Source organism: Streptomyces sp. NPDC054866, assembly GCF_053610745.1.
This window is the reverse complement of sequence record NZ_JBSGZA010000002.1, coordinates 1-54513: the sequence shown is the minus strand read 5'-3', so window position 1 is coordinate 54513 and position 54513 is coordinate 1. Positions and strand designations below refer to the sequence as shown.

At 70.1% G+C, this 54513-nt stretch carries 58 protein-coding genes and 1 rRNA gene (1 of these 59 only partly in view); 35 read left to right on the top strand and 24 right to left on the bottom strand.

Annotated features, from left to right (window positions below):
• The 3 genes from ACWGI2_RS08930 to ACWGI2_RS08920 form a co-directional block, all read left to right on the top strand.
• Positions 1–1390: the 3' portion of an ABC-F family ATP-binding cassette domain-containing protein gene (locus tag ACWGI2_RS08930; protein ID WP_453694730.1), read on the top strand. Its footprint begins 209 nt before the window's first position; only the last 1390 of its 1599 coding nucleotides appear in the window; its start codon lies off the left edge, out of view; it ends in the stop codon at positions 1388–1390.
• Positions 1391–1740: 350 nt separating this feature from the next.
• The gene (locus ACWGI2_RS08925; protein WP_055550175.1) at positions 1741–1962 is read left to right on the top strand and encodes a helix-turn-helix domain-containing protein; all 222 of its coding nucleotides are present in this window, start codon (positions 1741–1743) and stop codon (positions 1960–1962) included.
• A gap of 167 nt (positions 1963–2129) precedes the next feature.
• Positions 2130–2942 carry an enoyl-CoA hydratase/isomerase family protein gene (locus tag ACWGI2_RS08920; RefSeq protein ID WP_453401217.1) on the top strand — a complete coding sequence of 271 codons (813 nt, stop codon included), beginning with the start codon at positions 2130–2132 and terminating at the stop codon, positions 2940–2942.
• A 20-nt stretch (positions 2943–2962) separates the two neighbouring features.
• Here ACWGI2_RS08920 and ACWGI2_RS08915 read toward each other — a convergent pair whose 3' ends face one another.
• Complete coding sequence (locus ACWGI2_RS08915) at positions 2963–3706, bottom strand: nucleopolyhedrovirus P10 family protein (protein ID WP_453694729.1); 744 nt, start codon at positions 3704–3706, stop codon at positions 2963–2965.
• Between the two features lie 94 nt (positions 3707–3800).
• Between ACWGI2_RS08915 and ACWGI2_RS08910 the strand changes: the two genes are divergently transcribed.
• The 5 genes from ACWGI2_RS08910 to amaP are packed head-to-tail and all read left to right on the top strand — an operon-like array spanning position 3801 to position 6156.
• A complete protein-coding gene (locus tag ACWGI2_RS08910) occupies positions 3801–4298 on the top strand; it encodes an Asp23/Gls24 family envelope stress response protein (protein ID WP_453401215.1) in 498 nt (165 codons plus the stop codon).
• Between the two features lie 54 nt (positions 4299–4352).
• On the top strand, positions 4353–4541 hold the full coding sequence (locus tag ACWGI2_RS08905) for a hypothetical protein (protein WP_453401214.1): 189 nt from the start codon (positions 4353–4355) through the stop codon (positions 4539–4541).
• Between the two features lie 3 nt (positions 4542–4544).
• Complete coding sequence (locus tag ACWGI2_RS08900) at positions 4545–4889, top strand: hypothetical protein (RefSeq protein ID WP_453694728.1); 345 nt, start codon at positions 4545–4547, stop codon at positions 4887–4889.
• A complete protein-coding gene (locus ACWGI2_RS08895; protein ID WP_453694727.1) occupies positions 4886–5572 on the top strand; it encodes a DUF6286 domain-containing protein in 687 nt (228 codons plus the stop codon). Before ACWGI2_RS08900 ends, ACWGI2_RS08895 begins: the two co-directional genes overlap by 4 nt.
• A gap of 5 nt (positions 5573–5577) precedes the next feature.
• A complete protein-coding gene (gene amaP / locus ACWGI2_RS08890) occupies positions 5578–6156 on the top strand; it encodes an alkaline shock response membrane anchor protein AmaP (protein ID WP_453694726.1) in 579 nt (192 codons plus the stop codon).
• 55 nt (positions 6157–6211) lie between these two features.
• On the opposite strand, the gene ACWGI2_RS08885 is transcribed toward amaP, so the two are convergent.
• The 5 genes from ACWGI2_RS08885 to ACWGI2_RS08865 form a co-directional block, all read right to left on the bottom strand.
• Positions 6212–6967 (bottom strand): SDR family oxidoreductase, encoded by a 756-nt coding sequence (locus ACWGI2_RS08885; protein ID WP_453694725.1) that lies wholly within the window; start codon positions 6965–6967, stop codon positions 6212–6214.
• A 42-nt stretch (positions 6968–7009) separates the two neighbouring features.
• Positions 7010–7804, bottom strand: coding sequence for an SURF1 family cytochrome oxidase biogenesis protein (locus ACWGI2_RS08880; RefSeq protein ID WP_453695691.1), 795 nt, complete (start codon positions 7802–7804; stop codon positions 7010–7012).
• A 49-nt stretch (positions 7805–7853) separates the two neighbouring features.
• Entirely contained in the window at positions 7854–8087 is a 234-nt protein-coding gene (locus ACWGI2_RS08875) for a hypothetical protein (protein ID WP_135331724.1), read from the bottom strand.
• 88 nt (positions 8088–8175) lie between these two features.
• Complete coding sequence (locus ACWGI2_RS08870; RefSeq protein WP_453694724.1) at positions 8176–9183, bottom strand: DEDDh family exonuclease; 1008 nt, start codon at positions 9181–9183, stop codon at positions 8176–8178.
• Positions 9184–9214: 31 nt separating this feature from the next.
• On the bottom strand, positions 9215–9883 hold the full coding sequence (locus ACWGI2_RS08865) for a TetR/AcrR family transcriptional regulator (RefSeq protein ID WP_453401208.1): 669 nt from the start codon (positions 9881–9883) through the stop codon (positions 9215–9217).
• 71 nt (positions 9884–9954) lie between these two features.
• Between ACWGI2_RS08865 and ACWGI2_RS08860 the strand changes: the two genes are divergently transcribed.
• The 7 genes from ACWGI2_RS08860 (at position 9955) to ACWGI2_RS08830 (ending at position 16685) form a co-directional block, all read left to right on the top strand.
• Positions 9955–10752 carry an acetoacetate decarboxylase family protein gene (locus ACWGI2_RS08860; RefSeq protein WP_453401207.1) on the top strand — a complete coding sequence of 266 codons (798 nt, stop codon included), beginning with the start codon at positions 9955–9957 and terminating at the stop codon, positions 10750–10752.
• 1 nt (position 10753) lies between these two features.
• Positions 10754–11638 (top strand): SDR family NAD(P)-dependent oxidoreductase, encoded by an 885-nt coding sequence (locus ACWGI2_RS08855; protein ID WP_453694723.1) that lies wholly within the window; start codon positions 10754–10756, stop codon positions 11636–11638.
• Positions 11639–11648: 10 nt separating this feature from the next.
• Entirely contained in the window at positions 11649–12932 is a 1284-nt protein-coding gene (locus ACWGI2_RS08850; protein WP_453694722.1) for an amidohydrolase family protein, read from the top strand.
• On the top strand, positions 12929–14170 hold the full coding sequence (locus ACWGI2_RS08845; protein WP_453694721.1) for an amidohydrolase family protein: 1242 nt from the start codon (positions 12929–12931) through the stop codon (positions 14168–14170). Before ACWGI2_RS08850 ends, ACWGI2_RS08845 begins: the two co-directional genes overlap by 4 nt.
• Positions 14171–14218: 48 nt before the next feature.
• On the top strand, positions 14219–14935 hold the full coding sequence (locus ACWGI2_RS08840; RefSeq protein ID WP_453401203.1) for a VIT1/CCC1 transporter family protein: 717 nt from the start codon (positions 14219–14221) through the stop codon (positions 14933–14935).
• Between the two features lie 107 nt (positions 14936–15042).
• Positions 15043–15927 (top strand): sterol desaturase family protein, encoded by an 885-nt coding sequence (locus ACWGI2_RS08835; RefSeq protein WP_453694720.1) that lies wholly within the window; start codon positions 15043–15045, stop codon positions 15925–15927.
• Positions 15928–15977: 50 nt separating this feature from the next.
• Positions 15978–16685, top strand: coding sequence for a lysoplasmalogenase (locus ACWGI2_RS08830; RefSeq protein ID WP_453694719.1), 708 nt, complete (start codon positions 15978–15980; stop codon positions 16683–16685).
• Here the strand turns inward: ACWGI2_RS08830 and ACWGI2_RS08825 are convergent.
• From ACWGI2_RS08825 to ACWGI2_RS08815, 3 genes are all read right to left on the bottom strand, one after another.
• Positions 16618–17661, bottom strand: a complete 1044-nt coding sequence (locus ACWGI2_RS08825) for a CopD family protein (RefSeq protein ID WP_453694718.1) — start codon at positions 17659–17661, stop codon at positions 16618–16620. The two genes, ACWGI2_RS08830 and ACWGI2_RS08825, sit on opposite strands and share 68 nt — an antisense overlap.
• A gap of 164 nt (positions 17662–17825) precedes the next feature.
• Positions 17826–19412, bottom strand: a complete 1587-nt coding sequence (locus ACWGI2_RS08820) for a S8 family peptidase (RefSeq protein WP_453694717.1) — start codon at positions 19410–19412, stop codon at positions 17826–17828.
• Between the two features lie 14 nt (positions 19413–19426).
• Positions 19427–20959, bottom strand: coding sequence for a S8 family serine peptidase (locus ACWGI2_RS08815; RefSeq protein ID WP_453401198.1), 1533 nt, complete (start codon positions 20957–20959; stop codon positions 19427–19429).
• A 328-nt stretch (positions 20960–21287) separates the two neighbouring features.
• Between ACWGI2_RS08815 and ACWGI2_RS08810 the strand changes: the two genes are divergently transcribed.
• The 3 genes from ACWGI2_RS08810 (at position 21288) to moaA (ending at position 24500) form a co-directional block, all read left to right on the top strand.
• Positions 21288–21656 carry a DUF485 domain-containing protein gene (locus ACWGI2_RS08810; protein ID WP_453401197.1) on the top strand — a complete coding sequence of 123 codons (369 nt, stop codon included), beginning with the start codon at positions 21288–21290 and terminating at the stop codon, positions 21654–21656.
• On the top strand, positions 21653–23287 hold the full coding sequence (locus tag ACWGI2_RS08805; protein ID WP_453401196.1) for a solute symporter family protein: 1635 nt from the start codon (positions 21653–21655) through the stop codon (positions 23285–23287). Before ACWGI2_RS08810 ends, ACWGI2_RS08805 begins: the two co-directional genes overlap by 4 nt.
• A gap of 196 nt (positions 23288–23483) precedes the next feature.
• Positions 23484–24500 (top strand): GTP 3',8-cyclase MoaA, encoded by a 1017-nt coding sequence (moaA, locus tag ACWGI2_RS08800; RefSeq protein WP_453694716.1) that lies wholly within the window; start codon positions 23484–23486, stop codon positions 24498–24500.
• Positions 24501–24506: 6 nt separating this feature from the next.
• Here the strand turns inward: moaA and ACWGI2_RS08795 are convergent, their stop codons facing one another.
• Both ACWGI2_RS08795 and ACWGI2_RS08790 read right to left on the bottom strand, forming a co-directional pair.
• Positions 24507–24731, bottom strand: a complete 225-nt coding sequence (locus tag ACWGI2_RS08795) for a hypothetical protein (RefSeq protein WP_453694715.1) — start codon at positions 24729–24731, stop codon at positions 24507–24509.
• Positions 24732–24919: 188 nt separating this feature from the next.
• On the bottom strand, positions 24920–25309 hold the full coding sequence (locus ACWGI2_RS08790) for a DUF3099 domain-containing protein (RefSeq protein WP_160504247.1): 390 nt from the start codon (positions 25307–25309) through the stop codon (positions 24920–24922).
• A gap of 215 nt (positions 25310–25524) precedes the next feature.
• Here ACWGI2_RS08790 and ACWGI2_RS08785 point away from each other — a divergent pair, with 215 nt between their 5' ends.
• A complete protein-coding gene (locus ACWGI2_RS08785; protein WP_453401194.1) occupies positions 25525–25800 on the top strand; it encodes a GlsB/YeaQ/YmgE family stress response membrane protein in 276 nt (91 codons plus the stop codon).
• A gap of 73 nt (positions 25801–25873) precedes the next feature.
• Here ACWGI2_RS08785 and tyrS read toward each other — a convergent pair whose 3' ends face one another.
• The 3 genes from tyrS to ACWGI2_RS08770 all read right to left on the bottom strand — a co-directional run bounded on the left by tyrS (position 25874) and on the right by ACWGI2_RS08770 (position 30230).
• Entirely contained in the window at positions 25874–27151 is a 1278-nt protein-coding gene (tyrS, locus tag ACWGI2_RS08780) for a tyrosine--tRNA ligase (RefSeq protein ID WP_453694714.1), read from the bottom strand.
• 75 nt (positions 27152–27226) lie between these two features.
• Entirely contained in the window at positions 27227–28621 is a 1395-nt protein-coding gene (locus ACWGI2_RS08775; protein WP_453694713.1) for a metallopeptidase TldD-related protein, read from the bottom strand.
• Between the two features lie 85 nt (positions 28622–28706).
• A complete protein-coding gene (locus ACWGI2_RS08770) occupies positions 28707–30230 on the bottom strand; it encodes a TldD/PmbA family protein (RefSeq protein WP_453694712.1) in 1524 nt (507 codons plus the stop codon).
• Between the two features lie 185 nt (positions 30231–30415).
• Between ACWGI2_RS08770 and fabG the strand changes: the two genes are divergently transcribed.
• The 3 genes from fabG (at position 30416) to ACWGI2_RS08755 (ending at position 32392) form a co-directional block, all read left to right on the top strand.
• Complete coding sequence (gene fabG / locus ACWGI2_RS08765; RefSeq protein WP_453401190.1) at positions 30416–31135, top strand: 3-oxoacyl-[acyl-carrier-protein] reductase; 720 nt, start codon at positions 30416–30418, stop codon at positions 31133–31135.
• A 5-nt stretch (positions 31136–31140) separates the two neighbouring features.
• Positions 31141–31902: an enoyl-ACP reductase FabI gene (fabI, locus tag ACWGI2_RS08760; protein ID WP_371529954.1), complete on the top strand. Its 762-nt coding sequence runs from the start codon at positions 31141–31143 to the stop codon at positions 31900–31902.
• A 136-nt stretch (positions 31903–32038) separates the two neighbouring features.
• Positions 32039–32392, top strand: a complete 354-nt coding sequence (locus tag ACWGI2_RS08755; RefSeq protein WP_453694711.1) for a hypothetical protein — start codon at positions 32039–32041, stop codon at positions 32390–32392.
• A gap of 3 nt (positions 32393–32395) precedes the next feature.
• Here ACWGI2_RS08755 and ACWGI2_RS08750 read toward each other — a convergent pair whose 3' ends face one another.
• Positions 32396–33088 (bottom strand): FadR/GntR family transcriptional regulator, encoded by a 693-nt coding sequence (locus tag ACWGI2_RS08750; protein WP_453694710.1) that lies wholly within the window; start codon positions 33086–33088, stop codon positions 32396–32398.
• Positions 33089–33160: 72 nt separating this feature from the next.
• Between ACWGI2_RS08750 and ACWGI2_RS08745 the strand changes: the two genes are divergently transcribed.
• From ACWGI2_RS08745 to ACWGI2_RS08730, 4 genes are all read left to right on the top strand, one after another.
• Positions 33161–34465: a CynX/NimT family MFS transporter gene (locus tag ACWGI2_RS08745; protein WP_453694709.1), complete on the top strand. Its 1305-nt coding sequence runs from the start codon at positions 33161–33163 to the stop codon at positions 34463–34465.
• Between the two features lie 63 nt (positions 34466–34528).
• The gene (locus ACWGI2_RS08740) at positions 34529–34645 is read left to right on the top strand and encodes an SGM_5486 family transporter-associated protein (protein WP_150166275.1); all 117 of its coding nucleotides are present in this window, start codon (positions 34529–34531) and stop codon (positions 34643–34645) included.
• Positions 34646–34813: 168 nt separating this feature from the next.
• The gene (locus tag ACWGI2_RS08735; protein ID WP_453401185.1) at positions 34814–35038 is read left to right on the top strand and encodes a hypothetical protein; all 225 of its coding nucleotides are present in this window, start codon (positions 34814–34816) and stop codon (positions 35036–35038) included.
• Between the two features lie 88 nt (positions 35039–35126).
• Complete coding sequence (locus ACWGI2_RS08730) at positions 35127–35645, top strand: SixA phosphatase family protein (protein WP_453401184.1); 519 nt, start codon at positions 35127–35129, stop codon at positions 35643–35645.
• Between the two features lie 87 nt (positions 35646–35732).
• Here the strand turns inward: ACWGI2_RS08730 and serB are convergent, their stop codons facing one another.
• Together serB and ACWGI2_RS08720 are read right to left on the bottom strand one after the other, a co-directional pair.
• The gene (gene serB, locus ACWGI2_RS08725; RefSeq protein ID WP_453401183.1) at positions 35733–36947 is read right to left on the bottom strand and encodes a phosphoserine phosphatase SerB; all 1215 of its coding nucleotides are present in this window, start codon (positions 36945–36947) and stop codon (positions 35733–35735) included.
• Between the two features lie 579 nt (positions 36948–37526).
• Entirely contained in the window at positions 37527–39233 is a 1707-nt protein-coding gene (locus ACWGI2_RS08720) for a streptophobe family protein (RefSeq protein WP_453694708.1), read from the bottom strand.
• Between the two features lie 264 nt (positions 39234–39497).
• On the opposite strand from ACWGI2_RS08720, the gene ACWGI2_RS08715 reads away from it, so the two are divergent.
• Positions 39498–42128 (top strand): FHA domain-containing protein, encoded by a 2631-nt coding sequence (locus ACWGI2_RS08715; protein ID WP_453694707.1) that lies wholly within the window; start codon positions 39498–39500, stop codon positions 42126–42128.
• A 103-nt stretch (positions 42129–42231) separates the two neighbouring features.
• On the opposite strand, the gene ACWGI2_RS08710 is transcribed toward ACWGI2_RS08715, so the two are convergent.
• From ACWGI2_RS08710 to ACWGI2_RS08700, 3 genes are all read right to left on the bottom strand, one after another.
• Positions 42232–42951 carry a transglycosylase SLT domain-containing protein gene (locus ACWGI2_RS08710; RefSeq protein WP_453401180.1) on the bottom strand — a complete coding sequence of 240 codons (720 nt, stop codon included), beginning with the start codon at positions 42949–42951 and terminating at the stop codon, positions 42232–42234.
• A 299-nt stretch (positions 42952–43250) separates the two neighbouring features.
• Positions 43251–44327, bottom strand: a complete 1077-nt coding sequence (locus tag ACWGI2_RS08705) for an S-adenosylmethionine:tRNA ribosyltransferase-isomerase (protein WP_453694706.1) — start codon at positions 44325–44327, stop codon at positions 43251–43253.
• On the bottom strand, positions 44324–45040 hold the full coding sequence (locus tag ACWGI2_RS08700) for an SDR family NAD(P)-dependent oxidoreductase (protein WP_453694705.1): 717 nt from the start codon (positions 45038–45040) through the stop codon (positions 44324–44326). The genes ACWGI2_RS08705 and ACWGI2_RS08700 overlap by 4 nt, the downstream gene beginning before the upstream one ends.
• A 192-nt stretch (positions 45041–45232) precedes the next feature.
• On the opposite strand from ACWGI2_RS08700, the gene ACWGI2_RS08695 reads away from it, so the two are divergent.
• The 3 genes from ACWGI2_RS08695 (at position 45233) to ACWGI2_RS08685 (ending at position 47461) form a co-directional block, all read left to right on the top strand.
• Positions 45233–46378, top strand: coding sequence for a GAF domain-containing sensor histidine kinase (locus ACWGI2_RS08695; RefSeq protein WP_453694704.1), 1146 nt, complete (start codon positions 45233–45235; stop codon positions 46376–46378).
• On the top strand, positions 46371–47045 hold the full coding sequence (locus tag ACWGI2_RS08690; protein WP_453694703.1) for a response regulator: 675 nt from the start codon (positions 46371–46373) through the stop codon (positions 47043–47045). The genes ACWGI2_RS08695 and ACWGI2_RS08690 overlap by 8 nt, the downstream gene beginning before the upstream one ends.
• A 170-nt stretch (positions 47046–47215) precedes the next feature.
• On the top strand, positions 47216–47461 hold the full coding sequence (locus ACWGI2_RS08685; protein WP_453401175.1) for a chaplin: 246 nt from the start codon (positions 47216–47218) through the stop codon (positions 47459–47461).
• Between the two features lie 219 nt (positions 47462–47680).
• On the opposite strand, the gene ACWGI2_RS08680 is transcribed toward ACWGI2_RS08685, so the two are convergent.
• Entirely contained in the window at positions 47681–48463 is a 783-nt protein-coding gene (locus ACWGI2_RS08680) for a hypothetical protein (RefSeq protein ID WP_453694702.1), read from the bottom strand.
• 123 nt (positions 48464–48586) lie between these two features.
• Between ACWGI2_RS08680 and ACWGI2_RS08675 the strand changes: the two genes are divergently transcribed.
• The 3 genes from ACWGI2_RS08675 to ACWGI2_RS08665 all read left to right on the top strand — a co-directional run bounded on the left by ACWGI2_RS08675 (position 48587) and on the right by ACWGI2_RS08665 (position 51003).
• Positions 48587–49384 carry an ABC transporter ATP-binding protein gene (locus tag ACWGI2_RS08675; RefSeq protein ID WP_160504228.1) on the top strand — a complete coding sequence of 266 codons (798 nt, stop codon included), beginning with the start codon at positions 48587–48589 and terminating at the stop codon, positions 49382–49384.
• 95 nt (positions 49385–49479) lie between these two features.
• A complete protein-coding gene (locus ACWGI2_RS08670; RefSeq protein ID WP_453401173.1) occupies positions 49480–49908 on the top strand; it encodes an NfeD family protein in 429 nt (142 codons plus the stop codon).
• 156 nt (positions 49909–50064) lie between these two features.
• Positions 50065–51003, top strand: coding sequence for an SPFH domain-containing protein (locus ACWGI2_RS08665; RefSeq protein ID WP_453401172.1), 939 nt, complete (start codon positions 50065–50067; stop codon positions 51001–51003).
• A 49-nt stretch (positions 51004–51052) separates the two neighbouring features.
• Here ACWGI2_RS08665 and ACWGI2_RS08660 read toward each other — a convergent pair whose 3' ends face one another.
• The 3 genes from ACWGI2_RS08660 to ACWGI2_RS08650 form a co-directional block, all read right to left on the bottom strand.
• Complete coding sequence (locus ACWGI2_RS08660) at positions 51053–51559, bottom strand: HNH endonuclease (protein ID WP_453694701.1); 507 nt, start codon at positions 51557–51559, stop codon at positions 51053–51055.
• 154 nt (positions 51560–51713) lie between these two features.
• Positions 51714–52247: a YbhB/YbcL family Raf kinase inhibitor-like protein gene (locus ACWGI2_RS08655; protein WP_453401170.1), complete on the bottom strand. Its 534-nt coding sequence runs from the start codon at positions 52245–52247 to the stop codon at positions 51714–51716.
• 60 nt (positions 52248–52307) lie between these two features.
• The gene (locus ACWGI2_RS08650) at positions 52308–53090 is read right to left on the bottom strand and encodes a sporulation protein (protein WP_453694700.1); all 783 of its coding nucleotides are present in this window, start codon (positions 53088–53090) and stop codon (positions 52308–52310) included.
• A 160-nt stretch (positions 53091–53250) separates the two neighbouring features.
• On the opposite strand from ACWGI2_RS08650, the gene ACWGI2_RS08645 reads away from it, so the two are divergent.
• Positions 53251–53892: a DNA-3-methyladenine glycosylase gene (locus tag ACWGI2_RS08645; RefSeq protein WP_453694699.1), complete on the top strand. Its 642-nt coding sequence runs from the start codon at positions 53251–53253 to the stop codon at positions 53890–53892.
• A gap of 531 nt (positions 53893–54423) precedes the next feature.
• Positions 54424–54513 (top strand): 16S ribosomal RNA (locus ACWGI2_RS08640); the annotation flags it as partial.

Below are 54513 nucleotides of genomic sequence, written 5' to 3'. Positions count from 1 at the left end.
CCCCCGCACCGGCGACCTGGACGTGCTCGCCCGCGACCGCATCCTCTCGGCCCGCGGACTCGACACCCTGATCCGCAAGATGCGCGAGAACGAACAGCGCATCGCCACCGGCTCGGGCGGAACGCGCGACAAGGCGATGAAGCAGTACGAGCGCCAGGAGACGGAGTTCCTCACCAAGGGCGGTTACGCCGCCGAGGCCGAGGCCTCCACCATCGCCGCCGCGCTCAGCCTCCCCGACCGCGTGCTCGGCCAGCCCCTCCACACGCTCTCCGGTGGCCAGCGCCGCCGCGTCGAGCTGGCCCGCATCCTCTTCTCGGACGCCGACACCCTGCTCCTCGACGAGCCGACGAACCACCTCGACGCCGACTCCATCGTCTGGCTGCGGGACTACCTCAAGTCCTACCGCGGCGGCTTCATCGTGATCTCCCACGACGTCGAACTGGTCGAGACGGTCGTCAACAAGGTCATCTATCTGGACGCCAACCGCGCCCAGATCGACGTCTACAACATGGGCTGGAGGCTCTACCAGCAGCAGCGCGAGTCCGACGAGAAGCGCCGCAAGCGCGAGCGCCAGAACGCCGAGAAGAAGGCCAGCCAGCTCCACTCGCAGGCCGACAAGATGCGCGCCAAGGCCACCAAGACCGTCGCCGCGCAGAACATGGCCAAGCGTGCCGACAAGCTCCTCGCGGGCCTCGACGAGGTGCGCCAGAGCGACAAGGTCGCCAAGCTGCGCTTCCCGGACCCCTCGCCCTGCGGCAAGACCCCGCTGATGGCCGAGGGACTCTCGAAGTCGTACGGCTCCCTGGAGATCTTCACGGACGTCGACCTCGCCATCGACAAGGGCTCGCGCGTGGTCATCCTCGGCCTCAACGGCGCGGGCAAGACCACGCTCCTGCGCCTCCTCGGCGGCGCCGAGAAGCCCGACACCGGGCAGATCATCGAGGGCCACGGTCTCAAGCTCGGCTACTACGCGCAGGAGCACGAGACCCTCGACCCGGAGCGCACGGTCCTTGAGAACATGCGCTCGGCCGCGCCGGACCTCGACCTCGTGGCGGTGCGCAAGACGCTCGGTTCGTTCCTCTTCTCCGGCGACGACGTCGACAAGCCGGCGGGCGTCCTGTCCGGTGGCGAGAAGACCCGTCTTGCGCTCGCGACCCTGGTGGTCTCCTCCGCCAACGTGCTGCTCCTCGACGAGCCCACCAACAACCTCGACCCGGCGAGCCGCGAGGAGATCCTCGGCGCCCTTCGCACCTACAAGGGCGCGGTCGTCCTCGTCACGCACGACGAGGGCGCGGTGGAGGCGCTCCAGCCGGAGCGGATCATCCTGCTGCCCGACGGTGTCGAGGACCTGTGGGGCCAGGACTACGCGGATCTGGTCGCGCTCGCCTGAGTCCACATGGGTTGATCGAATAACTGATCCACAGCGTATGGATCATTCGGCCGAGCCGTGATCCTTCATCTGTGTGAGGTCTCCTCGTACCGAAGTGCGGGATACACGGATTTCTTTGGTGACAAGGGCGTCGGACCCTGTTCTCGCCCGCCACCGCGCTGACCTGGCACTTCTCCCCGCAACCCATTCGGCCGTACGGAATTCGATGCGCGGAATCGTTAATTCCGCTCGTGGTGTCGCCTTCCCTGGCGGGAAACCTCGTCGTACGGACCTTGCCGAATGGGTGGCCAGGAAGCCCGGAAGGGGTGATCATGAGAAGTCCAGAGCGCACTTCCCATGAGGAGGCACGGGTGGCCGAGACTCTGAAGAAGGGCAGCCGGGTAACCGGCGCCGCGCGCGACAAGCTCGCGGCAGACCTGAAGAAGAAGTACGACGGCGGTGCGAGCATCCGGGCGTTGGCCGAGGAGACCGGCCGTTCGTACGGCTTTGTGCACCGCATGCTCAGCGAGTCCGGCGTCACGCTGCGGGGACGCGGCGGGGCGACGCGAGGGAAGAAGGCCGCAGCCGGCTGACGGCTGCGGGCGGTTCACCGGCTCCGACGGTGGCCACCCGGTCGATCGTCCCCAGAGCCCTTAACGGGACCTGGGGAGACTCCCTGTCGACCGGGTGGTTACTGTGCAGTCACTTACGGGCGCGTACATGCGTCCGGACCGACTGCACACCACCATCGGAGGCTCCTATGGTTTCGCCCGGCAGTGAACTCGGCGGATCCGCACCGGTACTCGACAAGGACGGCGTACGCCTGACTGTCGACGAGGCTGTCGCCACGGTGACGCTGGCCAACCCGGCCAAGCGCAACGCCCAATCTCCCGCGCTGTGGAGGGCGTTGGCCGAGGCAGGCCGGATGTTGCCGGGCAGTGTCCGTGTCGTCGTGCTCCGCGGTGAGGGCAAGTCCTTCTCCGCGGGCCTCGACCGACAGGCGTTCACGCCCGAGGGCTTCGACGGTGAGCCGTCCTTCATCGATCTGGCGCGCGGTGACGACGACGTCCTCGACGCGACGATCGCCGAATACCAGGAGGCGTTCACCTGGTGGCGGCGCGGCGACATCGTGTCCATCGCCGCCGTCCAGGGGCATGCCATCGGTGCGGGCTTCCAGCTCGCGCTCGCCTGTGACCTGCGGATCGCCGCGGACGACGTGCAGTTCGCCATGCGCGAGACCAGCCTGGGCCTGGTGCCCGACCTCACCGGCACACACCCCCTCGTGGGGCTTGTCGGCTACGCCCGCGCGCTTGAGATCTGCGCCACCGGGCGGTTCGTCCACGCGGCCGAGGCCGAGCGCGTGGGCCTGGCCAACCTCGTCGTGCCCGCCGACCAGCTCGACGCGTCCGTGAGCGATCTGGCGGCCGCGCTCCTCACAGCGCCGCGCGACGCCGTCATCGAGACCAAGGCGCTGCTTCAGGGCGTCTCCGGTCGTACGTACGAGGAGCAGCGCACCGCCGAGCGTGCCGCGCAGGGGCGTCGCCTGCGGGACCTGGCGGGGCTCGGCGACTGACGCCGTCACTCCACCGGCCGTCACTCCACCGCGGTGACAAGGACGGTCACCGAAGGGCGGTCCGACAGTGCGTCACCGACCGCGGTACGGACCGCGAGTGCCACATCAAGAGCGCGGTGTTCGCGGTCCGTCGCCAGCTCCACGCGCGCGTGGCGACGCGGCAGGGAAGCGCCCGCCGCCGGATCACTCACGGCCTCGTCGAGATGGACGGCGCGGCCGAAACCGCCGAGGGCGCCGGTCAGCCGCCGCACGCCCGGCACTTCGAGGGCGGCGCTCGCCACACGGGCCTCGTCCCCGCTTCCCGGTACCGCCTGTGCCCCGTCCGGCGGTGTCTCCTTGTCGTGCGGTACGTCCACCGGGGCCTGCCCCGCGTCAAGCAGCGTCGTCACGCTGAGGTCCACCTCCTCGACCACCAGACCGAGCCTCTCCCCGGCCGCCGCGAACAGCGCCGTCCGGAGCCGGGCCGCCGCCGCAGGCAGCGGCTCGGTCGGCTCGGCCGCGAACTCCGCGGTGATCCGCAGCGGCCCCGGCGGCAGCGCGCTCGGCGGCGCGGGCACGGAGGGCACGTACGCCTTCGACGGATCGGCGAGCGCCACCCGCAGACCGCCCAGGCGTACGCCGCTCACCCGCTCCGCCGCATGGCGCAGCACCCCGTCCGCGCACGCCTCGGTCAGCCAGGAGCCGTCACCCGGTCCGCCCAGGGGGAGAACGCGCCCCAGGCCGAGCTGCCGCCGTACCGCCTCAGTCCATCCGTCACCGGTCATTGCCCCAGCCTGCCGCATCCCTGGCGCGCGAGGACGTAACCGCACTTAGTGTGGGCGAAGGAGTAGATCCCCTTTCGAAAGGGACGGAACGGCGATGAGCGACACCGGACAGCGGAACCGGCCTCAGGAGACCCTCGCGAAGGAGTCCCCGGACGAGGCACAGGGGAAGAGCAGTACGACCAGAAAGGGCGGCGGCGACCCCGCGACCCGGGGGCGTACCACCATCGCGGACGGCGTGGTCGAGAAGATCGCCGGGCTCGCGGCCCGCGACGTCGACGGCGTGCACGCGATGGGCGGCGGGCTCGCGAGGACCTTCGGGGCCGTACGCGACCGGGTGCCCGGTGGTTCCGGCTCCAAGTCCGTGTCGCGCGGCGTCAAGGCCGAGGTCGGCGAGGTGCAGACGGCGCTCGACCTGGAGATCGTCGTCGAGTACGGGGTCTCGATCGCGGACGTCACGCGCGATGTGCGCGAGAACGTCATCGGTGCGGTCGAGCGCATGACGGGGCTCGAAGTCGTCGAGGTCAACATCGCGGTGAGCGATGTGAAGCTCCCGGACGAGGAAGACGATGAGCCACAAGGCCGCCTTCAGTGACGCGATGGTGGTTCGGGAGCCGGGTGTCAGCCGCGTCTTGCTAAGGAGCGCACGATGAGCATGGCCGTGATCGGCATGATTGCCGGAATGGCGCTCGGCTTCGCCGGGTACTTCGGCGGGTTCGGGGCGTTTCTGCTGGTGGCAGCCCTGGGCGCCATAGGGTTTGTCGCGGGCCGGTTCCTCGAGGGGGACCTGGAGCTCGGCGACTTCTTCCGTACCCGTGGCGACGACCGGCGGCGGTGAGCCGTGGCGGCACACGTCGCGCCCGGGGAGCGCGGCGCGACCGTGATCGCCGACCGGGTCGTCGCGAAGATCGCGGCGCAGGCGGCACGCGAGGCGCTGACGGAGTTGCCCGCGGACTGCTCGCCGCCGCACGCGACCGTCCACGTACGCCATGACGTCGCGCGCGTCCGGGTCAGCGTCGAGCTGGACTACCCCTCGGACATCGGCGGCCAGTGCGGCGCCGTGCGTCGCCAAGTCGCCCAGCGGGTAAAGGCGTTGGCGGGGATGGAAGTGCCCGAGGTCGCGGTCCAGGTCGAGCGGCTGCACTCGGCACACGTGCGCGCCGCGGCGCAGGGGAGGACGCGATGAGCGAGGCTCAGGGGTCTCACAAAGCGGGCGCCGGTGGCGGCACGCAGCCGCTGCCCGTCGTCGAACGTGCCGAGAGCGAACTCGACCAGTCGGCCTCCGCGGCGTCCTACGAACCGCCGCCCACGCTGGCCGACGACACCAAGGCGGCCCGCTTCTGGTCGCCCCGGCGCATGCCCGCCGCCCTCCTCGGGCTGCTGATCCTCGGCGGCGCGGGGCTTTTGCTGTACGACATCGCGGCGGTGCGGGCCGGGCACTCCGCCATGGGATGGCGGCGCGACCTCGCCCGTGAACTCGCCGAACGGCCCCTGGACGACACGGCGGTCCTCGTCGGCGCCGGGGTGGCCGCGGCCGCCGGCCTCTGGCTGATCGTGCTCGCCGCGACTCCCGGGCTCCGGGCGGTACTCCCCATGCGGCGCGAGGACACGGACGTACGGGCGGGGCTGCACCGGGGCGCCGCCGCGATGGTGCTGCGGGACCGGGCGATGGACGTGTCCGGCGTGCAGTCGGTGCGGGTCCGCATGACGCGCTCCAAGGTGGACGTCCACGCGGTCTCGCACTTCCGTGAACTCGACGACGTACGAAGCGACTTGGACGCCACGCTGGCCGACGGCATCCGGGACCTGGGCCTCGCCCGCGGCCCCGCGCTCTCCGTCCGGGTGGCGCGGCCTGGCAGGAAGGGCTGAGCGCGATGCTGAAGACGGTCAACCGTGTGGTGCTCGGCCTGATCGGCCTTGTGCTCCTGGTCGGGGGCGGCTCGGTCCTCGCGGTCGGGCTCGGGGCTTCGCCGCCGTCGTGGTGGGTCCACGACGGCGAGCGTGACGTCCTGCTGAGCGGCGCGGACCGGTCGCGGTGGCGGGACGAGGGCTGGTTCTGGCCCACGGTGATCGCCGTACTCGCGGTGTTCCTGCTGCTCGCCCTGTGGTGGCTGGTGGCGCAGCTGCGGCGGAGGAGGCTGGCCGAGGTGCTCGTGGAGACCGGGGACGGGGAGGGCGCGCTGCTGCGGGGACGGGCCCTGGAGAGCGTGCTGGTGGGGGAGGCGGAGTCACTGGAGGGCGTTCAGCGGGCCGCGGTCTCCCTGACGGGGCGGCGCAACGCGCCACAGGCGCGGGTGTCCCTGCACCTGGAGCCCCACGCGACCCCCGGTGAGGCGCTGCACCGGCTCTCCGCGGAGGCGCTGACGCACGCGAGGGAGTCGGCGGGACTCGCCAGGCTGCCCGCGGTGGTGCAGCTTCGGGCGGTCAAGCACCGGGCGGAGCGGGTGAGTTGACGGGCTGAGCGGGGTGAGTTGACGGGCTGGACGTTCCAGCCCGTCCGGCGCCTGGTCAGAACCCCCGCCGCGCCCCGCCGTCCACCGGCAGCATGACGCCCGTCAGGTAGGACGCCGCGGGCGAGAGGAAGAACGCCGCGGTGCGTCCGAACTCCTCCGGGGTTCCGTAGCGGCGCAGCGGGATCCGGGACTCGTGGCCCGCCCGGGTCGCCTCGGGGTCCGCGGAGAGCCCGTCGAGCTGCCGCACCCGGTCCGTGTCGATACGGGCCGGAAGCAGCCCCACGACGCGGATGCCCCGGGGCCCGAGCTCGTCGGAGAGCGACTTCGCGAAGCCCGCGAGTCCGGGCCGAAGACCGTTGGAGATGGTGAGACCCGCAATCGGCTCGTGCACGGAGGCGGAGAGGACGAAGCCGATGACACCCCCCTCGCCGAGCTCAGCCGCCGCGGAGCGGGCAAGACGCACAGCCCCGAGGAACACGGACTCGAAGGCCGACTCCCACTGCTCGTCCGTGTTGTCGGCGGCGAAACCGGGCGCGGGACCGCCGACACTGATCAGCACACCGTCGAAGCGCCCGAAATGCTCACGCGCGGCGGCGACAAGACGGCCGGCGACGGCCGGATCGGCGTTGTCGGCGGCGAGGCCCCGGGCGTTGTCACCGAGCTCGCTCGCCGCCTCGGCGACCGTCTTCTCGTCCCGGCCGGTGATCAGTACCTTCGCGCCGTCCGCGACCAGCGCACGCGCGGCGGCGTTGCCCAGGCCCCGGGTGGCACCGGTGATGACGTAGACGCGGTCCTTCAGTCCAAGATCCATGGCCCTATCCTGCCGCGTCCCGGCCACGGAACGCGAGGCCCGCTAGACGGCAGCCGGCGTCGACTCCGTCGCGGGCGCCGCCTCCGCGGCGGCTGCCCTGCGGTCCCGCACCTCCCTGCGCACCAGGATCACCCAGCCGATGGGCACGCCCGAGCAGAACAGCCACCACTGGACCGCGTACGCCATGTGCGGGCCGATGTCGCCGTGCTCGGGCTCGCCGATCAGCTGGGGGGAGTTGTCGGGGGGCTCCGGCGAGGTCAGCTCGACGTAGCCGCCGAGCACCTCCTTGCCGAGGCTGTGCGCCTGCTGCCCGCTGCTGATCAGCATGATCTGACGGTCCGGCAGCCCCTGGACGTCCTTGATGCCGCTCTGCGCGGACGTCTCGTCGGCCATCAGGCGGCCGGTGACGGTGATCTCGCCCTTGGGGGCGGCGGGGATCTTCGGGAACGCGGTCTGCGGTCCGTTCGCCGGGATCCAGCCCCGGTTGACAAGGAGGACCTTGCCGTCGTCGAGGACGAACGGGGTCAGGACGTGGAAGCCGATCTCCTCGTCGGAGTTCGTGCGGCGCCGCACGACGACCTCGTCCTTCGTGTCGAACGTCCCCTTCGCGCTGACCCGGCGGTAGCGCTCGGAGTCCTTGACCGAGTGGCCGGGCGAGGTCAGCCGCTCGGCGGGCACCGGCTCGGCGTCCAGTGCCTTGGAGATCTCCGCGTTCTGCGCGACGCGGTGCTCGTGGCGGTGCAACTGCCAGAAGCCCAGCTCGATCATCGTGGGGATGAGAACGAGGGCGATGAGGGTGAGGATCACCCACTGCCGGGACAACAGGAAGCGGTACACCCCACGACGGTACAACTCGGTCGTGGGGTGCACGGGGGTGGGGTACGGGTCACACCCTGTCGACGATGCCCACCTGCCCCTCCGCCCGCGAGCAGTGCGCACCGCAGTACCACTGCCCGTCGGCCTCCACGCCCTGGCCGATGATCCGGCACCGGCAGTGCTCACAGATGGGCGCCATGCGGTGAATGGCGCAGGAGAAGCAGTCGAAGACGTGCACCGCGCCTTGCGCGTGCACCTCGAACGACATGCCGTAGTCGTTTCCGCAGACCTCGCAACGTGCCATGCGCCACAGGGTGGGACGCGAGGCGCCCGCAAGCGAGCAAGCAGGCGGGCGCCGGCCCGACAATCACCCGTCTGACGCGACGGGCGGCTCAGCCCTCCGCCGCCGGAGCGACATCCTGGAGGAGCTGGCCGAACGCGGCCTCGTCGATGACGGGCGTGCCGAAGGACCGCGCCTTCACGGTCTTGGAGGTGCCCGATTCCGGGTCGTTCGTGACGAGCAGGCTGGTCAGGCGCGACACGCTCGTCGCGATGTGCAGGCCGGCCTCGACCGCGCGGTCCTCAAGGAGATCGCGCTCGATGGAGGTGTCTCCGGAGAACGCGACGCGCATGCCCTGTTGGAGCGGTTTGCCCGGTTCGTACCGACCCGGGTTGGGGTAGGGGCAGGCGGGCCGCTTGCGCGAGGGCCGCCAACTCGCCGGGCCGTACGAGGAGTACGAGGAGGGCGCCGAGCCGGGGCCGGTCGGCTGGCGGACGATACGGGGCGCGCCGTCGGTCCACTCGGTGAGCGGCCGGCACTCCAGGAGCGGCAGCCGCACCCCGCCGCTCGCCGCGGCCTTGAGGCTGGGGCGGAAGGCCTCGGCGAGCACGCGCGCGTCGTCGAGGGCGTTGTGCGCGTTGCGCTGTTCGACTCCGAAGTGCGCGGCGAGCGACTCCAGCTTGTGGTTGGGCAGCGGGAGCCGCAGCTCCTTGGAGAGGGCGATGGTGCACAGGCGCTGGCGCACGGGGGCGGTGAGCTCGGCGCGTGCGTACTCCCTGGCGATCATCGACCAGTCGAAGACGGCGTTGTGCGCGACCAGGACGCGGTCGGCCAGGCGCGCGGCGAACTCCTCGGCGATGTCCTTGAAGAGCGGCGCGTCCGCGAGCAGCTCGGTGGTCAGGCCGTGGATCCATACGGGTCCGGGGTCGCGCTGGGGGTTGACCAGCGTGTACCAGTGGTCCTCCACCTCGCCCCGGGCGTCCACGCGGTAGACGGCAGCCGACACTATGCGGTCGTCGCGGGCGAGGCCTGTGGTCTCGACGTCGACGACCGCGTACCCCGTTGGGTACGCGGCCGGCCAGGTGGCTGCGGACGCTGCGGTCGTCTGGTCTTCGAGCATGGTCCATGAGGATACGGGCCACGACTGACAGTCAGGTCCCTGGGCCGTGTCCCCGGTCGAGGAGTCCGGACACCAGTGCCTTCACCGACAGGGTGAACAACGCCTCGGGGTCGACGGGTCGGGCGAGTGCGCGGGCAAGTGCCGGGTCCTGTTCGGCCGTCTGCGCGCCCCACAGTTCTTCCTCGCCGGGGCTTTGCACGGGGGCGCGTTCGCGGTTGCGCTCGACAAGGACGTGGCCGACGACGTGGACCTGGACGGCGCGTACGGCGTCGGCGGCGAGGGCGCCGCGCAGGCCCGCCGCGTGCACCTCGTGGACCAGGACCTGCTGTGCGGGCAGGAACATCCGCTCGGTGAGGCCGCGTTCGTGCACCATCGCGACGAGGTGCGGGTGGTCGCGCAGCTGGCGGCGCAGGGCGCGCGCGACGGAGACGATGCGCCGGTCGGGGGTGCGGCCGGTGGGGTGGATCGCGCCGAGGTCGGCGAGGGTGCGCTCGACGAGGGCGTCCAGGAGTGAATCGCGGTTGCCGACGTGCCAGTAGATCGAGGTGACGGCGGTGCCGAGCTCGGCGGCGAGCTTGCGCATCGTCAGGGCCTGCGGGCCGTGCTGCTTGACGAGCGCGGTGGCGGCGGCGAGTACCTGTTCCCGGTCGAGATGACCGCGTTCCCGGTCCGGATGCGTACGCGTCTCTTCACTCTTCACGCCTCCTGTTGTAACTGTGTTACAGAACCGCCCGCAAGACCTCCTGTAGTTCTGACGAAGGGTGGTACGACATGGCACGCGTACGGTACGGAGCGCGCACCGAGGCGGAGATCACCGCGGCGCGCACCGCGAGTTCGAAGCTGCCCGACATCTGGTCCACGGGTGTGGTGGCCCTCTGGGAGAGCGACCCGGACGCGGTGGCGGCCGTCCTGCCGCCCCCGCTGAAGCCGACGCACCGGCCGCTGGTGCGGGCCAACATCAGCAAGGTCGACCTGCCCGGATATCCGCTCGGCGCGGGCTCGGTGGCCGTCGCCGCCTCGCACGACGGGGTGGAGGGCTGGTATCCGCTCGTCATGCCGATGACCCACGAGCGGGCCCTGATCGGCGGGCGTGAGGTCTTCGGGGAGCCGAAGAAGCTGGGCGAGGTCGAGGTGGAGCGCGACGGCCTGGTCGTCCGGGCCCGGCTCGCCCGGCACGGCATCGCCTTCGTGGAGGTGCGCGGCGCGGTCAGCGGCGCCCTGCCGCTTCCCGAGCCGGTCCAGAAGACGGACTTCTACTTCAAGTTCCTTCCTGCGGTGGACGGTTCGGGCTTCGACGCGGACCCGGTGCTCGTGCACTGCGTACGCAACGAGAAGGTCCGCAAGCTGGAGGGCATCACCGGGGACGTGGTCCTGCGCGAGTCGATGTACGACCCGGTCGCGGACCTTCCCGTACGCGCCCTCGTCGAGATCACCATCGGCGAGAAGACCACCGACCAGAAGGGCCGGGTCGCCGAACGGGTCAGCGCGCAGGCACTGCTTCCCTACATCCACCAGCGCTACGACGACCCGCAGCAGATCCTCGACGGCCCGCCCGAGGGGAGCGTCTGAGATGGAGCTGCGGGAAGGGCAGGTCGCCGTCGTCACGGGCGCGGCGAGCGGCATCGGCCTCGCCATGGCGCGGCGGTTCGCGGCGGACGGCCTGAAGGTGGTCCTCGCGGACGTCGAGGAGGGCGCCCTGGAGAAGGCGGCGGCCGGGCTGCGCGAGGACGGGGCGAGCGTGCACGCGCGCGTGGTCGACGTCGGCTCGCGCGAAGAGGTCTTCGCGCTCGCCGAAGCGGCGTACGAGAAGTTCGGCGCCGTCCATGTGCTGTGCAACAACGCGGGGGTCGGTTCGGGAGCCGAGGGCCGCATGTGGGAGCACGAGCCGAACGACTGGAAGTGGGCCTTCGAAGTCAATGTGTGGGGTGTCTTCCACGGCATCCAGGCTTTCGTGCCCCGGATGATCGCGGGCGGCGATCCTGGCCATGTTGTCAACACCTCCTCCGGCGACGGCGGCATCGCACCGCTGCCGACGGCTTCCGTGTACGCGGTCACCAAGGCGGCCGTCGTGACGATGACCGAGTCGCTGTACGCGCACCTGAAGGCGGAGCACGCGCGCGTGGGCGCCTCCGTGCTCTTCCCGGGGCCGCACATGCTGCGCACGGGCCTGTGGGAGTCGCACCGCAACCGCCCCGAGCGGTACGCCAAGTCCCGCCCCCGCAAGACCCCTTACCGCAGCCTCGACCAGTGGGAGTCCGCGATGAAGGACGCGGGCAATGAGGTCGAGTTCACGCCGGTCGAGGAGGTCGCGGACTTCGTGGCGGAGGGGATCGCGGCCGGCCGCTTCTGGCTGCTTCCGGAGAGCGAGCACAGCGACCAGCAGATCAAGGCCAGGTCGCGGTCGATGCTGGACCGCGCGAACCCGGCGTACCTGGAGAGCTTCATTCTGGACTGAAGGGCACGTGATGACCGACCAGGACCCTTACCTGATCATCTCCTCCGACTGCCACGCCGGGCTCCCCACCGAGGAGTACCGGCCCTATCTCGACAGCCGATTCCACCGGGACTTCGATCAGTTCCTGGGGGAGCGCGACGCACGCCGTGCGGAGGCGACCCGGCTCGGCATCCGCAACGACGCGTTCGCCGCCAAGTGGTTCCAGGACAACGAGGAGGGCCTGCGCGGCGGCTGGGAGACCGCGCAGCGCCTCAAGGAGCTCGACGGCGACGGGGTGGCCGCCGAGGTCGTCTTCCCCGACGCGGACGCCGTCGACAGTCAGACGGCGGCGCCCTTCGGGGTGGGCCTCGGCCTCTCGGGGGACCAGGACCCGGAGCTCGGCATGGCGGGCGCGCAGGCGCACAACCGCTGGCTGGCCGACTTCGTGTCCGAGCACCCCGAACGGCACTGCGGGGTGGCCCTGTTGCCCATCACCGGAGAGGTCGACCGGGTCGTCGCGGAGGTCCACCGGGCCAAGGAGTCAGGGCTCGGCGCGCTGATGATCCCCTCCATGTGGGTCGACAAGGCGCCCTACCACGACCGCCGTTACGACCCCGTGTGGGCGGCGGCCGCCGAGTGCGCGATGCCCGTGATGACCCACTCCGGGGCGGCGCCCCGCCACGAGTACGGCGACCACCTCGGGATCTACGTCTCCGAAGTGACCTGGTGGCCCGCGCGGCCGCTGTGGTTCATGCTCTGGTCGGGCGTCTTCGAGCGTCATCCGGGGCTGAAGTTCGGCGTCGCGGAGTCCGGCTGCTGGTGGCTGCCGAACCTCCTGTGGTTCATGGACCGCCTCTACCTGGGCGCGCACGGCGGCAAGAAGCTCTCCCCGTTCGCCGAGCTCAAACGGCCCCCGCACGAGTACCTGGACCGGCAGATCTTCATCTGCGCGACCAACACCAAGCGCCGCGAACTCGCCCAGCGCTACGAGATCGGCGTCGACAACATCCTCTGGGGCAGCGACTTCCCGCACCCCGAAGGCACCTGGCCCGACACGCGCGCGTGGCTGAAGAAGACCTTCCACGACATCCCGGTGGGGGAGACCCGCCGGATGCTGGGTCTCGCGGCGGCGGAGGTCTTCGGCTTCGACACGGAGAAGCTGGCGCCGCTGGCCCGCAGGATCGGCCCGACGCCCGCCGAACTCGGCCAGCAGCCGGACCAGTCGACCGTCGAGGCCTCCTGGGCGCGCTCGCGAGAGGTGGGCCGCCACTGGCTGACCGACCACGACTTCCCGGTGATGGGGGCACAGGCATGACGACTCACCCGACCGAAGAGCGCTACACCGTCATCTCCGCCGACTGCCACGCGGGCGCCGATCTCCTCGACTACCGGCCCTACCTGGAGTCCCGCCACCACGACGCGTTCGACGCGTGGGCGGCCACCTACGTCAACCCGTACGAGGACCTGCTCGCCGACACCGCGGACCGCAACTGGAACTCGGACCGCCGCCTTGCCGAACTGGAGGCGGACGGCATCGTCGCCGAGGTCGTCTTCCCGAACACCATCCCGCCCTTCTTCCCGAGCGCTTCCTTGATGGCGCCGGCACCCACACGCGCGGAGTTCGAGCAGCGTTGGGCGGGCCTGCGTGCTCACAATCGCTGGCTTGCCGACTTCTGCGCCGCGGCTCCGGGGCGCAGGGCGGGTGCCTTCCAGATCCTCCTGAACGACGTGGACGAGGCCGTCAAGGAGGTCCACTGGGCGGCCGACGCCGGTCTGAACGGCGGCCTCCTGCTGCCCGGCACACCGCCGGGCAGCGGGCTCGCGGAGCTCTACTCGGCGACGTACGACCCGCTCTGGGCGGCCTGCGCCGAGCGCGGCGTGCCGGTCAACCACCATGCGGGGTCGGCGTCCCCGCCCCTTGGCGAGGAACCCGCCGCGCGTGCCGTCTTCATGGTGGAGACGACGTGGTTCTCGCACCGGGCGCTGTGGCACCTGGTGTTCGGCGGCGCCTTCCGCCGCCACCCGGAGCTGCGGCTCGTGCTCACGGAGCAGGGCTCGGGGTGGATCCCGGGCGTGCTCGACATGCTGGACTACTACCACGGGCGCCTGGTCGCGGCGGCCTCCAAGGCGGACACCGCCGAGTCGAAGTTCGGTGCGGGGCTCGCCGATTCGATGGGCAAGGGCCCGTCCGAGGTCTGGCGCGAGAACTGCTTCGTCGGCGCGAGCTTCATGCGCCCGCACGAGGCGCAGATGAGGGACCGGATCGGCCTCGACAAGATCATGTGGGGCAGCGACTACCCGCACGACGAAGGCACGCACCCATATTCGCGCGAAGGCCTTCGCATCGCCTACGCGGGTCTCCCGAAGGACGAGATCGCCGCCATGGTCGGCGGCAACGCGGCCCGAGTCTACGGCTTCGACCTGGAGCGGCTCGGGGAGGTCGCCGCGCGCGTGGGACCGACGGTCCAGGAACTGGACGAACCCCTCAAGGAGACACCGGCCGGCGCGACGAGCCCGGTGTTCGCTCCGGGAGGGTCGGTACGCGTCTGGTGACGGCGTGCCCCTGCCGAACCCGCTCACCCGGGGTGAGACCCTCCCCGGGTGAGCGATCAGGTGGCTGAACACGACGAAGCACACGGCGGCGCGCTCGCCTCCCGTCTCAACTGGCTGCGCGCGGCCGTGCTCGGGGCCAACGACGGCATCGTCTCCACGGCGGGCCTCGTCGTCGGCGTGGCGGGCGCCACGGGCGACCGCGGCACGCTGCTCACGGCCGGTCTCGCCGGGCTGCTCGCCGGGTCGATGTCGATGGCCGCGGGCGAGTACGTCTCCGTGTCCACCCAGCGCGACTCCGAGAAGGCCGCGCTCGCCATGGAGAGGCGCGAGCTGCGGGAGCAGCCGGAGGCCGAACTGGCCGAGCTGACCGGAATGCTGGAGCAGCGCGGGCTGAGCCGCGAGGTGGCGCGTGAGGCGGCGGAGCAGCTCACCGAGCGGGACGCGCTGCGGGCGCACGCGCGCGTGGAGCTCGGTATCGACCCCGACGAACTCACCAACCCGTGGCACGCCGCCTGGGCCAGCTTCGTGGCCTTCACGGTGGGCGCGCTGCTTCCGCTGCTCGCGATCGTCCTGCCGCCCGCCGACTGGCGCCTCGGGGTCACCGTCGTCTCGGTCCTCGGCGCGCTGGCCCTCACCGGCTGGAGCAGCGCACGGCTCGGCTCCGCGGAGGTGCGACCCGCCGTGCTGCGCAACATGGGGGGAGGGGCGCTCGCGATGGCGGTGACGTACGGGGCGGGGGCGCTGCTCGGGGCGGTCGGCGTCTGAGCGTCCGCTTTTGGCGGAGATCGCCAACATCCGCTGTCTTACCCCTGGTAATACTTGTCGGTAACCACGTCTAGCGGCGGTCGGCCGGGGGCCTTTACGGTGCACGCATGCCGCCGAACCTGCCCGATGTCGTGCTGTGGTCCATACCCGCCTTCGTGCTGCTCACCGTCGTGGAGATAGTGAGCCACCGGATCCATCCCGACGAGGACGAGGCCGGGTACGAGACGAAGGACGCCGCCACCTCCATCACCATGGGGCTCGGCAGCCTCGTCTTCGACTTCCTGTGGAAGATCCCCATCGTCGCGATCTACACGGCGGTCTACGCGCTGACTCCGCTGCACATCCCCGTCCTGTGGTGGACGATCCCGCTGATGCTGCTCGCGCAGGACTTCTTCTACTACTGGTCGCACCGCGGGCACCACGTCATCCGCATCCTGTGGGCCTGCCACGTCGTGCACCACTCCAGCCGCAAGTTCAACCTCACGACGGCGCTGCGCCAGCCCTGGACGAGCCTGACGGTCTGGCCGTTCTACGTCCCGCTGATCGCCCTCGGCGTGCATCCGGCGGCGCTCGCGTTCTGCTCGTCGGCGAACCTCGTCTACCAGTTCTGGATCCACACCGAACGGATCGGGAAGCTCCCGCGCCCCTTCGAGTTCGTCTTCAACACGCCCTCCCACCACCGCGTGCACCACGCGTCGCAAGGCGGCTACCTCGACCGCAACTTCGGCGGCATCCTGATCATCTGGGACCGCATGTTCGGCTCCTGGGTCGCCGAGACGGACCGCCCCGTCTACGGCCTCACGAAGAACATCTCCACGTACAACCCGCTGCGGGTGGCCACGCACGAGTACGCGGCGATAGCCAAGGACCTCAAGAAGGCGACCAGTTGGCGCGAGAGGGGCGGCCGGCTGTTCCGGGGCCCTGGCTGGCAGCCAGAGGCGCCTGCGGCACCACAGCCGGTGGCAGAGCCGGTGACGGAGAGCGCGGCGTGACTGTTGTGGGCAGGCGTTCCGCAGGGCGGAACGGGTGGGCACAACCCACGATGCCGGGTGTCGAAACAGAGGCGTCCACCAAGGCAAGGCTGCTGCTCGTTGCGTTCGGCCTCGCCGCGGTCGGCGACCTGGCAGCACTGGTGGCAGACTCCGAAGCCGCCCACACCGCCTTCAAACCCCTCCTGATGCCCCTCCTGGCAGGGTACGTATGCGTGGTGAGAGGCCCGCGCCTGCTCATAGGGGCCCTCCTCTTCGGCTGGGGAGGCGACACCCTCCTCCTCTTCGACGCCGAGCCCGCGTTCCTCGCGGGAATGGGCTCCTTCGCGGCAGGCCACATCTGCTACCTCGCCCTCTTCAAACGCCATGGCACGGCACGCGCGCGTGGCGCCTGGCTGGTGGCCGCGTACGCCACCGCCCTCATCGCCACGGTCGCCCTTCTGTGGCCGGACCTCCCCCCGGACATGCGCGGCCCGGTGGCGGGCTACAGCCTCCTGCTCACCGCGATGGCGTTCGCCGCCACGAGGCTCGGCCTCACCGCGGCTGCCGGTGGCGCGCTGTTCCTCCTGTCGGACACCCTCATCGCGACCGGCGTCGCCGAGTGGCCGCAGGCCCCGCGCCCCGACTTCTGGATCATGCTCACCTATATCGCCGCACAGTTCCTGCTGGTCAGCGGCGTACTGACGGCTCGGCTCACCAGCGAATCGGCAGCGGCAACGCGGTCAGCAGAGCCGACACCGCCACCACGACTCCGAGCATGACGACCTCCCCGCGCGCGGGGGAGTACGCCGAGACCGGATCGGCGGACCTGCGCAGCCGCCGGCGCGCGAGCAGCGCGAGGACGGCCACGGCCACCACGAGGAGCACCTTGGCGAGCAAGGTGCGCCCGTAGGCCGTCTCCGTCAGCTGGTCGACGACCGTGCCCGGCGGCATCCGGCGCAGGGTGCTGACCACCCCCGTCGCCGTGATCGCGGCGAGCAGGACGGCCGCCACGCGCGCGTAGAGCCCCAGTACCGCCGCGCCCGCCTCCGGAGCCGACGTCCGCCACAGCCTCAGCATGCGAAGGACCTGCAACAGGCCGCCCGCCCACAGCACCCCGCAGGTCAGGTGCACCAGCGTCAGACCGGTGCCGATGAGCGGGGTGTCCTCCACCGGAGGGTGGGCCCGCAGCGCCTCCGCGACGATCACCGCGGCCAGCGGAAGCGCGGCGGTGGAGGGGCGGCGCGAGTGCGCGCACAGCAGCGCCACGATGAAGGCGTTGACCTCCAGGAGCGCCAGCCTGCCGTCCCGCGACGCGTAGAGCCCGCCGACGTCCATGTCGGAGAGCTGATGCGGCACCAGGTTGCCGGTGGCCACCACCGAAGCAAGGCCGAGCGCCGCGACGAGGCCCGCGACCGCCGCGTACGCCGCCCAACTCCGCGGCGCACGGTCCAGCGGCGCCCCCGGCACCCGGCGGGCGAGACGCGTGGCGTACACCTCGCCCAACTGCACGCAGAGCGCGGCGAACATGACCGTCCGCAGGAACGTGATCCCGGCCGTGCCGGGCGCCTCGGCCTCCCCGGTGCCGCTCAGCGCCGCCGAAGGGCCGAGCAGCGGGACGAGCACGGCGGCGGCCACCAGGATCAGCACGGCGACGGCATGACCCGTCGGCGGGCGGCGCGGGGCGCGCGACGCGGCGGCTGCCGCGTCGGCCGGGACCTCGCCACCGGGGTCGGCGGACGGTTGTATGGAGCTCACCACATGATCTTCACCAGGTGCACCCTTGACGGGCAAGTCCTGGCAAACAACTGGCGGACCCCCGTTCCGCCCCACCGGAACCACGCGGGCGCTCCGGTCACGGACGCTCACGCGAAGGGCCGGGCGGCACACGACCGCCCGGCCCGGTTCGCCTCGCGAACCCGCTACTTCCGCACGGCGTCCAGCGCGTCGATCATGCCCACGCCGTAGAAGCCGTTCTTGTTCTTGCCGCCCGCGCACACCGCGTCGATCTTGCCGTCGCCGTCGATGTCGTACGGGTCGGTGCACTTCATGGCGTCGGCCTCGCCGTAGAGCAGCGCCTTCACCTTCGCCGACGACGCGTGCGGGTGGGCCGACTTGATGAGCGCGGCAACGCCCGCGGCATGCGGTGACGCCATCGACGTACCCGCCTTGTAGCCGAACTTGCCGCCCGGGAGCGTCGACAGGATGCGGCCGTCCGTGGCCGGCGCGTCCGGCGCCTGGAACCGCGTCGAGTCACCGCCCGGCGCCGTGATGTCGATGACGCCCTTGCCGTAGTTCGAGTACGAGGACTTGATGCCCTTCGCGCCCGTGGCCGAGACCGTCACGACACCCGGAAGCTGCGACGGCAGGTCGAGGCAGTCCGCCGTCTTGATGGTCCGCTCGGTGGGCGTCGTGTCGTCCGGACTGGAGTCGTCGACGATCTCCTCCTGCGCGAGGTCCGTCTTGGCGTTACCGGCCGCCGCGACGTTCACCGCGCCCTTGCGCTCCGCGTACCGAGTGGCCCGCCCGACGGCGTCGACCAGGGCCTTCTGGTCGGCGTCCGTCTTGCAGTTGAACAGCCACGGGTCGGTGTAGTAGCTGGAGTTGGTGACGTCCACGCCGTGATCGGCCGCCCACATGAAGCCGCAGACCACGGCCTCGGTGTAGTACATGCCGGTCGCGGGCTCGGCCACCTTCAGGCTCGCCACCTTCACGCCCGGAGCGACACCGGTGACGCCGGTGCCGTTCTTCGCGGCGGCTATCGTGCCCGCCACGTGCATGCCGTGGTCGCTCTCCTTGGCCACCGGACGCCACGCGCTGTCCTTCTGCACGGGCACGCCGCCCAGACAGCTCGCGGACGCCTTCGCGTCGAAGTTCGGCGCGATGTCCGGGTGCGTGTCGTCCACGCCGGAGTCCAGGACGCCGACGGTGACCCTGGAGCTGCCGAGCGACTCCTTGTGGGCCTTGTCCGCCTTGATGGCGGGCAGGTCCCACTGGAGCGGCTCGAGCTCGTCCTGGCCCGCGCCCGCCTGCCCGGCCGCCTGTTCCGCCTCGGCGGAGGTCAGCGGCCGGTCGGCCTCAAGGGCGTCGTCGGACTGCGCGGAGAGCGGCGCCGTGCGGGTGGCCCCCGCCGACGCGACACCCTTCGCCCCGCGTATCTGCTTCGCGAAGTCCGCGTTCGACGAGTGGACGACGATCACGCCGATCCTGTCGTACGCGATGACGACCTTGCCGCCGGCCTTGGCGATGGCCTTCTTCACGTACGCCGATGTCTTGGCGGACGGTGAACCGCCGTGCCCGGCACGGACGTTGACGACATAGCTCATCGACGTGCCGTCCGTGAGGGACGCGCCGAGTGCGGACACGGCCGACGACACCGGGGTGCCGGGACGCGCCGTGGCATCGGGCTGTGCCGACGCCGTGCCCGGCAGGAAGGCGACGGCCGAGGCCACCGCCATGCCGAGCGGGAGTGCGAGCACGCGGCGGGAGCGCGTGAAAGGTGCGGTCATGGAGTGCGAGCCCCTCACTTCTTCACGGCGTCGAGCGCGTCGACGATCCCGCTGCCGTAGAAGCCGTTCTTGTTCTTGCCGCCCTCGCAGACCGCGTCGACCTTGCCGTCACCGTCCGGGTCGTACGGCTCCGTCGGGCAGCCAGGGTTGTCGGCCTGCTTCTTGAGGAGCCGCTGGAGCTCGGCAGGGCTCGCCTTGGGGTGCGTCGACTTCAGGAGCGCGGCCACGCCCGAGGCGTGCGGCGACGCCATCGAGGTGCCCTGCAGCCAGGCGTACTCGTTGCCCGGCATCGTGGAGAGGATGCGGCCGTTCTTCGAGGGGGTGTCGGCCGGGATCTGGTACTTGTCGCCGCCGGGGGCCGCGACGTCGATGACGCCCTTGCCGTAGGTGGAGTAGTACGACTTGAGGTCCTTCACGCCCGTCGCGCTGACGGTGACCACGCCCGGAAGCTGCGTCGGCAGGTCGAAGCACTCGGACGGGTCGATGGTGCGCGGCACCGGTGTCGAGTCGTCAGGGCTCGAGTCGTCCAGGATCTCGTCGGATGCGAGGTCGTGGTTGGAGTTGCCCGCCGATGCGAGGTTCAGGGTGCCCTTCCGCTGGGCGTACAGCTGGGCCCGGTTGACCGCGTCGACGATGGCCCGCTGGTCCGGGTCGTCCATGCAGTTGTAGAGCCACGGGTCCACGTAGTAGCTGTTGTTCGTGATCTCGATGCCCTTGTCGGCGGCGAACACGAAGGCGCAGACCACGCTCTCCGGGAAGAACAGCTCGCTGACCGGGTCGGCCACCTTGATGCCCGCGACCTTCACGCCGGGCGCGACACCCGCGACGCCCACGCCGTTGCGCGCGGCGGCGATCTCGCCCGCCACGTGCGTGCCGTGGTAGTGCTCCTTCTTCTCCGGACGCCAGGCGCCGGGGGAGGTGTCCGCCTTGCCGCCGACACAGTTCGCCGACTGCGAGGCCGAGAAGCTGGGCGCGAGGTCCGGGTGGGTGTCGTCGACTCCGGTGTCGATGACGCCGACGGTGACCTTGCTGCTGCCCGGGTTGATCTTCGCCGCCTTGTCGGCGCCTATCGCGCGCAGATCCCACTGGTCGGCCTCGAGCGGCTCGGCGCCCGGATCCGCCTGCGCCTTGAGCGATTTGGCGTCGGACTTCGACAGGCGGGTCGGAGCACCCTCCTCCGTGGTGCCCGCCGCCGTCAGGGGCGAGGTGCGGGTCGCGCCCGCGGACTGCACCCCCTTGACCTTGCGCAGCTGCTTGCCGAAGTCGGGGTTGGCCGAGTGCGCGACGATGACGCCGATCTTCGGGTAGGCCACGACGACGGTGCCGTCCGCCTTGGCGATCGCCTTCTTGACGTACGCGATCGTCTTGGAGTCCGTACGGGTGTTGACGACGTACGCGAGCTTCGGGGCCTCGGCCTTCGCCGACGCGGTGGCGGGTGCGTCGGGGGCAGCGGTCGCGATGCCCGGGGCGAAACCGACCGACGCCGCGAGCGCTATGCCGAGGGGCACGGTGAGCGCGATGCGACGTCTGGAACGCAGATGAGCCATGGGGTCTCCACATCATCCGGATACGTGAACTGCCCGAACACATCTAGTGATCGGGCAGGTACATGACGGGGCGTGCAGAGTGAAGCTATCCCCCGAACTCCCAGGCCAGCAATGGATTCCGGAAGAAAACGACACGTAGCCCCGCGCCGGGCGTGCCGCCGTGACGTTGAACAGGTAACGGAACCAACATCGACCCCTGTCGGATCACGTCCCATGGCCTTAGCATCGCCATCCGTGGCCTACGTGATCCGCGTCACTGCCGGATCAGAGAGAGCCCATGGATCAGCTGTCCGTCCCCACCGCACCCGCACCACGAGGAGAAGACTCCGTGGCCCCCGATGCATCCCCACCGTCCAAGGACGGAGAAGCCCCCGCTCCGCACGCGCCGTCCACGGAAGAGTTCCTCCAGGAGCAAGCGAGTGCCGAGTTCGGTGAACTCCGCAAGGCGCACCGCTCGTTCGCCTTCCCGCTGACCGTCGCCTTCATCGTCTGGTACCTGGCGTACGTCCTGCTCTCGAACTACGCGGGCGACTTCATGGGCACCAAGCTGTTCGGCAACATCAACGTCGCCCTGGTCCTCGGACTCGGGCAGTTCCTGACCACGTTCCTCATCGCCTGGTTCTACTCGCGCCACGCCGCCGCGAAGCTCGACCCCAAGGCCGAGGCCATCAAGTCCCGTATGGAGGCCGGCGCATGAGCCCCGCGCTGAACACCACTGTCCTGGCGGCGACTTCCGACGCCTCCGAGCACCGGGCGCTGATCATCAGCCTCTTCGCGGCCTTCGTCGTCGCGACCCTCTTCATCACCGTCTGGGCGGGACGTCAGACCAAGAGCGCCGCCGACTTCTACGCGGGCGGCCGCCAGTTCACCGGCTTCCAGAACGGTCTGGCGATCTCCGGCGACTACATGTCCGCCGCGTCCTTCCTCGGCATCGCGGGCGCCATCGCCCTCTTCGGGTACGACGGCTTCCTCTACTCCATCGGCTTCCTGGTCGCCTGGCTCGTGGCGCTCCTCCTGGTCGCCGAGCCGCTGCGCAACTCCGGCCGCTACACGATGGGCGATGTCCTCGCCTACCGCATGCGCCAGCGTCCGGTCCGTACCGCCGCGGGCACCTCCACGATCGTCGTCTCGATCTTCTACCTGCTCGCGCAGATGGCGGGCGCGGGCGTCCTGGTCTCGCTGCTGCTCGGCATCACCAGCGACGCGGGCAAGATCCTCATCGTCGCCCTCGTCGGCGTCCTGATGATCGTCTACGTCACCATCGGCGGCATGAAGGGCACCACCTGGGTGCAGATGGTCAAGGCCGTCCTGCTCATCACCGGCACCATCCTCATCACCTTCCTGATCCTGCTGAAGTTCAACTTCAACGTCTCCGACCTGCTCGGCACCGCCGCCTCCAACAGCGGCAAGGGCTCGGCCTTCCTGGAGCCCGGCCTCAAGTACGGCGCGAGCGGCACCTCGAAGCTGGACTTCATCTCGCTCGGCATCGCCCTGGTCCTCGGCACCGCGGGCCTGCCGCACATCCTGATCCGCTTCTACACGGTGCCGACATCCAAGGCCGCGCGTAAGTCCGTGAACTGGGCGATCGGCATCATCGGCGCCTTCTACCTGATGACGATCGTCCTCGGCTTCGGCGCCGCCGCCCTGCTCAAGCCCGGCGACATCATCGCCTCGAACAAGGCGGGCAACACCGCGGCACCGCTCGCCGCCCTGGAGATCGGCGGCGGTGGCGACTCCGCCGGCGGCGCGATCCTGCTCGCCGTGATCTCCGCGGTCGCCTTCGCCACGATCCTCGCGGTTGTCGCGGGCCTCACCCTGGCCTCGTCGTCCTCGTTCGCGCACGACATCTACGCGAACGTCATCCGCAAGGGCAAGGCCACCGAGAAGGAGGAGATGAAGGCCGCTCGCTGGTCGACCGTCTTCATCGGCATCGTCTCCATCGCACTGGGCGCCCTGGCCCGTGATCTCAACGTGGCGGGCCTTGTCGCCCTCGCCTTCGCCGTCGCGGCCTCCGCGAACCTGCCGACGATCCTCTACAGCCTCTTCTGGAAGCGGTTCACCACGCAGGGCGCGCTCTGGTCCATCTACGGCGGACTCGTCGCCGCGGTCGGCCTCGTGCTGTTCTCGCCGGTCGTCTCGGGCAAGCCCACCTCGATGTTCCCCGACGCGAACTTCGACTTCTTCCCGCTGGAGAACCCGGGCCTGATCTCCATCCCGCTGGGCTTCCTGCTCGGCTGGCTCGGCACCATGCTGTCCAAGGAGGAGCCGGACAAGGGCAAGTACGCGGAGCTGGAGGTGCGCTCCCTCACGGGAACCGGAGCCCACTGATCTGCCGGGTTCCCATCTCCTGGGTCCCACCGGAAACACGCACGTCAGCGGCCGCGTCGTAGATCGTTGGTAGATCTCTACGACGCGGCCGCACCGCTCCTCGTGGGATCGGGCCCCCGACGATGTCAGCCCCGTCACGTAGGCTCGGGAGTATCTGGACCGGACTGGCTCGATCAGGATCAGGGAGGGGGCCCACGTGCTCATCGACACCTACGGCCGAGTGGCCACCGATCTGCGGGTTTCGCTGACCGACAAGTGCAATCTGCGGTGCACGTACTGCATGCCCGAAGAAGGCCTGCAATGGCTGTCCAAGTCCGAGCTCCTCAGCGACGACGAGATCGTCCGCCTCATCCGGATCGCGGTGACGCAGCTCGGCATCACCGAGGTCCGCTTCACCGGCGGCGAGCCGCTCCTGCGCCCCGGCCTCGTCGGCATCGTCGAGCGCTGTGCCCAGCTGGAGCCGCGCCCCAAGATGTCCCTGACGACGAACGGCATCGGCCTCAAGCGCACCGCCGCCGCCCTGAAGGCCGCGGGCCTCGACCGGGTGAACGTCTCTCTGGACACCCTGCGCCCGGACGTCTTCAAGACCCTCACCCGCCGTGACCGCCACAAGGACGTCCTCGAAGGGCTGGAGGCGGCCCGTGACGCGGGCCTGACCCCCGTCAAGGTCAACACGGTCCTGATGCCGGGCCTGAACGACGACGAGGCCCCTGACCTGCTCGCCTGGGCCGTCGAGAACGACTACGAACTGCGGTTCATCGAGCAGATGCCGCTCGACGCCCAGCACGGCTGGAAGCGCGACGGCATGATCACCGCGGGTGACATCCTCACCTCGCTGCGTACGCGCTTCGAGCTCACCGAGGAGGGCTCCGGCGAGCGCGGCTCCGCGCCGGCCGAGCGCTGGGTCGTGGACGGCGGTCCGCATCGCGTCGGCGTCATCGCCTCCGTCACCCGCCCGTTCTGCTCGGCCTGCGACCGCACCCGCCTGACGGCCGACGGCCAGGTCCGCACCTGCCTGTTCGCCACGGAGGAGACCGACCTGAGGGCGGCCCTGCGGGCCAATGGGGAGGACGGCGCCGACGACGCAGGCGGCTCGGACGAGGCGATCGCGCGCATATGGAAGCTCGCGATGTGGGGCAAGAAGGCGGGCTCGGGCCTCGACGACCCGACGTTCCTGCAGCCCGACCGCCCGATGTCGGCGATCGGCGGCTAGCTCGCGCTAGCTCTCCGGGGCTTCTGGGGCTTCCCACTCGGCCAGCGTCACGACGTCCTTCAACATGCCGCGTACCCCCAGGAATTGGGAGAGGTGCTCGCGGTGTTCCTCACAGGCGAGCCACGTCTTGCGGCGCTCCGGAGTGTGGATCTTCGGGTTGTTCCACGCGAGCACCCACACCGCGGCGGCGCGGCAGCCCTTGGCGGAACAGATCGGTGTTTCGTCGCTCACGAGTACGTCCAAGTGCGTTCAAAACAAGGCGACGCCGAGCAGCCACGGGGGGAGCTGCCCGGCGTCGGTCTGTCGCTCCGACGGGGGATGCGGAGCGCGTACGAAGTATGTCATGGGGGACCCGGTGCCTGGCACCGGAACTACATGATTGATCTGAGCTTTTCTTGAGCTTGGCGCAACGTCGACGGTCAGTTCTGGTGACCGGACGGGGCGTTGGGCTCGCCCGGCGCGGGGCCCGTGCCAGCTTCCGGGACGGGTTCCGCGGACTCGTCGAGCAGGGGCGGCGGAGCGAGCATCGGCCGGGACGGCGCCGGTACGAAGGTCGACGGCAGCGAAGGGATGTTCTCCCGCCCCGCGTTGGCGATCACGACGGAGATGTACGGGAGGAGGATGCCGAGCACCAGAGCGACGAGGGCGACATGCCGCTCGACGTTCCACAGCACCGCCGCGGCAATGACCGAAAGCGTACGGATCGACATCGAGATCACGTACCGCCGCTGCCTGCCGCGCACGTCGTCCGCGAGTCCCTGCCGGGCCCCTGTGATCCGGAAGACCTGGGCGCCGCTCTGCTTCCGCATCACATTCCACCGCCTGCTCACAAGAAGCCGGGCTCTCCCCGGCCCGGACCCGCTCCACGTTACGCCTGGGCTGCGCAGCCTTCGAGACCGGGGCAGGCCTCTTCTCGGTGTCCTGTCTGCGTCATGCCACGTATGGGGGTGCCCGACATGCGCCGTATGGAGGATCGGTCGAGACTGGCCGTAATGCTCATGTTGAGCCGAACGAGGAGGCAGCTATGGGCTGGTTGTGGGCCATCGTCGTGGGATTCGTGCTGGGGCTGATCGCCAAGGCGATCCTGCCCGGGAAGCAGCACAGTCCGCTCTGGCTGACCACCATCTTCGGCATCATCGGTGCCATCATCGGCAATTCGCTTGCCGGGGCGTTCGGCATCGACGAGACCAAGGGCATCGACTGGGGGCGGCACGCCCTGCAGCTCGCGGCCGCCCTGGTCGTCGTGGGCGTCGGAGACATGGCGTACAAGATGATCAAGGGCAACAGGCAGCGGGCCTGACCTGCGCGTAAGCGGCGTGAGAGGGGCCGGTCCAGACGGACCGGCCCCTCTCGTGCGGGTGCGGGGATGCGGGTCAGCCCGCGGTGACCGCTGTGACCTCGACAGCCGCCAGGTTCTTCTTGCCCCGGCGCAGCACCAGCCAGCGCCCGTGCAGGAGCTCGTCGCGGGAGGGCACGGCGTCCTCGGACGCGACCTTCGCGTTGTTCACGTAGGCCCCGCCCTCCTTGACCGTGCGCCGGGCCGCGGACTTGCTCGCCACCAGGCCGACCTCCGCGAGGAGGTCCACCACCGGGCCGAGCTCGGCGACCTGGACGCGCGGCAGCTCGGAGAGGGCCGCGCTCAGCGTCGCCTCGTCGAGGCCGTCGAGCTCACCCTGGCCGAACAGCGCCTTGGACGCCGCGATGACCGCGGCGCACTGGTCGGCGCCGTGCACCAGCGTCGTCAGCTCCTCGGCGAGCGCGCGCTGGGCGGCGCGGGCCTGCGGACGCTCCTCGGTGAGCTTCTCGATCTCCTCGAGCTCCTCGCGGGACTTGAAGCTGAGGATGCGCATGTACGTCGAGACGTCCCGGTCGTCCACGTTCAGCCAGAACTGGTAGAACGCGTACGGCGTGGTCATCTGCGGGTCGAGCCAGACGGCGCCGCTCTCGGACTTGCCGAACTTGGTGCCGTCCGCCTTGACCATCAGCGGCGTGCCGACGGCGTGCACCGTGGCGTCCGGCTCCAGGCGGTGGATCAGGTCGATGCCCGCCGTGAGGTTGCCCCACTGGTCGCTGCCGCCGGTCTGCAGCGTGCAGCCGTAGCGACGGTAGAGCTCCAGGAAGTCCATGCCCTGGAGCAGCTGGTAGCTGAACTCCGTGTACGAGATGCCTTCCTGGGACTCCAGGCGGCGGGCCACGGAGTCCTTGGTCAGCATCTTGTTCACGCGGAAGTGCTTGCCGATGTCCCGCAGGAACTCGATCGCGGACATGCCCGCGGTCCAGTCCAGGTTGTTGACCATCACGGCGGCGTTCTCGCCCTCGAAGGACAGGAACGGCTCGATCTGCCCGCGCAGCCGCGCCACCCAGTTCGCGACCGTCTCCGGGTCGTTCAGGGTGCGCTCGGCGGTCGGCCGCGGGTCGCCGATCTGGCCCGTCGCGCCGCCGACCAGGGCGAGCGGGCGGTGCCCCGCCTGCTGGAGCCTGCGGACGGTGAGGACCTGCACCAGGTGCCCGACGTGCAGGCTGGCCGCGGTCGGGTCGAAGCCGCAATAGAACGTGACGGGGCCGTCCGCGAGCGCCTTGCGCAGTGCATCTTCGTCCGTGGACAGGGCGAAAAGACCCCGCCACTTCAGCTCGTCGACGATGTCCGTCACGGTCTTGTGTCTCCTTGAAAGGCTGCTGGGAAAAGCTCTGGCCGGTACCGGCTGGTACCGGCCAGTCTATGGGCGTCACACGCCTTGGCTGACCGAGCTCATGTTGAAGTCCGGGATGCGCAGGGCGGGCATCGCGGCCCTAGTGAACCAGTCGCCCCACTCCCTGGGCAGCGTCTTTTCCGTACGCCCGGCCTCCGAGGCCCGGCTGAGCAGGTCCACCGGCGACTCGTTGAAGCGGAAGTTGTTCACCTCGCCCACGACCTCGCCGTTCTCGACGAGGTAGACGCCGTCCCGGGTGAGCCCGGTGAGCAGCAGGGTCGCGGGGTCGACCTCGCGGATGTACCAGAGGCAGGTCAGGAGCAGCCCGCGCTCCGTGCTCGCGACCATCTCCTCCAGGGAGCGGTCGGTGCCGCCGTCCAGGATGAGGTTGTCGATGGCGGGGGCCACCGGCAGGCCGGTCAGGGACGCGCTGTGCCGGGTGCTGGTCAGATGCGCGAGCTCGCCCGCGCGCACCCAGTCGGTGGCGGCCAGCGGAAGCCCGTTGTCGAAGACGGACGAGTCGCCGCCCGAGGCGTGCGCGAGCACGAACGGGGCGGACTCCAGGCCCGGCTCGTTCGGGTCGCTGCGCAGCGTCAGGGGCAGCTCGGCGAGCCGGTCGCCGACGCGGGTGCCGCCCCCCGGCTTGGAGAACACCGTCCTGCCCTCGGCCGCGTCCCTGGCCGACGCCGACCACAGCTGGTAGATCAGCAGGTCGGCGACGGCGGTCGGCGGAAGCAGCGTCTCGTACCGCCCGGCCGGCAGGTCGATGTGCCGCTCGGCCCACCCCAGGCGCTTGGCGAGCTCGGTGTCGAGCGCCGCCGGGTCGACGTCCTTGAAGTCCCGCGTCGCACGCCCCGCCCACGCCGACTTCGTACGGTCGGGGGACTTGGCGTTGACCTCCCAGGTGCCGTTGGGCTGGTCGTGCCGCAGGCGCAGCCCCGTCGACGTACCGAGATAGCTCGATACGAGTTCGTGGTTCGCGAAGCCGTACAGCTCGCGCCCGCCCGCGCGGGCCGTGGCGAACGCCTCGCCGAGCGCGGGGGCGAAGTCCGCGAAGACCGCGGAGGACGTCTCGACGGGCGCGTCCCTGAAGTCCGCGGACTCCTCGGCCCCGGCCACCAGCGGCTGCGCGTCCTCGGCGGGACCCGCCCCGCGCGCGGCGTGCTCGGCGGCGCGTACCAGGGGTTCCAGCTCGGCCGCGGTCACGGCCGAGCGCGAGACGACGCCGGAGGCGGTGCCCTCCTTGCCGTCGACGGTCGCGATGACGGTGAGGGTGCGGCCGCGGGTGACGCCGTTCGTGGTCAGGGCGTTGCCCGCCCAGCGCAGGTTCGCGGTCGAGTGCTCGTCGGCGATGACGACGCAGCCGTCGGCGGTGGACAGTTCGAGGGCGCGCTCGACGATCTCGTGCGGCTTGGTGGCGCTGCGGCTCATCGACCGGCCTCCTGCGTGGTGTTGAGACTGTGCTTTCCCGGGGGACAACCCCCGGACCCCCGGCCGATTCCGTGGTTGCCGCCGCTCATCGGCCCGCCTCCTGCGTGGTGTTAAGGATGTTCACGCCCCGGAACAGGGCGGAGGGGCAGCCGTGCGAGACCGCCGCGGCCTGGCCCGGCTGGGCCTTGCCGCAGTTGAAGGCGCCGCCGAGCACATACGTCTGCGGGCCGCCGACCGCCGTCATCGAACCCCAGAAGTCGGTGGTCGTCGCCTGGTACGCGACATCGCGCAGCTGACCGGTGATGCGGCCGTTCTCGATGCGGTAGAAGCGCTGCCCGGTAAACTGAAAGTTGTACCTCTGCATGTCAATTGACCATGAACGGTCGCCTACGACGTAAATGCCCCGGTCGACGCCCCCGATCAGGTCCTCCGTCGAGAGCCCGCCAGGATCGGGCTGGAGCGACACGTTCGCCATGCGCTGCACCGGCACATGGCCGGGGGAGTCCGCGTACGCGCAGCCGTTGGACCGCTCGAAGCCGGTGAGCTTCGCGATGCGCCGGTCCAGCTGGTAGCCGACCAGGGTGCCGTCCTTCACCAGGTCCCAGGACTGCGCGGCCACGCCCTCGTCGTCGTACCCGATGGTCGAAAGTCCGTGCTCGGCCGTCCTGTCACCCGTCACATTCATGATCGACGAGCCGTACGCGAGCTTGCCGAGCTGGTCGAAGGTGGCGAACGACGTCCCCGCGTACGCGGCTTCGTAGCCGAGCGCGCGATCCAGCTCGGTGGCGTGGCCGATGGACTCGTGGATGGTCAGCCAGAGGTTGGAGGGATCGACGACCAGGTCGTACGAGCCGGCCTCCACGCTCGGCGCCCGCATCTTCTCGGCGAGGTGCTCCGGGATGCGCGCGAGCTCCGCGTCCCAGTCCCAGCCGGTCCCGGTGAGGTACTCCCAACCGCGCCCGACCGGCGGCGCGATGGTCCGCATCGAGTCGAACTCGCCGCTGGTCTCGTCGACCGCGACCGCGGTGAACTGCGGATGGAGGCGAACCCGCTGCTGCGTGGTCACCGTCCCCGCCGTGTCCGCGTAGAACTTGTTCTCGTGCACGGTCAGGAGCGAGGCGTCGACGTGCGAGACGCCGTCGGCGGCGAGGAGCCGCGAGCTCCACTCGGCGAGCAGCCCGCTCTTCTCCTCGTCCGGCACGGAGAAGGGATCGATCTCGTACGACGACACCCAGGTCCGCTCGGAGTGCACCGGCTCGTGCGCGAGTTCCACACGCTCGTCGGAGCCCGCCGCCTTGATGACCTTGGCCGAAAGCTTCGCCATCGCCACGGCCTGGGACGCGACCTTCGCCGCCGCGTCCATCGTCAGATCGACGCCCGAGGCGAACCCCCAGGTCCCGCCGTGCACGACACGGACCGCGTAGCCGAGGTCCGTGGTGTCCGATGTGCCGGACGGCCTGGCGTCCCGCAGCCGCCAGGACGCGCTGCGCACCCGCTCGAAGCGGAAGTCCGCGTGGTCCGCGCCCAGGGCACGCGCGCGGGCCAGCGCGGCGTCGGCGAGGGCCCTGAGCGGCAGCGCCGTGAAGGCTTCATCGATGGAATGAGGCACGGATGTCTCCCTGCTGTCGGCACCGGTCGTTCAGATCATGTCGCGCGTGAGGGCCCGGCGGCCAGAGATTTCTGTAGGGACCCGACAGTGAGTCCGGTACGCCACTGTCGGTCGTCGATTCTCCGTATGGAGCACGGTACCGATAGGTTTTCGAGGTACCAGACCGCTATCGAAAGGGTGATCCGTTGAGCCGCTCGGTTCTCGTCACCGGAGGAAACCGGGGCATCGGCCTCGCCATCGCCCGCGTCTTCGCCGACGCCGGTGACAAGGTCGCGGTCACCTACCGCTCGGGTGAACCGCCCCAGATCCTCACGGAGCTCGGAGTCCTCGCCGTCAAGTGCGACATCACTGACGCCGAGCAGGTGGAGCAGGCCTACAAGGAGATCGAGGATAAGCACGGTCCGGTCGAGATCCTGGTGGCCAACGCCGGGATCACCAAGGACCAGCTCCTCATGCGGATGTCCGAGGAGGACTTCACGTCCGTCCTCGACACCAACCTCACCGGCACCTTCCGTGTCGTGAAGCGCGCCAACCGCGGCATGCTGCGCGCCAAGAAGGGCCGCGTCGTGCTGATCTCCTCCGTCGTCGGTCTGATGGGCGGCCCTGGGCAGGCGAACTACGCCGCCTCCAAGGCGGGCCTGGTCGGCTTCGCGCGTTCGCTGGCCCGTGAGCTCGGGTCGCGCAACCTCACGTTCAACGTCGTGGCGCCCGGCTTCGTCGACACCGACATGACCAAGGCGCTCACCGACGAGCAGCGGTCGAACATCATGGCGCAGGTGCCACTCGGCCGTTACGCGCAGCCCGAGGAGATCGCCGCAGCGGTGAAGTTCCTCGCCTCGGACGACGCGTCGTACATCACTGGAGCCGTCATCCCCGTTGACGGCGGATTGGGCATGGGTCACTGATCACCATGAGCGGAATTCTCGACGGCAAGAAGATCCTGATCACGGGCGTTCTGATGGAGTCCTCCATCGCGTTCCACGCGGCCAAGGTCGCGCAGGAGCAGGGCGCCGAGGTCATCCTCACCGCCTTCCCGCGGCCCACGCTCACCGAGCGCATCGCCAAGAAGCTGCCCAAGCCCGCCAAGGTCATCGAGCTCGACGTGACCAACCAGGAGCACCTTGACCGGCTCGCGGGCCTGGTCAAGGACGAGCTCGGCGGCCTCGACGGCGTCGTGCACTCCATCGGCTTCGCCCCGCAGGGCGCCTTCAACTTCCTCGAGGCGTCCTTCGAGGACGTCGCGACGGCGATGCACGTCTCGGCGTTCTCCCTGAAGTCGCTCACCATGGCCTGCCGTCCACTGATGCCGAACGGCGGCTCCGTCGTGGGGCTGACCTTCGACGCGCAGTTCGCTTGGCCGAAGTACGACTGGATGGGCCCGGCGAAGGCCGCCCTCGAGGCCACGAGCCGTTACCTCGCCCGCGACCTGGGCAAGGAGAACATCCGCTGCAACATGATCTCGGCGGGCCCGATCGGCTCCATGGCGGCCAAGTCCATCCCGGGCTTCGCCGACCTCGCCGACGTCTGGAACACCCGCTCCCCGCTCGACTGGGACATGGCCGACCCGGAGCCCGCGGGCCGCGGCATCGTCGCGCTGCTCTCGGACTTCTTCCCGAAGACCACGGGCGAGATCATCCACGTCGACGGCGGCGTGCACATGATGGGTGCCTGAGCAGGCATTTCGTACGTTTCTGACGCCCCGTCCCCCGCGCAGCGCGGGAGGCGGGGCGTCACCCGTTCGGCCCCCTGGCCGGGCGCGGTCGGTCCGGAACCGCGCACCCTGAGGTGTGCGCCCGTCACCTCCTGCGGTGCTCGCCGCTCTCACTCTGCTGATCGCCCTGCCGTACGGCGCCGCGTCGCATGCCGTCGGAGAGGCGAAGCCTCCACGCGCGCGCGTGGAGGCGGTCGAGGCCGTCGCGGCGGCGAAACCGCGGCCCTTCGGCTCGGAGTGCCGCATCAGGGTCGAGGGCTCGGACGCGGTCGCCCACTGCCACAACCCGTACCCCGAGACCGACCGGGTCCGGCTGCACCTGGAGTGCGAGCAGTGGTGGGACATCGACAGCGACGGCGTCTCCGTGGAGGCCGGGCCCGCCCAGACGGTGCGGCTCACCGGACGGTGCTGGAAGGAGATCCGCGCGGTCTGGGTCAGCCACCAGAAGTGACGTTCACGACTGCGCGGAGTCGTCGAACAGCTCCGGGCGGCACATGAAGGGGTAGCCGGCGGCCTCCTTGGCAGCCGCCTCCGCGTCGCTCTCCCGGATCGCGTCGACGAGCCGGGCGTGGTCCATGTGGCTCTCGGGGGTCAGCTTCTCGCCGACGTCCTCGCGCAGCCAGTCCCGCAGCACCTCGCCGAGGTCGGCGTACATCGCCGTCATCACGTCGTTGTGGGACGCGGCCACCACGGCCAGGTGGAAGGTCGCGTCGGCGGCGACGAAGGCCTCCGCGTCGCCGGATGCCCAGGCCTCCTCGCGGCGCTCCAGAAGGGCGTCGAGCTGTTTGAGATCACGCTCGGTGCGCCGCTGCGCGGCCAGCTTCGCCGCGCTCGACTCCAGCGTGCTGCGCAGCTCCGCGATGTGCCGCGGCTCCGCGTCGGCGAACCTGCGCTGCATCACACCGGCCAGCTCGCTCGTCGCGACCACGTAGGTGCCCGAGCCCTGGCGGATGTCGAGGAGGCCGTTGTGCGCGAGGGCGCGGACCGCCTCCCGGACGGTGTTGCGCGCCACGCCCAGCTGCTCGACCAGCTCGGGCTCCGTGGGGATGCGGGAGCCGACCGGCCACTCTCCCGAGGAGATCTGGTTACGCAGCTCGGCGATGACCTGCTCGGAGAGCGCCGAACGGTGAGGGGTGGTCAGCGGCATGACGTTCCTTCGCGCGCGATGTGAGGGCAACTGATTGGACAGTCAATCATCCCATGATTCTATGATGGCTCCATGGCTAGTGAGGAAACCAGGACGATGACACCGACACCGACGACACCGATACGTACCGACGCGGCGAGCGGGGCAGCGGAGAAACAGCCCCCCACGCGCGCGTGGGCGACGCGTCTCGTCATGGTCGGCATCGTCCTCGCCGCCCTCAACCTCCGTCCGGCCATCACCAGCCTCGGCTCCCTCCTCGAAGAGGTACGTGACGGGCTCGGCATGAGCGGCACGCTCGCCGGACTGCTCACCTCCGTCCCGCCGCTCTGCTTCGCGGTCTTCGGTGTGATGGCGCCGCGGCTCGCCCGCCGGTTCGGCCCCAGCGCGGTGGTCTGCGCGGGCATGGTCGCCATCGCCACCGGCCTGGTGATCCGCCCCTTCCTGGGCGGCACCGTCGGCTTCCTCGCCGCGAGCGCGCTCGCCCTCATGGGCATCGCGGTCAGCAACGTCCTGATGCCGGTGATCGTCAAGCGCTGGTTCCCCGACCGGGTCGGCTCGATGACCGGGCTCTACTCGATGGCGCTCGCGCTCGGCACGTCGATGGCCGCGGCCATCACGGTGCCCATGACCGATGCGATGGGCGGCAGTTGGCAGTCCGGGCTCGCGGTGTGGGCGGCGCTCGCCGTCGTCGCCGTCGTGCCGTGGGTGCCGCTCGTACGGGACAAGAGCGCCGCGTCGGCCGCCCCGGAGCACGTCAGCTCCCAGGTGCGCCAGGAGGACGCGGGGCTGCGCATCACACGCAGCCGTACGGCGTGGGCGCTGGCCTGCTTCTTCGGGCTCCAGGCCACCGCCGCGTACATCACGATGGGCTGGATGCCGCAGATCTTCCGTGACGCCGGGGTCCCGGCGGGGGAGGCCGGTGTGCTCCTCGCCGTCACCATGGCGATGGGCGTGCCGCTGGCCTTCGTGATCCCTCGGGTCGCCACGCGGCTGCCGAACCAGGGCCCCGTGGTGGTCGTGCTCGGCGCCTGCGGCCTCGCCGGGTACGCGGGCCTCTACCTCGCCCCCGAGAGCGGCGCCTGGGCGTGGGCCCTGCTGCTCGGCGTCTCCAACTGCGCCTTCCCGCTGGCCCTCACCCTGGTCGGCATGCGGGCCAAGAGCAGCGTGGGCGTCGCCAAGCTCTCGGCCTTCGCGCAGAGCACGGGCTATCTGATCTCGATCCCGGGGCCGCTCCTGGTGGGCGTGCTCTACCAGCACAGCGGCGGCTGGGGGCTGCCGATCGCGCTCATGGCGGGCCTGATGGTGCCGCAGATCGTGGTGGGCATCCTGGCGGGCCGCAACCGCACGGTCGAGGACGAGGTCGCGGCGGCTGCCTGATCCTGGAGGTGCCTGACCGACCCCGGCGGTGACCCCCCGGACAAAGGGTGCGAGACTCTCCCCATGCCAGTGCTCGATCCGAACCCCCAGAACGGCCAGAAGAAGCTGCTCATCGTGCTCGGCTCGATGCTGGCCATCACCGTGATCATCGGGATCATCGCCTCCATCGCCTCGCCGTGAACTGCCCCCGGCGGGGCCGATGGTGGGGTTAGCACCACCATCCCCTAGGGGGTCAGTGTCAGGGTCAAGTGGGTGGATCACCGGATGTGCTGAGGGTCGCCGGATCCGTACCTTCGAGATGTGCCCGCGAGGACGCGGCGCGGAGGACTCGAAGACCACGGAGGCGGCATGTCGGCCCGTTCGCACACCCGGCGCGACCCGGGAGCCCCCACGGACTCCGCGAGCGTCGAGATCCAGCTTCCGTGGTGGGCGATCGCTCTGCCCGCCATCGCCTTCGCGGCTCTGCTCCTGCTGATACTGAACCCCGCCGACGCACATGCGGCGAGCGGCGAGCCGGTGGTCACGCATGTGCTCGAGCGCATCCAGGAGACCGTGTTCCGCACGGCCCCGTGACCTGCCCCGGACGGACGCCGTCACCCATGGCGGGGGAGCACGCCAACTCCCTGCGCCCGCTGCCGGGTTTCATGCGAAGCTGGGACGCATGAGCGTCGCAGAACCCCGCAGGATTGTCCTCTTCCGGCATGCGAAGGCCGACTGGCCCCAGGTGTCCGACCACGAACGGCCCCTCGCGGAGCGCGGCCGCAAGGACGCCCCCGTCGCCGGGCGCAAGCTGGCCGACAGCGGCATCCCTTTCGACCTGGCCCTCTGCTCGACCGCCGCCAGGACCCGCGAGACATGGAAGCTCGCCGTCCATGAGCTGCCGCACAGGCCCAAGACCGTCTACGAGGAGCGGCTGTACGAAGCCTCTCCGGGCGAGCTGATCGCCGTGCTCAACGAAACCCCGGACGACGTACAGAACGTCGTACTGATCGGCCACAACCCCGGAGTGCAGGGGCTCGCCGACATCCTCGCGGGCGACGCCGAGGGCGACGCCCGTACGCGGATGGACCGCCGCGGCTTCCCGACCTCGGCCTTCGCGGTCCTGACGTACTCCGGCTCATGGAAGGCCCTGGAGCCCGGCGTCGGCACGCTCGCCGACTACTGGGCGCCTTCTGACTAGCCCCGGACGCACATACACGGATGGCCCCGTACCGCAGCGGTACGGGGCCATCGGCGTGATTGCGCTCGCGGCTCGCGGCTTGCGACCTCAGTCGGTGTGGGTGTCCGCCGCCTCGACCTCTTCGCGGGTGACACCGAGGAGGTAGAGGACGGTGTCGAGGAAGGGGACGTTCACCGCGGTGTGCGCGGCCTCCCGGACGACGGGCTTGGCGTTGAAGGCGACACCGAGACCGGCCGCGTTCAGCATGTCGAGGTCATTGGCGCCGTCGCCGATCGCGACGGTCTGCTCCAGCGGGACCCCGGCCTCTTCGGCGAAGCGGCGAAGGAGCCGGGCCTTGCCCGCGCGGTCCACGATCTCGCCGGTCACCTTGCCGGTGAGCTTGCCGTCGACGATCTCCAGGGTGTTGGCCTGGGCGAAGTCGAGGCCGAGACGTTCCTTCAGATCATCGGTCACCTGGGTGAACCCGCCCGATACGACGCCCACTTGGTAGCCCAGGCGCTTGAGCGTACGGATGAGAGTGCGGGCGCCGGGGGTGAGGCGGACCTCGGAGCGGACCTTGTCGACGACCGAGGCGTCGAGCCCGGCGAGGAGCTCCACGCGGGCGTGCAGCGACTGCTCGAAGTCCAGCTCGCCCCGCATCGCGGCCTCGGTCACCTCGGCGACCTTGTCCTCGCAGCCCGCGTGCGCCGCGAAGAGTTCGATCACCTCGTCCTGGATGAGGGTCGAGTCCACGTCCATCACGATGAGCCGCTGGGCGCGGCGGTGCAGGCCGGCGGCGACGACGGCGACGTCCACGCCGAGCTTCGCCGCCTCCAGGGCGAGGGCGGTGCGCAGCGGTTCGGTCTCCGCGCCGGACACGGCGAACTCCACCGCGGTGACGGGGTACTTGGCGAGCCGGAAGATACGGTCGATGTTGCCGCCGGTCGCGGTGATGCTGGCGGCGATGGAGGCGGTCGACTCGGCGGTCAGGGGGTGGCCGAGCACGGTGACGTGGGAACGGCCGTGGCCACGGGGGCGGTTGTCACCGATGCCCGAGATGATCTCGGCCTGCATCTTCAGGGACTCGGCCCAGCTGTGCACGGTGGACCGCAGGTCACCCTCCAGGCCGGCCGGCGGCTGGGTCACGAGCGCGCACAGCACTATGCGCCCACGGGTGACGACCTGCTCGATGTCGACGACGTCGACGGAGTAGGCGGCGAGGGTGTCGAAGAGGCCTGCGGTGATTCCGGGACGGTCCTTGCCGAAGATCTTGACGAGGAGCGTGGGGACGTCTGCGGGCTGCGGGGGCTGCGATGCGCTCATGGTGGGGCCCACGGTATCCGGCGGGACGCGGAGGCGTGCCGCCGGTCCGTTTGACGGACACCTGCCCCTCCCTGCCGCGAACTCCTCCACCACGGCTTGGCGCGGACTCCTCTCCCGCCGCTTCACCCCGCGGCGTTGGCGGCCCCATACCTGGGGCGGTTCCGGCCCTCCGGCCGGTTCGCTCGCTCCGCGGTGGTTCTTTGCCACCCGCCCGCCCGTTCCCCTGTGGCGTCGGCGGTCCCCTACCTGGGGCGGTTCTGGCCCCCGGCCGGTTTGCTTGCTCCGCGGCGGTTTTCTCCCGCCCGCCCACCCGTTCACCCCGTGGCGTCGGCCGTCCCCCCGCCTACGGCGGTTCTCGCCACCCGCCGGCTCGCTCGCTGCGCGGCGGGTTCTCTCCCACCCGCTCCTTCACCCCGCTGCGTCGACTCCTTCGGTCTTGCCCGCCCTCATCTGCCTTGCATTCGGCATCCCGCAGCGTCGATCGCGGTCTCGGCCGCGGGGTGATCGGGTGGGTGGGTGGGGAAGGATCCGCCGCGGAGCGGCGGGCCAGGGACACTCCCCCCGCCGGGGGAACCGGCACTACCGCCCCCGGCCGCCCCGCGGCCCTTGCTCCGGGGGAGGTGGCGGAGGCGGCGGAGGGGGAGGCCAGTCGCCGTCGCCCGAGGACCGCGGGCGCGGTTTCGGCCTCGGCCGCGAGGGAGGCGTCATCGGTCCCACCACCGTCGGCGCCCCGGAAACATCACGCGGCGGCCGGAGGTACGGATTGGTGTCGGGGTTCGCGGGCCGGTACGGATCGCTGGGGCTGTACGGCCCCGCAACGGGAGCCGGCGCCCCACCCGCCGCCACCTCTGCGGGCGGCGCCGCCCCCGGCACCCCCTCGGCAAGGGCAAGCGGCGCGACCCCGCCCCCCGCAGCCCCACTCGCCACCGCGAGCGCCGACCCCACCGCCCCCGCCCCCGCTCCCCACGCCGCGCCGAGCAGCAACGCCATCCCCAGTTGGCCGTGCAGCTCTATCCCCGCCCCGAACGCGTCGAAGCCGAGCACCGACAGTGAGGCGTCCGCGGACACCCCCGTCAGCCACACCATCAGCGGCAGCGCGAGCGCCGTCACCACGGCGAGCCGCACCGCGCACTGCCCCGCGAACCGCAGGGCGCCCGTTCCGCCCCGTACGTATGGAGTGCGGACCGCAGTGAGCACCCCCGCGAAAAGGATCATCAGCGCCGCCGCTACGCCCAGGAGCCAGACCCTGCTGTCGAGTTCCGCGAGCCGCCCCAGCGTCACCGCCTCGTTCCCCGAGGCGCCGGACCCCGTCAGGAGATCGTCCAGCGGGTCCGGAAGCAGCTTCGCCAGCTCGCCCGTCGCCTCGCCGTCCCACGGCACGAAGAGCCCGATCGGCACCCCGAGCCACACCCCGTTCGGCGCCCCGAGCAGCGCGGCCCCCGCGATCCGCTTGGGATGGGCGTCGCCGATCATCGCGTACGCAGCCGCCGCGAGCCCGGCGAGCACCGCCACGAGCAACACCGTGACCAGCGCGGACGCGGCAGGACGCACCACGCGGTGCACGCCGTCCCACCCGCTCGGCAGCGGCGTACGACGCGAGGCGAGCAGCGCGATCAGCAGGACGCCGGTCACCCACACCGCGCCCCCGAGCAGCGTCGGACCCATGTCCACGGTGAAGCCGACCGCCGCCTTCGCCTGCGCGAGATCGCCGAGCCGGTCCGGCAGCAGACCCCCGACGTCACCGAGCCCATCGGGAAGTTTGTCCGTGATGTCGTCCGGGAGCTGGTCGATCCCCTCGTCGATGCCCTTGTCGATCCCCAGCTGGTCGCCGTCGATCGTGATGATGTCGTGACCTGCCCATGCCAACCCGCCGAGCATCGCCAGAAAGAGGACGATCACCGCGCTCACGCGCGCGGCCAGTTCGGCGGGTGTGATCACAACTCCCGCCCCGCGCAAGGAGCGTAGGAAGAAATACGCAAGCAGTACCGCGCCCGCGAGGCCGACGCCCAGCGGCGCGACATCGATCGCGGTGGTCGCCTCGGCACCTTCGAGTCCGAACGCCGACACGTCACCGGACGGGGTGACCGAGCCGCCCGCGCCGAGCGCCACCACGGCAGCCGTCATCGGCCCCAGTGACCCCACCGCGTCCGCGCCGAGAAGGTGCAGGCCGAGCGCCGCGGCACCGGCCATCCCGACAAGTGCCCAGCTCACGGCGGCTATCGCGGACAGCAGCACATCGCCCCACCGCACACCCCGGCCTTCGGCCCGTTTCCCGCCGGTCTCCATCAGGACCCCCCGACTCGCACCGCGTCGCCCGATTAATACGAGATATGCGCAATGCGCATGATCCGTAGGCACTCATGGGCGGTTACTACTCTCCGGGGTGGTTTCTGCCTCGTCAACGGGGCGGTCATGGAGGCCCGTACGCAGTCTTCACAAGGCCCGACTTTCGGTCAGAGGCCTCCGCCTGAAATAGTTCCTCCCGATGTTCGACATCCCTAGACTCCCCATGACGGGGGCTAGCTCGGGGGACAACTCAGTGGGGCTGGAGTGCCGGAACTCGTACTGGAATTGAATGGAAGGACCTGGACGCTCGATCCGTCCAGGTCGTACACCCTCGGACGTGATCCGCAGGGAGATCTCGCGCTCGACGACGCCAGAGTGTCCTGGCGTCACGCCACGATCAGCTGGAGCGGCCGCAGTTGGGTCATCGAGGACCACGGCAGTACCAATGGCACCTTTGTGCAGGGCCAGCGGATCCACCAGATGGAAATCGGCCCCGGCTCGGCCGTGAACCTCGGCAACGCGACCGACGGTCCGCGGCTGAATGTGTCCGGCAGCGCGTCGGGCGCCGCCGCCGTGTCCGCACCGCAGCAGGCAGCTCAGCAGGCCCCGGCCCATCAGGCGCCGCAACACCAGGCACCGCAGCACCACGCGCAGCAGCAGGGCGGACCCGGCTGGGCCGCCCAGGCATCCCAGCAGGCACCCCAGCAGCAGGCGCCGCAGTACCCGGCGCAGCAGCAGATGCCCCAGCAGCAAGGCTGGCAGCAGCAGCCCCAGCAGCAGGCTCATCACCAGAAGCCTCAGCAGCCTCAGCAGCCGCAGGTCCCGCAGCAGCAGGGCCCCGGCGCGGGTTCCGGCGGTGTCGCGGGGGCCCCGCCGGTCTACGGGGACCGCAGCCCGACGACGTTCCACCAGCTCGCGCTCGGCCGCAAGATGCGCATCGGCCGCGCCCTGGAGAACGAACTGGTCGTCTCCGACCTCCAGGTCTCACGGCACCACGCCGAGTTCACGGCCACTCCGGACGGCCGCTTCGAGATCCACGACCTCGGCTCGCACAACGGCACGTACATCAACGGTCAGCCGGTCGCGAAGTCGGGCTCGGCCCTCATCGGCCCGAACGACATCGTCAGCGTCGGCCACTCGACGTTCCGGCTCGTCGGCGACCGGCTCGAGGAGTTCGTCGACACCGGTGAGATCTCCTTCTCCGCCCGCCACCTGACGGTGACGGTCGACGGCGGCAAGGACATCCTCAAGGACGTCTCCTTCGGTGTTCCGGAGAAGTCGCTCATCGCGGTCATCGGCCCTTCGGGCTCCGGAAAGTCCACCCTGCTCAAGGCGCTCACCGGCTACCGGCCCGCCAACCAGGGTGACGTCCTCTACGACAACCGGAACCTTTACAAGCAGTTCGCCGAGCTGCGCCAGCGCATCGGTCTGGTCCCGCAGGACGACATCCTGCACAAGGAACTGACCGTCAAGAAGGCCCTCAAGTACGCCGCCAAGCTGCGCTTCCCCTCGGACACCAGCGAGCAGGAGCGCGAGCAGCGCATAGACGAGGTCCTTCGCGAGCTCAAGCTGGACATCCACAAGGAGAAGAAGGTCACCTCCCTCTCCGGTGGCCAGCGCAAGCGCGTGTCGGTGGCCCTGGAGCTCCTCACCAAGCCGTCGCTGATCTTCCTGGACGAGCCGACCTCCGGCCTCGACCCGGGCATGGACCGCGACGTCATGCAGCTCCTGCGCGGCCTCGCCGACGACGGCCGTACGGTCCTCGTCGTCACGCACTCGGTCGCCGAGCTGGCGATCTGCGACAAGCTCCTGGTGATGGCGCCCGGCGGTTCGGTCGCGTACTTCGGTCCGCCGGAGGAAGCGCTCAACTTCTTCGGCTACCAGACGTGGGCGGACGTCTTCTCGGCGTTCGAGAACTACCGCGACTACGACTGGGCGGGCCGCTGGAAGGGCTCGCAGCACTATCAGATGTACGCCGCCGACATCGACGCCGTGGCCGCGCAGCCGGTCCACATGCCGCCGCCGCAGGCGATCAGGCCGCCCAAGCCGCAGGGCTGGGGCTCGCAGCTGTGGACCCTGATCCGCCGCTACACCTCGGTGATCGCCTCCGACAAGGGCTTCCTGGGTCTGATGGTGATCCTGCCCGCGGTCCTCGGCATCGTCAGCGTCGTGATCCCGGCCGACTTCGGACTCGCGCCCCCCAAGCCGCCGTCGAAGTTCAACGGCGACGCCGGAACGATCATGCTGATCCTCGCGGTCGGCATGTGCTTCTCGGGCGCGGCCAACTCCGTACGAGAGCTGATCAAGGAACGGGTCATCTACGAACGGGAGCGGGCCACCGGCCTTTCCCGCTCGGCGTACCTGATGTCCAAGGTCATCGTCCTCGGCCTGATCACGGCCTTCCAGGGCGTCATCATCTGCGGCATCGGCTTCGCGACGCGCGACATGCCGGAAGAGGGCCTGATCATGCCCCCGGCCGTCGAGATCTGCCTGGTCATCATCGCCCTGGGCTTCACCTCGATGATGTTCGGCCTGGTCATCTCCTCGTTGGTGAAGACCGCCGAGAAGACCATGCCGCTCCTGGTGATGTTCGCGATCGTCCAGGTCGTCTTCACCGGCGTGCTCTTCCAGGTCTACGGCTCGCCGGGCCTGGAGCAGTTCGCCTGGCTGATGCCGTCGCGCTGGGCCATCGCCGGCGCGGGCGCCACGCTGGACCTCGCCCACCTCATGCCGCCGTGGGACCCGAAGAAGCCGGGCGACCTCGACCCGCTGTGGGAGCACTCGGCGGGGCAGTGGGGCATGAACATCACGATCCTGCTCCTGATCGGCATCGCCTGCGGCTTCGCGGTCGCACGGCTGCTGCGCCGCCACGAGCCGGAGGTCATGCGCAAGTAGCGGGCCTTCGAGAACGACGAGAAGGGCGGCACCCCACGGGGGGTGCCGCCCTTCGGCGTCTGTCGAGCCTCGGTGAAGAGGTCCGTTGATCAGGCGATCAGGCTCAGTAGGCGCCGTTCACGTTGTCCATCGAGCCGTAGCGGTCGGCCGCGTAGTTGGCCGCGGCCGTGATGTTGGCGACCGGGTCGTAGATGTTCGTGGACGTGCCCTCGACGTGGTACGCGTCGAACGTCGGCTGGATGACCTGGAGCAGGCCGACGGACGGGGTGCCGTTGATGGCGTTGATGTCCCAGCCGTTCTTGGCGTTCGGGTCGCCCGCCGACTCACGGATGATGTTGCGGTGCAGGCCCTCGTAGGAGCCGGGGATGCCCTTGGACTTCATGATGTCCAGGGACTGGCGGATCCAGCCGTCGAGGTTGTTGGCGTAGACCGGCTTGCGCGCGGCGGCACGGCTCGCGGCTTCCTTGGCCTTGCGCTCGTCCTCGGCCTTCTTCTTGGCCGCGGCCTCATCGGCGGCCTTCTTCTTCGCGGCGGCGTCGGCCTCGGCCTTCGCCTTCGCGGCAGCGGCGTCCTTGGCCTGCTTGTCGACGGCGGTGTGCTGCTTGATGACACCGGCCTCGACGGCCTGCTGGGCGTCGGCGTTCTGCTTGAAGGCCACCGGGGCGGCCTCGATGTTCTGGGTTCCGGTTCCGGCGTCGGCGCTGCCCGGCACGAGGGAGAACGCGAGGGCGGCGGCGCCGAGCGTGGCGACACCGGCGATCGAGAACTTCTGGGTCTTGGTCAGCGCGGGGCGACTATGACCAGGGGTGGTGTGCTTGGACATGGGAGATGGACCTCTTCGAATCGCGGAGGTCGCTCTGGCCGGCGGGGACATTTGCTTACCCGGCACAAACGCCGCGGTGCGAGACCGCGGCGCCGAGCGACGGGTGCAATTCTTAGCGGCCGCAAAATTCTGTGGCAAAGCAGTGACGTACGATGCCGGATAGTGGATCAGGGTGTGCTTTGTGCGTTATGACGACAGTGCACCCCCGCCCATAAAGGACTTTCTTGTCCACTAGGGACCTTCGTACGTGACGTGCGCCCTATGCGCGGGCTCACATCGAACACGTAACAACCTCACCATCAGTTGCCATAGCAATTCTCTGTGTGAGCAAACTCCTCCGGAAGTAGGAGATGCACGTCGCCGAACTCGTGCCAGAGGTAGAGACGGCGTACGGCCTCCGCATAACCCCGGTCCACGGCGGCCCGTCCCGCGACCGCCTCGAGCATCAGCAGATGCGAGGCCTGCGGCTCGTGCAGCCCCGTGAGCAGCCCGTCCACCACACGCACGCCCCGCTCGGGCGTCACCACGAGCTCCGTACGGCCCGCTGCCGCCCGGACCACCCCGTCGGGGCCCGCGGCCGACTCGACGGCACGCACGGCCGTCGTACCCACCGCGATGACCCGTCCGCCGCCCGCCCCGGCGGCATTGATCAGCCGCGCCGACGTCTCAGGCACCTCGAAGAGCTCGGGATACGGCGGCTCGTGCGCCTCGGGCGACGCCACCCCCGTATGCAGGACGACCGGCGCGAACTGCACACCCCGGCTCACCAGGCGTGCCACCAGGGCCGCGGTGAACGGCCGGGCCGCACTCGGCATCTCCGCGCTGCCCGTCCCGTCGGCCGACGGCAGCGCGAACACGGTCTGGTGGGCGGAGAGCGGCTGGTCCCTCTCTGTATAGGAGTAACGGATGGGGCGCCCGTGCCGCCGCAGCAGAGACGGCACATCGGCCGGCACCCGGGCCCACCACAACCGCCCGCTCCCCGGGGCCAACGGCTCATCGAGGACGAGGCGTACGTCCCCGGGGAGCCGCACGACTGAATCCGCGGGCCCGCCCGCGCGCGCCCGCGTGGTGCCCCTGCCGTCCGGGTCCCGCAACTCGACGGCCCACCGTCCGTCGTCGCCGCGCGTGGAGAAATGCACCACCACGCGCGCGTGCCCGGCGGTTCCGTCGACCGCGGCGGACAGTGTCGGTGAGGTGTTCACGATCAGCAGGTCCCCGGCCCGCAGCAGCGCGGGCAGATCGGTGAACGCGTGGTGCGAGACCTCCGTCCCGCGCGACACGAGCAGCCGCACCGCGTCCCGGCCAAGACCCGGCCCACGCTGCTCGGCGGGAACGCGCGCCGCCAGCTCATCGGGCACCCGCACGGCCAGCGTCATCGGACGCCCCCGAGAGGGGAGCCTTCGAGCCATGCGGGAGCGGAGTACCGCCCGCTCGCCGGGCGCTCGTCGAGCAGCCGCAGGAAGGCGGGCACCACCGTCTCGGGCGGCGGCCGCCCCGAGACGTCGTCGTCCGGGACGGCAGCTTCGTAGAGGTCGGTCCGCATGTCACCGGGATCGACCGCCCACACCCTGATCCCCGGCTCCTCCACGGCAAGGACCGCCGACAGCTGATCCAGGGCCGCCTTGGACGCCCCGTACCCGCCCCACGTCTCGTACGCCTCGACGGCCGCGTCGGAGCTGACGCCGACCACCGCCCCCGCCCCCGAGGCCCGCAACAGGGGCAGCGCCTCACGGATCAGCCCCAGGGCCGCCACCACGTTCGTCTCCAGAGCCTGCCGCAGCCCGTCGAGCGTGAGCTCATCAAGCCGTACGAGAGGCTCCGTGCCCAGCGCGCTCGCGTTGTTCACCAGCAGATCGAGGCCGCCCAGTTTCCGCGCCGCGGCCACCAGATCCGCCCGGTGCCCGGCCTCCGTGACATCCCCGGCGACAGCCTCCACGCGCCCGCCGCGCCCCGCCAGGTCCCGAGCGGACTCCTCCAGCGCGACGGCCGTTCTCGCGTCGAGCACCAGATCCCAGCCCCGCTCGGCGAGCGCCGCCCCCAGCGCGCGCCCCAGTCCCTTCGAAGCCCCCGTGATGATCGCTACCGGCATGACATCCGTCCCCTCGGGTCGCCCAGGCAGCCGCTCTTCAGCGGATGACGCCACGGTAGGAACGGACCTGGCCCCGGCGCCTCGTACGCGGGCCGCAACAGCTCAAGTCCCTTCGGCCTACGCCCACGGCCCTAGGCGGTGGCCGCCACAGGTCCGATACGCGCTGTCACACCCCGCCGGTACGGTGAGGCCATGAGTCAAGGTCCCCGGTCCGGCCTGAACGCGGTGAGCTCCGCGCTTCTCGCCATGAGCAGGCAGCTCGAGGTGCGCGACGTCCTGAAGACGATCGTCGCCTCGGCCCGCGAACTGCTCGACGCGGAATACGCGGCGCTCGGTGTTCCGGACGACCACGGCGGGTTCGCCCAGTTCGTCGTCGACGGCGTCAGCGACGAGCAGTGGCGCGCCATCGGCCCGCTGCCCCGACAGCACGGAATCCTCGCCGCGATGCTGCACAAGGCCGAGCCCGAGCGCCTCGCCGACGTGCGCAAGGACCCGCGCTTCGAGGGCTGGCCGTCCGCCCACCCGGACATGTCCGACTTCCTCGGCCTGCCGATCCGGTACGGCGACGAAACACTCGGCGCCCTCTTCCTCGCCAACAAGAACTGCCCCAAGCCAGAAGGTGGTTGCGGCTTCACAGCCGAAGACGAAGAGCTCCTGTCGATCCTGGCCCAGCACGCCGCGATCGCCCTGACGAACGCCCGTCTCTACGAGCGCAGTCGCGAGCTGACCATCGCCGAGGAGCGCTCGCGCCTCGCCCATGAACTGCACGACGCCGTCAGCCAGAAGCTGTTCTCGCTGCGCCTGACGGCCCAGGCCGCGGCCGCCCTGGTGGACCGCGACCCCGCCCGCGCCAAGGGCGAACTCCAGCAGGTGACCGTGCTCGCGGCCGAGGCTGCGGACGAACTGCGCGCCGCCGTCGTGGAGTTGCGCCCCGCGGCCCTGGACGAGGACGGCCTGGTGGCCACCTTGCGCACGCACACGCAGGTCCTGGACCGCGCGCACTCCGCCGAGGTCACCTTCGACAGCCACGCGGTCCGCGCCCTGCCCGCGGCCCAGGAGGAAGCGATGCTGCGCGTCGCCCAGGAAGCGCTGCACAATGCCTTGCGCCACTCCGGCGCGGAACGCGTCTGCGTGACCCTGGCGCGGCGCGGAGCCGGCGCGGTGCTGCGCGTCACGGACGACGGCAGCGGCTTCGACCCGCGCGTGATCCGGCGCGCGGGGCGGCACTTGGGCCTGGTCTCCATGCGGGACAGGGCAGGCGGGGTCGGCGGACGGCTGACCGTGGAATCGGAGCCCGGAAAGGGCACGACGATCGAGATGGAGGTTCCCGGTGGCTGAGGCTGTGTCCCATCCGAAGTTCAATCCGAAGACCGGCATCCGGGTGCTGTTGGTCGACGACCACCAGGTGGTCCGCCGCGGTCTGCGTACGTTCCTCGAGGTGCAGGACGACATCGAGGTCGTGGGCGAGGCGTCGGACGGCGTCGAAGGCGTCGAGCAGGCCGAGAAGTTGAAGCCGGACGTCGTCCTCATGGACGTCAAGATGCCGGGCATGGACGGCGTCGAGGCGCTGCGCAAGCTCCGTGAACTGGCCAACCCCGCGCGCGTGCTCATCGTCACCAGCTTCACCGAGCAGCGCACGGTCGTCCCGGCCCTGCGCGCGGGCGCCGCCGGGTATGTCTACAAGGACGTCGACCCGGACGCCCTCGCCGGTGCCATCCGTTCCGTGCACGCCGGGCATGTGCTGCTCCAGCCCGAGGTGGCGGGGGCGCTGCTGTCCCAGGAGGAGGCCAACACCGGGCAGGGGAGGGGCGGTTCGCTCACCGAGCGGGAGCGCGAGGTCCTGGGGCTCATCGCCGACGGCCGCTCGAACCGCGAGATCGCGCGCGCCCTCGTGCTGTCCGAGAAGACCGTCAAGACCCACGTCTCGAACATCCTGATGAAGCTGGACCTCGCCGACCGCACCCAGGCCGCCCTGTGGGCCGTACGACATGGTGTGACCGGCTGATTAACGTTTCTGCGCACTCCGTCAACCGGCGATGTGGACCGTCGCGTTCCGGACTGAGATTCATACCGTCGTGTAGATGTCCCTCGTATGGCGCAACCTGCGCGCCGCCCGGCCGTTCTCCAGTGCGTGCTGCGGCGGCTGGCCGCGGCGATCGCTAGGAGGATCCAGAAGTGAAGAACCTGAAGAAGGCCGCTGCTGTCACGATGGTGGCGGGTGGCCTCGTCGTCGCCGGTGCCGGTCTCGCCTCCGCCACGGACGGCGCGCACGCCGACGGCAAGGCCGTGAAGTCGCCGGGTGTCGGCTCGGGCAACCTCGTCCAGGCGCCGGTGCACATCCCCGTGAACGCCGTGGGCAACACCGTGTCCGTCATCGGCGCCCTCAACCCGGCCTTCGCGAACGACGGCCTCAACACCTGAGGATCGCACCAGGCGCAGCAGTGACCACCGGCCCCTCGGAAATTCTCCGGGGGGCCGGTCCGGCGTTCAGGGGGCGCCGAGGGAGCGCCCCGTAGGGGCGCGGGGAACTGCGCGACAAGCCACAAGGCACCCGCGGCCGCAAAAGAGACCGATCTCGGCAGCGCGCAGCGCGTACCGGCCCCGGGCGCCCCCGGTGCAGGCCCAGCGCTCAGAGTGACATCAGCCCCGTTCCCGCTCCTCCACAACGGAGTTGTACGCGGCCACCTGCGCCCGCCGGGCAGTCCGCTCCACGGGGCGCAACGCCGCCCCCCGCGCCGCCATCTCCGAGGCGCTCACGGCCCCGCCATGGCCGTTCTCGTACGCCACCGAGATCAGCAGGCCGACCCGCTGGGCCAGCTCCAACACCCGTACGGCACGCGGCGGATACCCGGGCGCCAGAGCCTCACGCCCCCGCTCGGCCCGCGCCCGGTACGCGTCCACCGCGGCCTCGGCGACCGGCCCCGAGCCCGCCACGTCGAGCCGCGAGAGCACCTCCGTCGCGTCCCGCAGCGCCTCGGCGAGCTCGCGCTCCGCCTCGCCCAGCGAGGGAACGTCGGCCGGCGGCGCCTCCCGCACGGGCAGGCAGTGCCAGAGGACCTCCACGTGCACATCACCGGCGGGCCCGACCTCGGACACCTCGGGCACCAGGCCGTACGGCGCCCCGTAGGCGACGACCGCCTCCTCCGCATCCAGGGCGCGGGCGTTGAAAGCGGGCGGGCCGCTGAGACCGAGCGGATGCCCCGGCGCGGGCAGCGCGACCCGGAGCCCGGTCACCCCGAGCGTGCGCAGGCGTCCGATGGCGAGCGTGAGACCGACGGGCCCCGACTCGCCGGGGAGACCTTCGACCCGGTGCACGGCGTCGTCGCCGACCATCGCGAGCACCGCGTCATCCGGCGAGACAAGTCCGGCAAGCAGGGCATTTCCCCATGCCGCCAAGCGTCCTGAGCGTGGTTCCGAGAGCATGCGTACAGCCTAAGGACCGGGCTAAGGACCGGAGCGCTCGGCCGGTGGCGTAGGTTTTCTCCCAGGGGACTGCGTCCACAGACGCAAGCGACAGCCGAGACTGCAATGGGAGACAACGCGCTCATGAGCGATGTACTGGAGCTGGAGGACGTATCCGTGGTCCGCGAGGGCCGGGCTCTGGTGGACCAGGTCTCCTGGTCGGTCAAGGAGGGTGAGCGCTGGGTCATCCTCGGACCGAACGGCGCGGGGAAGACCACCCTCTTGAACGTCGCGTCCAGCTACCTCCACCCGAGCACCGGAACCGCCACCATCCTCGGCGAGACCCTCGGCAAGCCCGGCACGGACGTCTTCGAGCTCCGCCCGCGCATCGGCGTCGCCGGCATCGCGATGGCCGAGAAGCTGCCCAAGGGCCAGACCGTCCTCCAGACGGTGCTCACGGCCGCGTACGGCATGACGGCCGGCTGGCACGAGAACTACGAGGACGTCGACGAGCAGCGCGCCCGCGCCTTCCTCGACCGCCTCGGCATGACCGACTACCTGGACCGCAAGTTCGGCACCCTCTCCGAGGGAGAGCGCAAGCGCACCCTGATCGCGCGCGCCCTGATGACCGACCCCGAGCTGCTCCTCCTCGACGAGCCCGCCGCGGGCCTCGACCTCGGCGGCCGCGAGGATCTCGTACGCCGCCTCGGCCGCCTCGCCCGCGACCCGATCGCCCCCTCGATGATCATGGTCACGCACCACGTAGAGGAGATCGCCCCCGGCTTCACCCACGTCCTGATGATCCGCCAGGGCAAGATCATGGCCGCGGGCCCGCTGGAGCTCGAACTGACCTCCCGCAACCTCTCCCTCTGCTTCGGACTGCCCCTGGTGGTCGAGGAGCGTGGCGAGCGCTGGAGCGCCCAGGGGCTCCCGCTCGGCTGACCGTTCGGCCGACACCGGCGCGAACGGCCGGGCCCGCTCCGGTCGGTAGATCACGTGCCCTGTGCGGGAAGGTCCCGCGGTCCTACCATGACCATGTGGACATCGACGCATGGGTGTGGTGGCTGATCGGAGCCGCCGCGCTCGGAATCCCGCTCGTACTGACCGCGATGCCGGAGTTCGGCATGCTCTCCGTGGGCGCCGTCGCGGGCGCCGTGACCGCGGGCCTCGGCGGCGGCACCGTGCTCCAAGTCGTCGTATTCGCCGCGGTGTCGGTCGCGCTCATCGCGGTCGTACGCCCGGTGGCGGCACGACACCGCGCCCAACGGCCCGAACTGGCCACGGGAGTGGAGGCGTTGAAGGGCAGGACGGCCGTCGTCCTGGAACGCGTCGACGCCTCCGGCGGCCGGATCAAACTCGCCGGCGAGATCTGGTCCGCCCGCGCGCTCGACACCGCCCAGAGCTACGAGGCGGGACGCGAGGTGGACGTGGTCGAGATCGACGGAGCGACAGCCATCGTCATGTGACGGCCGGCCATCGTCATGTGGCGGCCATCGTCAGGCGAATCCACCACGGGGTGTGCGACGGTCTGACAGACTCGACCAGCAAGATCTTCACGGGGGCGAGTTGAGGCTCCGCGGATCTTCCGGGAACAACGAGCAAGAGGGGTACGGGGAACAACGATGCAACCAATCATCATCGTCCTGATCATTCTGGTGGTGCTGGTCTTCATCGCCCTGATCAAGACGATCCAGGTCATCCCGCAGGCCAGCGCGGCGATCGTCGAGCGCTTCGGCCGCTACACCCGGACGCTGAACGCGGGCCTGAACATCGTCGTCCCGTTCATCGACTCGATCCGCAACCGCATCGACCTCCGTGAACAGGTCGTCCCGTTCCCGCCCCAGCCGGTGATCACCCAGGACAACCTCGTGGTGAACATCGACACCGTCATCTACTACCAGGTGACCGACGCCCGCGCCGCGACGTACGAAGTCGCCAGCTACATCCAGGCGATCGAGCAGCTCACCGTCACCACACTGCGCAACATCATCGGTGGCATGGACCTCGAACGGACCCTGACGTCCCGCGAGGAGATCAACGCGGCGCTGCGCGGCGTCCTCGACGAGGCCACCGGCAAGTGGGGCATCCGCGTCAACCGCGTCGAGCTCAAGGCGATCGAGCCGCCGACCTCCATCCAGGACTCGATGGAGAAGCAGATGCGCGCCGACCGCGACAAGCGCGCCGCGATCCTCCAGGCCGAAGGTGTACGGCAGTCGGAGATCCTGCGCGCCGAAGGTGAGAAGCAGTCCGCCATCCTGCGCGCCGAGGGTGAGGCCAAGGCGGCGGCCCTGCGCGCCGAGGGCGAGGCCCAGGCGATCCGCACGGTCTTCGAGTCCATCCACGCCGGAGACCCGGACCAGAAGCTCCTCTCGTACCAGTACCTCCAGATGCTCCCGAAGATCGCCGAGGGCGACGCGAACAAGCTTTGGATCGTCCCCAGCGAGATCGGCGACGCCCTCAAGGGCCTCGGCGGCGCGCTCGGCAACTTCAACCCCATGGGCGGCAGCGGCGGTTCGGGCAGCGCCCCCAAGGAGCGCCGAGAGCAGCCGCCGATCGACTGAGCGCCCCAAAGGGGCGCGGGGAACTGCGCGCTCGGCCAAGGCCGGGCGGCTACGCGGCAGGCGCCGCCAGCCACTCCGGCAGCGTCGCCAACTCGTCCCGGCCGAGCGCCAGCAGCATGGCGTCCGCGGGAGTCGGCTCAAAGGGCTGCCGCAACAACGGCATCCCCGCCTCCTCCGGCGTACGGTCCGCCTTACGGTGATTGTCCATCGCGCACGAGGCGACCGTGTTCAGCCAGGAGTCCTTACCGCCCTGCGCCCGCGGCACCACGTGGTCCACGGTCGTCGCACGCCTCCCGCAGTACGCGCACCTGTGCTGGTCCCGCACGAGCACACCCCGCCGCGACCACGGAGCCCGTCTTCGGAAAGGCACCCGTACATACCTGCAGAGCCTGATCACCCGAGGCACCGGTATCTCGACCGCTGCCGCGCGCACACGGAGTCCGGGGTGGGCATGCTCGACGACGGCCTTGTCCGTAAGGACCAGCACGACGGCACGGTTCAGCGTCACCGTCGACAGCGGCTCGAAGCTCGCGTTCAGCACCAGCGTGTCCCGCATTTCGCCCACCTCCCGTATGCACACCGACCCACCCCCTGGCGGGCTGGGATCAACTCTGGCCGGGCACGCCGAGATGGACAACGCAATAAAAAATGCCCGCCCCTGATCACTTCCATGACCAGAGGCGGGCAAACGTTCAGTGAACGCTTCGCTGCTACGCGGGAGCGGCGTATTCGGCGAGCACCTGCGCGCGCCCGAGCGTGTGGAACCGGAGGTTGAATCCGACGACGGCGGGCGAAGCGTCGGAGTCCGGGCCGAGCTTCTCCTGATCCACCGCGTACACGGTGAACACATAACGGTGCGCCGGGTCACCGGGCGGCGGCGCGGCGCCCCCGAATTCCTTCGTCCCGTAGTCGTTCCGCACCTGCACCGCGCCCTCGGGCAGCCCCTCGAACTTGCCGCTGCCCGCACCGGTGGGCAGTTCGGTCACCGACACCGGGATGTCGAAGACCGACCAGTGCCAGAACCCGCTGCCCGTGGGCGCGTCCGGGTCGAAGCACGTCACGGCGAAACTCTTGGTCTCCGGCGGGAAGCCTTCCCACCGCAGGTGCGGCGAGGTGTTCCCGGCCGCTTGGACCTGAGCGTCCTTAAGGACCGCACCCGGCTCGAAGTCCTCGCTCACGACCGTGAACGACGGCACGGGCGGATGGAAGTCATGGGGAAGCGGCGGCCTCTTGAGCTCGGTCACGTCGGCACCTCCTGGTTGGTTCCTGCTCGGCGGCAGCTCTACAGCTCTGCTCTCCCGAGCCTAGGACCAGTTGCGCTTGCTGCCGACCTGGGACAGCCACTCGTTGAGGTACGCCGCCCAGTCCGTGCCCTGGAAGTCGTTGAGCCCGACCTTGAACGAGCGGAACGAATCGCTGCCCTCACTGAAGAGGCCCGGCTTCTTGTCCATCTCCAGGATGACGTCCATCTCGCGGTCGTCGGCCACGAAGCTCAACTCGACCTGGTTGAGTCCGCGGTACTGCTGCGGCGGGAAGAACTCGATCTCCTGGTAGAACGGCAGCTTCTGCCGCGTCCCACGGATGTGCCCGCGCTCCATGTCCGCACTCTTGAAGCGGAAGCCCAGCTGGATGAAGGCGTCCAGGATGGCCTGCTGCGCCGGCAGCGGGTGCACGTTGATCGGGTCCAGGTCACCGGAGTCCACGGCACGCGCGATCTCGAGCTCGGTGGTCACACCGATGTTCATCCCGCGCAGCTGCTGGCCGTCGATGGAGGTGACCGGCGTCTCCCAGGGGATCTCGAGCCCGAACGGCACCGCGTGCACCTGGTTCGCCTGGAGCGTGAAGGCCCCACCGAGCCGCAGCTTCGTGAACTCGATGTCCTGCTTCGTCTCCTGGTCCTGGCCCTCGACCTCGACCCGCGCCTGCAGACCGACGGACAGACCCTCGATCTCCTGGTCCACGGACCCGCCCTGGATCCGTACCTCACCCTGGACGACACCACCCGGTACGACGTTGACCTCGGTCAGCACCGTCTCCACCGACGCACCGCCGGCACCCAGGCTCGCAAGCAGCTTCTTGAACCCCATGACTCTCCTCCCCAGGCCCCGCCTGTGGTTCGACTCGACTTGATTCCTTGATCCATACAAACGCGGTGAACCCACGTCCGGTTCCGCGTCCCAGCCCTGGCAATCCGCCCAGCAGACGACCACCTACCCGTACGGACCGTCTCCAGTACGCTCGGACGCCATGATCGAGGCCCCTGACCGTACGCCCCTCACCCATGACTTCTTCGAGCGCCCTGTCCTCGACGTGGCCCCTGACCTGCTGGGCCGCGTCCTCGTGCGCAGCTCACCGGACGGGCCGATCGAACTGCGCCTGACAGAGGTGGAGGCATACGCGGGTGAGGCCGACCCGGGGTCACACGCCTATCGCGGCCCCACCGCCCGCAACAGCGTGATGTTCGGCCCGCCCGGATACGCGTACGTCTACTTCACCTACGGCATGTGGCACTGCCTCAACGTGGTGTGCGGTCCGGAAGGCCAGGCGAGCGGAGTCCTGCTCCGGGCCGGGGAGATCACGACCGGCACCGAGATCGCCCGCAAGCGTCGACTCTCGGCCCGAAACGACAGGGAACTGGCCAAAGGCCCGGCCCGCCTGGCCACGGCCCTCGACGTGGACCGCAGCCTGAACGGCGCGGACCTCTGCGCGGGCGGGGACGCCCCGCTCACTCTCCTTTCGGGCACTCCGGTCGGCCCCGACCAGGTCAGCAACGGTCCGCGCACGGGAGTCGGCGGTGACGGAGCCGTCCACCCCTGGCGCTTCTGGATCCCCAACGACCCGACGGTGAGCCCCTATCGGGCCCATACGCCCCGACGCCGCCGAACTTGACGCGGCCCTGGGGGGACCGTAATGTGGCCCGAGCCGCTTGACCCGGTGACGGCAATCTGCCGACAGCTGGAAGCGGCCAACCACTACCTACGACTTCCCCTCAGCGGGGGCGCATTTCGCATGCTCGCATGCCGGAATTCGAACTCGCGGAACTCGATTATGAGTTGACGAGGGAATCCGCTAACGTAGTGAACACGCCGAAAGGCAAAGGCCCTCCAACGGCCACCGGAAATGAAATCCGAACCGGGAACGGAACGGAAAACGGATCTGGTAGGGTTGGAAACACGAAATACCGAAGGGAAGCGCCCGGAGGAAAGCCCGAGAGGGTGAGTACAAAGGAAGCGTCCGTTCCTTGAGAACTCAACAGCGTGCCAAAAGTCAACGCCAGATATGTTGATACCCCGTCTCCGGCCGTCATGGTCGGGACGAGGTTCCTTTGAAGAAAACATCAGCGAGGACGCTGTGAACCGGAAGATTATTCCTCTTCCTGGTTCCGCTCAACGCGGATGTGCACCGGATTACCGGTAAACATTCACGGAGAGTTTGATCCTGGCTCAGGACGAACGCTGGCGGCGTGCTTAACACATGCAAGTCGAACGATGAAGCCCTTCGGGGTGGATT

Excerpts from the sequence above, each read along its gene's own strand:
- ACWGI2_RS08920 (WP_453401217.1), top strand. The coding sequence starts at position 2,130 with ATGGTTTCGCCCGGCAGTGAACTCGGCGGATCCGCACCGGTACTCGAC.
- ACWGI2_RS08915 (WP_453694729.1), bottom strand. The coding sequence starts at position 3,706 with ATGACCGGTGACGGATGGACTGAGGCGGTACGGCGGCAGCTCGGCCTG.
- ACWGI2_RS08910 (WP_453401215.1), top strand. The coding sequence starts at position 3,801 with ATGAGCGACACCGGACAGCGGAACCGGCCTCAGGAGACCCTCGCGAAG.
- ACWGI2_RS08905 (WP_453401214.1), top strand. The coding sequence starts at position 4,353 with ATGAGCATGGCCGTGATCGGCATGATTGCCGGAATGGCGCTCGGCTTC.
- ACWGI2_RS08895 (WP_453694727.1), top strand. The coding sequence starts at position 4,886 with ATGAGCGAGGCTCAGGGGTCTCACAAAGCGGGCGCCGGTGGCGGCACG.
- amaP (WP_453694726.1), top strand. The coding sequence starts at position 5,578 with ATGCTGAAGACGGTCAACCGTGTGGTGCTCGGCCTGATCGGCCTTGTG.
- ACWGI2_RS08885 (WP_453694725.1), bottom strand. The coding sequence starts at position 6,967 with ATGGATCTTGGACTGAAGGACCGCGTCTACGTCATCACCGGTGCCACC.
- ACWGI2_RS08875 (WP_135331724.1), bottom strand. The coding sequence starts at position 8,087 with ATGGCACGTTGCGAGGTCTGCGGAAACGACTACGGCATGTCGTTCGAG.
- ACWGI2_RS08870 (WP_453694724.1), bottom strand. The coding sequence starts at position 9,183 with ATGCTCGAAGACCAGACGACCGCAGCGTCCGCAGCCACCTGGCCGGCC.
- ACWGI2_RS08860 (WP_453401207.1), top strand. The coding sequence starts at position 9,955 with ATGGCACGCGTACGGTACGGAGCGCGCACCGAGGCGGAGATCACCGCG.
- ACWGI2_RS08855 (WP_453694723.1), top strand. The coding sequence starts at position 10,754 with ATGGAGCTGCGGGAAGGGCAGGTCGCCGTCGTCACGGGCGCGGCGAGC.
- ACWGI2_RS08850 (WP_453694722.1), top strand. The coding sequence starts at position 11,649 with ATGACCGACCAGGACCCTTACCTGATCATCTCCTCCGACTGCCACGCC.
- ACWGI2_RS08845 (WP_453694721.1), top strand. The coding sequence starts at position 12,929 with ATGACGACTCACCCGACCGAAGAGCGCTACACCGTCATCTCCGCCGAC.
- ACWGI2_RS08835 (WP_453694720.1), top strand. The coding sequence starts at position 15,043 with ATGCCGCCGAACCTGCCCGATGTCGTGCTGTGGTCCATACCCGCCTTC.
- ACWGI2_RS08830 (WP_453694719.1), top strand. The coding sequence starts at position 15,978 with ATGCCGGGTGTCGAAACAGAGGCGTCCACCAAGGCAAGGCTGCTGCTC.
- ACWGI2_RS08820 (WP_453694717.1), bottom strand. The coding sequence starts at position 19,412 with ATGACCGCACCTTTCACGCGCTCCCGCCGCGTGCTCGCACTCCCGCTC.
- ACWGI2_RS08815 (WP_453401198.1), bottom strand. The coding sequence starts at position 20,959 with ATGGCTCATCTGCGTTCCAGACGTCGCATCGCGCTCACCGTGCCCCTC.
- ACWGI2_RS08805 (WP_453401196.1), top strand. The coding sequence starts at position 21,653 with ATGAGCCCCGCGCTGAACACCACTGTCCTGGCGGCGACTTCCGACGCC.
- ACWGI2_RS08790 (WP_160504247.1), bottom strand. The coding sequence starts at position 25,309 with ATGCGGAAGCAGAGCGGCGCCCAGGTCTTCCGGATCACAGGGGCCCGG.
- ACWGI2_RS08785 (WP_453401194.1), top strand. The coding sequence starts at position 25,525 with ATGGGCTGGTTGTGGGCCATCGTCGTGGGATTCGTGCTGGGGCTGATC.
- ACWGI2_RS08775 (WP_453694713.1), bottom strand. The coding sequence starts at position 28,621 with ATGAGCCGCAGCGCCACCAAGCCGCACGAGATCGTCGAGCGCGCCCTC.
- fabI (WP_371529954.1), top strand. The coding sequence starts at position 31,141 with ATGAGCGGAATTCTCGACGGCAAGAAGATCCTGATCACGGGCGTTCTG.
- ACWGI2_RS08750 (WP_453694710.1), bottom strand. The coding sequence starts at position 33,088 with ATGCCGCTGACCACCCCTCACCGTTCGGCGCTCTCCGAGCAGGTCATC.
- ACWGI2_RS08745 (WP_453694709.1), top strand. The coding sequence starts at position 33,161 with ATGGCTAGTGAGGAAACCAGGACGATGACACCGACACCGACGACACCG.
- ACWGI2_RS08740 (WP_150166275.1), top strand. The coding sequence starts at position 34,529 with ATGCCAGTGCTCGATCCGAACCCCCAGAACGGCCAGAAGAAGCTGCTC.
- ACWGI2_RS08735 (WP_453401185.1), top strand. The coding sequence starts at position 34,814 with ATGTCGGCCCGTTCGCACACCCGGCGCGACCCGGGAGCCCCCACGGAC.
- ACWGI2_RS08730 (WP_453401184.1), top strand. The coding sequence starts at position 35,127 with ATGAGCGTCGCAGAACCCCGCAGGATTGTCCTCTTCCGGCATGCGAAG.
- serB (WP_453401183.1), bottom strand. The coding sequence starts at position 36,947 with ATGAGCGCATCGCAGCCCCCGCAGCCCGCAGACGTCCCCACGCTCCTC.
- ACWGI2_RS08720 (WP_453694708.1), bottom strand. The coding sequence starts at position 39,233 with ATGGAGACCGGCGGGAAACGGGCCGAAGGCCGGGGTGTGCGGTGGGGC.
- ACWGI2_RS08710 (WP_453401180.1), bottom strand. The coding sequence starts at position 42,951 with ATGTCCAAGCACACCACCCCTGGTCATAGTCGCCCCGCGCTGACCAAG.
- ACWGI2_RS08705 (WP_453694706.1), bottom strand. The coding sequence starts at position 44,327 with ATGACGCTGGCCGTGCGGGTGCCCGATGAGCTGGCGGCGCGCGTTCCC.
- ACWGI2_RS08700 (WP_453694705.1), bottom strand. The coding sequence starts at position 45,040 with ATGCCGGTAGCGATCATCACGGGGGCTTCGAAGGGACTGGGGCGCGCG.
- ACWGI2_RS08695 (WP_453694704.1), top strand. The coding sequence starts at position 45,233 with ATGAGTCAAGGTCCCCGGTCCGGCCTGAACGCGGTGAGCTCCGCGCTT.
- ACWGI2_RS08680 (WP_453694702.1), bottom strand. The coding sequence starts at position 48,463 with ATGCTCTCGGAACCACGCTCAGGACGCTTGGCGGCATGGGGAAATGCC.
- ACWGI2_RS08675 (WP_160504228.1), top strand. The coding sequence starts at position 48,587 with ATGAGCGATGTACTGGAGCTGGAGGACGTATCCGTGGTCCGCGAGGGC.
- ACWGI2_RS08665 (WP_453401172.1), top strand. The coding sequence starts at position 50,065 with ATGCAACCAATCATCATCGTCCTGATCATTCTGGTGGTGCTGGTCTTC.
- ACWGI2_RS08660 (WP_453694701.1), bottom strand. The coding sequence starts at position 51,559 with ATGCGGGACACGCTGGTGCTGAACGCGAGCTTCGAGCCGCTGTCGACG.
- ACWGI2_RS08650 (WP_453694700.1), bottom strand. The coding sequence starts at position 53,090 with ATGGGGTTCAAGAAGCTGCTTGCGAGCCTGGGTGCCGGCGGTGCGTCG.
- ACWGI2_RS08645 (WP_453694699.1), top strand. The coding sequence starts at position 53,251 with ATGATCGAGGCCCCTGACCGTACGCCCCTCACCCATGACTTCTTCGAG.